Genomic DNA, 57,671 nt, shown 5'->3' on the forward strand with positions numbered 1-57,671 from the left:
TGCTCGCGCTGTAGTCTGTGCCGTCGGTTACTTCAAAACCGAATGTTGCATATGGACTGCCGTTCTCATTTGCATCTGGTACAAAGACCAACTTGCTGATGTCTGCACTGGCAATCTCAAAGCCTGTTGCTCCAATGTCGGTGCTCGTTAACGCTACGCCATCGTATTCTAAACTACCGTCGGTAGCCAAGCTAGTCACTCGGATACCAGCAAATGCAGTACTCTCTATATCGCTGTAGTCATTGTTGAACTCGCTTGCTGCAAACGTATGATCTGTATCTTCATCTGTAGTCACTTCTTCATCAGCTGCAACTGGGGCATCATTCACTGGAGTTACATCAAGAGTCAAAGTATAAAGACTCTCAGAGTTACTTACTCCATCATTAACCTTAAAATCAAATGCTGTATAAGGGTCTCCATTTTCATCCTGTGCCGGCTCAAAACGTAGATTTCCTGCGTCTAATTCCGCAAGCAAAATCTGATCTCCAGCTGACACTTCCTCTCCTCCATCATACGTATCATTGCCATTTCCATCCAAATACAAAACGCCATTGGCTGGTAAGGAAGAAATAAGTACATAGTTAAGTGGCTGAGCGTCCAGGTCAGAATATCCAAAGTCACCTGTTGCGATACCTAAATCTGTATCTTCATTAGTTGTGAGTGTATTATTAGAGGCTGTAGGAGGGTTGTTTGAACAAGCTACGAAAACAGCATCACTGGTATAACTCGTCCCTGGGTCAGCATAGCCATCATTTCCACTAGTTACAATCCCTTTGGAATTGACAGTGAGTCCTGCTCCAAATGTACCTGAACCCAAAAGACCATTATCATCGCCATCTGTGAAACCAGCTTCTTTAACATCATTACATCCATCACCATCTGCATCTAGTTCTATCGCATCAATGATCGCATCTGGACTAGCCTCAGAGTCAGCAATTGCATAATTAAGTTTTCCTGAATTTTCATCCCCACCATTCTGCACTTCATTAGGGATACCATCTGTTCCAACCGTGCTACTAAGTTCTCCAGTTGCATGCGCCTGTGCATGTCCTGCCTCAACAGCATCATAAATACCATCGTTATCACTGTCAAGATCATAAATATTTGCTATACCATCTCCGTCAGTATCAAAGGACTCAATTGCAAAAACTCCACCTTCATCGAAGTTCATGTTTTCATCCATTTCCATGACGAAAGTGTAATTGCCAGCAGGTAGAATTACCTGACGAGCCACATAAGTCCATTGCGCACTTGATGTGGAAGTAATTGTTGGAATGGAATCCACAATTGCACCCGCAAGTCCACTGCCAGATCTTATTTTTAAGTTCCCACTTCCTGAAAGACCATCTCTTGCTGAGAAATAGCCACCATACACCACCTTTGTCTGCACTGCCAAAGAGAATGTTTGATAAACCTCATTGGCTCCACCTACGATATCCAAGTAATTACCCGGTTGATTTCGTGCATCATTAGCAGGGCCACCATTTCCATAAGCGGATGTACCGTCTACTTTCACGACATTCGGTTCTAACCCTCCGTCTATTTGCCAAGGCGAAATGTTCTGTGCACCGGCACCACCTCCAGAGTAATTGTTCCCATTTGCTAATCCTGTAATATTGTCAAATCCGCCTCCAACGAGAATGTTATTAGCGCACTCGTCCGTATCTCTTAAACCATCATTGTCATCATCTAAATCCTGAATGTTACCGATACCATCACCATCATAATCCACGTCAGCATAAGCAAGTTCCTGCAAGTACAAAATGCTTCCAGTTCCATCAAAATAGTCCGTATGTTTGATCACAATGGCATCATCTGCGGATGCGTTTAATGTTCCATCATTGTCTGCAGAAGGGGAACTAGTAGTCGTAATGCTTCCAGTGAAAACCCCTGTATTCACTCCTGTTTCAGTGATTATCACTGTTTCAGTTTCACCTGTAACTGAGTTAACCACCTCAACCTCAACTTCCTGTATCGTGTTAACACCAGTGTTTCTATCTGCATCCGTCACGGTGAAAGACAGAGAATTGCCTATAATAACATATTCATCAGCTACTAAAGTTGCTGAAATACCTGTTCCTCCTCCGGGACATCCATCACTGATTCCACTGTCTTTATAATCTTCTCCCGGGTTGGTATAACCATTAGGTGCTGAGGTCACTAAACCATTTGCATCCACAGTAATCGGCGTATCTCCTAACTCGCCATCGTTATTTGGATCATAGAATGCCGCTTCTTTCACATCATTACACCCATCACCATCTGCATCCAAATCTTGAAAATCGGGAATACCATCCAAATCTGTATCAAAATTATCGTTAACTCCATCCGTGTTAACATCTACAAACCCTGCATAGGTAGGGTCTTTAAAAAGTGGAAGTCCGTTAAATACATTAAAAACAGAAGCATCTACACCACCGCTTTCATCTATATCTGAAATTCCATCATTATCGGAATCAGCATCCAAATTATCTACGATTCCATCGCCATCTGTATCCGGTGAAACCACCACAATAAGATTTCCTGAGCCCGTGACTCCTACATCATTGGATAAGTCCAATGCTATCGTATCATACTGAAATAATCCGGCGGCAGCTGTATAATTCACCTGATCATCGCCAGTAAAACTCACAGTACTACCTGTAGAAGAACTTACACCAGAAATGAAATTATTAGTTCCACATGCTGACTCCATTTGAATAACATAGACACCACTTTCTGTTTCAGCTAAGGTATCAACTACTAAATCGATAATTGGTAGATTGTAATCGGGGTGAACCAGTCTCACCGACGCATCGAAGGAAGATACAAACCCGAAAGTTCCTGAACCTCCCTGACCTACCAGCAGTCCAATTTGCATAAAGCCATCAGATTCAATGTTGTTAACTGTAGAAACCTGACCATTTGGTACACTAAATGCACTCCAAGAAGTGAAACCAGGAACCAGTTTAGGGGTTATTCCTAAATCGGTAAGTGATTGTCCGTTTAACCTAAAACTTGCTTCCGCTGACTGCTCCAACATAACAGTTATAGTGTTCGTGGCACCTGCGAAATTTGTTAATTCAATATTTTTGCTCCCTCTACAAAAGTTAGCAGGGATTAAAGCCAAACCTTCTTCCTCACCTGACAATCCAGAAACTTGGTATAAATAAACAGGTTTAGAGGTCTCTACGTAATGAGGATCTCCAAGTGAGCCTGTAACATCAAAATCATAATAATCACCTGCATTTGTAATAGTCGTAGCAGGCGTAGCGCTTCCATCCAGATAAACTTCTGTGTTTGGTTCTGTGGCAATAATAATCCCATATTCAATGCTGTTATTACCCCGTGTTATAATGTATGAATTTCCTAACAGGCCTACCGGAACCAATTGATCTATTCCTCCATCTGCCGCACCTGCCGCGGACTGACGCAAATGCTGACCTCCGCCAATTACTACAATATCTTTATTAGCAGTTACATGTGTACCTATAAAATTATTGGTACTATTCGTACTTGCTGGATTCTTTATCAAATAGGTCTCATATTTATTTAGACCAACAGAGAAACTATTCGACTGTCCCTCTGCTACTGCCGTACCGGGCAAATCAAAATTGACCGTTGTACCATTCTCCATTGCCATTACTGAAACGAAATGAACATCGGATGCTCCATAGGATGATTCCTGAATTCTTGTTTGAGAACCAACATAAAACGCTTGACCTTGGGCTGACCGTCCTTTTAATGAAGCAAACGTCTTATTGTTTCCTCCATTAATTCTGTGCGAAATTTGAATAGGAAATGTACCTCTGAAAATCAAGCCTCTGGTAGACTCTACTGTATTAAAATTGTTGGTAATACCTGGGCCAGGGGCACTGGAATTAGTCAACACATATTCGTAGGGAGTACCTTTATACACAACAATTGTATCGTTCAATGTTGAGTTGTCCGGAGTAGTGATAATAACTACAGCAGAATCATATGGAGTTGACAACACTACACTAGAAGGGTTGTTATTTGCTCCATCTTGCGGAAACCAAACCGGAGGCAGATAATGCTCCGTATCGAATTGTGCGAACAATGAGTTAGCAGATCCTGTAAATAGAATCAACAATCCCATCAAGCAACAAATTTTGTAAAACTGTTTCATTTAAGATTATCTGTTTGTAATGTCTATAAAAGATTGTTCTAGGCTATTGGATCAGATGTAATGACCCAATCATTGGGATCAAAATGGCCTAAAAATGGCATGGTAATGCCGTGATTCAGAGACTCTAGATTGAGAGACTCGATAAGCAATTGTGTTGGTGACTTCATAATACTTATAGATTCAAGTGACTAATGAAATACGGATCAAAAAAACACTCTGGATTTTCAAAATTGAATTTTGGGTATTTCACCTAATCCGAGTGTTTCTTTCAAACTATTTCAGTGAACTAAATAATCTAAAAGCCTATTCATTCTTTGTAAATTCTCGTTGAGTGGTAGATAATTCCCGATAAACGGAGAGCTAAAAAAATGCGTTTTAAGTAACTAAAAGCGGTTTTATTTCTAATCACACCGATGATATTGGTATATTCATCTTAGTTATCTAGTCGTTTGTCTAAGAAATCGATAAGCCATAATCATAGCGACAAATGACAATAATGAAGCGAGATAAAATGGAGCACTTGGAATGTAGTATTCTATGGAAGCATCTGTAAAGTAGCCAAAGATATTGGTCATCAAAGGTGGCCCCACCACGGTGGTCAAACTCATCAGGCTAGTCAAACCTCCCTGAAGTTCTCCTTGTTCATTTGCAGGAACGCTATTGGACATCAGTCCTTGTAATGAAGGACCTGCTATTCCACCAAAAGCATACGGGATCAATACCAAATACAACATCCATCCGGTTGAACTCATAGCAATGAGAATAAACCCAAGACAGTTAAAAGCCAGGCCAACATAAACTCCTTTCGCCTGACCGATCTTATTTATAATTGGACGAATGCCCACTCCCTGAACGAGAGCAATCATTAAACCAACAAAAGCTAGCGAATAGCCTACTTCAGCTTCCCCCCAACCAAATTTCTCAATAGTGAAATAAGTCCAGGTACTTTGAGTAGCATGTGCAGCAATGTAAACCAGCACCAATGAAACTAACAGACCTGTTACGATAGGATATTTTTTCAATTGCATCAGTGTACCCCAAGGGTTAGCACGCTTCCAGGTAAATGGACGCCTGTTTTCCTTGCTTAACGATTCAGGCAACACAAAATAGCCATATAGCCAGTTGACCATCACCAATCCTGCTGCTGCAAAAAATGGCACTCTTGGCCCGTATTCACCTAACACCCCACCAATCAGTGGACCTATGATAAAGCCTAAACCAAAGGCCGCTCCCACCATTCCAAAATTTTGAGATCGCTTTTCTGGCTCTGATACATCTGCGATATAGGCATTGGCGGTGGTAAAGGATGCTCCAGTAACGCCTGCTACTACTCGCGCTACAAATAACCATCCGATTGTTGGTGCGAATCCTGCAAGTATATAGTCTAGCCCAAATCCGAATAATGACAGCAACAGCACTGGTCTTCGTCCATACTGATCACTCAGGGCTCCAACAATTGGCGCACAAATGAACTGCATGAAAGCATAGGCAAACATCAGCCACCCTCCATAGATCGAGGCATCACTTGTACTTCCACCTGTCAATTCTTTAATCAAAGCAGGGACTACAGGTAGGATGATTCCAACACCGATCACATCAATCAAGACAGTGATCAAAACGAATCCAATGGCTGCTTTTCTATTCTTCATAACTGGAATTTGAACTTACGAAAGTAGCCTATTTACACCTGAATTTGTTCACTTAATATTTATCGGAAATAACTACCGCTTAAATAAATCTTATTTGCTTTCGCTGTTCTCCGAAATAAATTATGTCAAAATAACAGTTTAACCATAAAACTCACTAGGCTTTGAAGAGACGAGATTTTGCAAAATTGGCGGGTTTAGGAGCTGGAGCAATGATGCTTCCTGCGACTTCATTCGGCAAAATAATTTCTCCGGAACATTTACTGAGTCCGGGACTAGATGTAGGTCAGAAAAAGATTCTTGCTGATGTAGCACTTAATGCTGCAAAAGGTCTTGGCGCTAGCTATGCCGATGCTAGAATAGGAAGATATTTAAATCAGTATGTCTTCACCAGAGAAGATAAAGTACAGAACGTGGTGAATACTGAATCTTTCGGTATTGGAATTCGAGTAATTGCCAATGGTACCTGGGGATTCGCATCCACCAACGATGTAACCGCTGAAGGTATCAAAAAAGCAACGGAGCAGGCTGTAGCAATTGCGAAAGCCAACTCTAAAATCCAGAAAGAACCCGTTGTACTGGCACCTGTAGAATCTCATGGAGAGGTAAGTTGGAAAACCCCAATTGTAAAGAATGCAATGGAAGTGCCTATTACTGAAAAAGTAGAATTGCTATTGGATGCAAATGCCGCAGCAATGAAAAACGGTGCTAACTATGTTAACAGTGCTCTCTTCCAGGTCAACGAGCAGAAATACTTCGCATCTACTGAAGGTTCATATATTGATCAGGATGTTCATAGAATCTGGCCATACATGAACGTGACGGTAATCGATCCTGAAAAAGGTAAATTCAAAAGTCGTCAGGGACTTTCAGCTCCGATGGGTATGGGTTATGAATACATGACTCCAGATGCAAATGAATCAATCGAAGGAATTGGTGGAGTAACGCTATTTAGAAATAGATATGATATCGTGAGAGATGCTGCAGAAGGAGCACTTCAAGCGAAAGAAATGCTTTCTGCCAAATCTGTCGAGCCTGGCAAATATGACATGATGCTAGAGCCAAACCACCTCGGATTGACCATTCATGAGTCTGTAGGTCACCCATTAGAACTTGACCGTGTATTAGGCTATGAAGCCAACTATGCTGGTACAAGTTTCGCGACGCTAGACAAATGGAAAGCAGGCGACTTTAATTATGGAAGCAAAATCGTCAACCTGGTAGCAGATAAAACCCAGGTTGGATCACTAGGTGCTGTAGGGTTTGATGATGAAGGTGTTAAAACCAAAAAATGGGATTTGGTAAGAGACGGTGTGCTGGTTAACTACCAGGCAATCAGAGATCAGGTTCATATGATCGACCAAAATGAATCTCACGGATGTTGCTACTCTCAGTCTTGGAATGATGTTCAGTTCCAAAGAATGCCAAACGTATCCTTAGAAGCTGGAAAAGAAAAGTACTCTCCTAAAGACATGGTGAAAGATATCGAAAAGGGTATCTACATCGCTGGTAGAGGTTCATATTCTATTGACCAGCAACGCTACAACTTCCAGTTTGGAGGTACAGTCTTCTACGAAATCAAAGATGGTGAAGTAGTAGGCATGCTCAATGATGTGGCTTATCAGTCCAACACGCAAGAGTTCTGGAACTCATGTGCCAAAATCTGTGACGAGTCAGACTACCGATTATTCGGTTCATTCTTTGATGGAAAAGGCCAGCCTTCACAGGTAAGCGCGGTATCTCATGGATCTGCAACGTCTAGATTCAATGGAGTGAATGTCATCAACACTGGAAGAAATATTTAATCAAAAGCATCTAATTAAAATGGCAATATATACTAAAGAAGAAGCGAAGCAGATTCTCGAAAAGGCCCTTTCATTTTCGAAAGCGGATACTTGCGAGATCAATTTGAGCGCTTCCAACGAAGGCAATATTAGATATGCCCGTAACACGGTTTCTACTGCTGGATACCAATCCAATCAAACGCTAGTAGTACAGTCAAGTTATGGCAACAAAGTAGGAGTAGCAACAATCGATGAGTTTGATGCCGCTTCATTAGAAAAAGTAGTGCGTAGATCTGAAGAACTAGCTCAGCTTTCTCCAGAAAACCCAGAATTCATGCCCCCACTAGGTCAGCAAGAATATCTGGAAACGAAAACTTACCATGAGTCCACAGCTAAAATCACCCCCGAATACAGAGCACAAGTAGCTGCATCTAGTATCGAGCCAGCTCGAGCAAAAGATGTAACTGCTGCTGGTTTCTTGAATGATTCTGCAGGCATGTCCGCCATGATCAATAGTGCTGGTCTGTTTGCTTACAATCGGTCCACCAATGTAGACTTCACAGTAACCATGAGAACCAATGATGGCACTGGATCTGGTTGGGTAACACGGGATTTCAACAATGTAGATCGATTTGATGCTAAGGAAGCTTCTAAAGTGGCAATCGATAAAGCAATCATGTCAAAAGAAGCCAAAGCGATAGAACCAGGAAAATACACGGTGATTCTAGAGCCTGCGGCTTCCGTTCAATTGTTGGGCAATATGTTTGGCTCATTCAATGCCAGAACCGCTGATGAAGGCCGTAGCTTTATGTCTAAAGAAGGTGGTGGAACCAAACTAGGAGAGAAAATAGTCGATGAAAGAATCAACATTTACTCTGATCCGCAAAACACTTTGGTACCTACAAGCCCTTGGGCAGGAGATGGTCAGGCCTACAAAAAAATGAATTGGATAGAGAATGGAGTGGTTAAAAACCTCGCTTACTCCAGATTCTGGGCCAAAGAAAAAGGAGTAGATCCAGTGCCTTTCCCTAGCAATGCCATCATGGATGGTGGAACTGCTTCTCTGGAAGAAATGATTAAGAGTACCAAGAAGGGGATTTTGGTAACACGTCTTTGGTATATCCGAACTGTAGATCCACAAACATTACTCTACACGGGACTGACAAGAGATGGAACGTTCTTTATTGAAAACGGAAGAATCAAACATCCTATTAAAAACTTCCGATTTAACGAAAGTCCAATCATCATGCTGAACAATCTGGAGCAGCTAGGTCAGCAAGTAAGAGTAGATGGAAATCTGATCCCTTACATGAAAGTGAGAGACTTTACGTTTACCAGTCTTTCTGACGCTGTTTAATCAGTCAAATAAAACCTCAAGCCACCTTTTCGCTTTTGAGAAGGTGGCTTTTTTTACCCTCGAATGATCAAAAACAATTGCAACCGTTCAAGCAAACTCACTGAGTGAAGAACAACTTGGAAAAATTCTTTTTTACGAGACTTCAGTATGAATCCGGAGATTGGGATGTGGATCAACGCATGCCTTCTAATTTGTTGAATTCGTTGATTGAGTACACCACATTGCCTGTGGACACGGTGGAGAACATTGTTCCTCTTGGAAGTGATGAAATATTCAGCTGTCCATTTTGCTACATCTCTGGTCACAAACTGGTGCAATTCACCAAACTAGAACGAGAAAATTTCAAGAAGTATGTAGAGAATGGTGGATTCGTCTTTGCAGATGATTGCAATCATGATATTGATGGGCTTTTCGCCAAATCCTTCGAGCGACAAATGGAAGAAATTTGGCCTGGGCAATTGAATAAAATACCGAACAATCACCCTATTTACACGGCTTTCTTTGAGTTTGATGGACCACCAACAACCTCACAAGAACTGAACGGCTGGGGCGATGACATAGTCCATGACTACCTGAAAGCCATTCTCGTAAATGATCGAATTGGTGTCCTATATAGCAACAAAGACTATGGATGCGAATGGGATTACGACTTCAGAAACAAACGATGGTACAAAATTGATAACACGCGATTCGCTGTGAACATTGTCATTCACGCGATGACTAGTTAGATGTTAGATGTTAGATGTTTTAATAAAATATTGAATTAATCGAACATCACTTTATGGCTAATTGGAATAAATAAAATGGGTTTTAACCCTAAACATTCAGAAAGAATGAACGAAGAGTTAAAGAAAATAGAGCAAGAAGTTAACGAGTTAACGTCCAAACTCACGGAGCTTAAAAAAGAGATCCATAAGGTCATAGTAGGTCAAGAAGAGGTTCTTGATCAGATCATCGTTTCGATGCTTGCGAGTGGACACATCCTGGTGGAAGGAATGCCTGGGCTAGCCAAGACATTGATGATTAAATCCATCTCACAAGCTCTGAGCTTAAACTTCAAAAGGATACAGTTCACGCCTGACTTAATGCCTACAGACATTCTTGGGACGGAGGTGATCGAAGAAGATGAGCATGGCCATAAAAAGTTTAAGTACAACAAAGGACCCATCTTCTCGAACATCGTTCTGGCGGATGAAATCAACCGAACCCCTCCAAAAACTCAAGCGGCATTGCTAGAAGTCATGCAAGAATACTCGGTAACTTATGGAGGAACTGAGTATGCCATGGACAAGCCTTTCTTCATCCTGGCAACGCAAAACCCTGTAGAGCAGTCTGGAACATTTCCCCTTCCGGAAGCACAAACAGACCGATTCCTGTTATATGTGCTGATCGGATACCCAACGGAAAGTGAGGAATCTCAAATCCTAAAGCAAACAACTGGCAAGAAACCAGAACCCATTAAAGCAGTGATGACTGGTGAAGATCTCATCAAACTGCAAAAATATACACGTGAAGTTCACATAGAAGATGAACTAATTGACAAGGTGAGCAAGTTGGTGCGACTGTCAAGACCTGAATCATCATCGGTAGAAGAGGTCAAGAATTATGTTGATTTTGGTGCCGGACCAAGAGCCGGACAAGCCATTATTTTGGCATCTAAAGCTCATGCGCTCTTACAAGGAAGGTTAGCGGTAACTCCAAAAGACATTACTAGTGTGACCTATCCTGCCATGCGACATAGAATCATGCTCAACTTCCGAGCAGAATCAGAAGGAATTATTACGGACCAGGTTATCAAAGAATTGATCAATACAGCAAAACTCTAAGTGGTTAAATCGGATCCATATCGCTCATTAGGCCTTAAAAAAGAGCCACTCTCTAGTATCGAGGATTTCGATTGGCTAGTTAGAACCGTGGCTCTTGGTGAGCACATGGGTAAAAAAAGCAGTCGACGACTGGGAGTAGGGCTCGAATTCAGCCAGTATCGACCATATAGTCAGGGGGATGATTTGCGTCAATTGGATTGGAAAATTTATGCACGAACGGATAAGTTCTACATCAAGCAATCAGAAATTGATACCAACATATCAGTAACCTTCATTCCAGACCAAAGTGCGTCCATGAAGTATGAAGAGAATGGATGGTCCAAACAGGCACACGCTAAATTACTAATGGCCTTGTTGGCTTATTTATCTTCTGAAGCTGGTGACAAATACGGCATAGCTGGAATCAATGAAAAAGATCTTGGTCTCGTTCCTCACATTGGAAAGAAACATTGGCAGCGATTTTTGAATCATTTAATCACATTAGAGGAGTCAACTTCTTTTACCAAACCTATGATTCCCAAAGTTCAGGAGAAGGAACTATTCGTCGTTTTCTCAGACCTCTATGAAAAAGATGAGGAATGGCTCAACTTCATTAAAAATCTGAAGACAAGAAGAAATGAGGTTATCGTATTTCACTTGATGGGAGACGATGAGCTCAATTTCAACTTCAGCAAAACAACACTCTTCAAAGACCTGGAGGATGGATCTGAACTCAAAATTGATCCAGCAAGCCTAAAAGAAAACTATCAATTACGTCTGCAAGAATGGGTAACAGAACTTAACGAGAATTTTCGAAACGAAGGTGTAGACTACATGCTAGTGAACATGAACGAGCCTGTGGAACAGCTTATCCATAAATTCATGTGGCATAGACGAAAACTGAGCTAATGAATTTTGGAACTCCTACATATCTCTATGCTCTTGCCGCTATCGCTATCCCAATAGTGATACACCTGTGGAGTAAAAATACCAAGACAAAAGTTCCTTTTGGCAGTCTGAAATTCCTAAAAGAAACCGAAACCAAAACCACTAAACACCTTTTTCCAAGTGAACTCCTGCTGCTTGCTGTTCGGATTTTACTCATTGGCAGTCTGGCCGTACTATTTGCCGCACCTTTTATAAAAAAGCAAGCAGAATCAAAAACCGCCCATCTGGTAGATCCGAACCTAGAGTTGGAAACTCTGTCCAAACTCCAGAAAGAACTAAACCCTGAGGAATCATTTTGGCTAAGCCCAATCAAAACACCCATTGAATCTCCAGTAAGCTTTGGAAATATTGATACCTGGAGTGCTTTGAAAAATTTCAGTGATTATGATAGTGTTGTGATTTACTCCACTCAGTCCATGACAAGTTTTCAAGGAGAAATGACCACTCTAACGTCTAAAGTCAATTGGATACAACTACCGACTGAGACTAAGAACAAAATCATTCAGCAGATCTCTAAGGAAGGAAGAAATACGGCCATTCGCATGATTTCCAACTCTGAAGCATTACGTTTTGAAACGGAGGAAATAGCATCAGGTGCTCCTCAGGTTGTGAAAATTCACCTTCATTCTGATGAAAAACATGAGAACTTATCCAATTACCTCCTGAAATCAATTACTGCCATAAACCAATTGAATCCAGTAAATTTTGAGGTAATTGAATGGAATAACGACTCTCAAATTTCTGCTGAAGATTGGTTGATTTGGCTATCGAACGAACCTGTTACTTTTAGAAAACGATTAATCCATTCCGATTCTTCCGCAGCATTATTGGACCAACAATCAGAGTTGATTTACGGCATAAATCCAGATATCACAATTGAAAATATCCTTCAAAGGAATTTGCCTCTACTTTTGGAGACCGCATTGCTAAAACCCTTGAATGATCAATTGGATATTTATGATCAAAGAGTCACACCAGAGGTTTATTTAAAATCAGGTAGCCACAACTCCACAGCAACTTTTGCCAATCAATCCATCATCAACTGTGCGTTGCTTTTATTTCTGATACTGTTATTAACAGAACGATTACTCAGTCAAATCCTTGTTAAAAAATGACGGCAACTAAAGTCATATCGTCAATAGGAAGTAAGTGGCGCTTCTTGATTTGGATGAAAATCCTCATAGGATGGCTGATCATGGCTGGATTGGGCTATTTGACCTTTGCAGATCAATTATCACTCGGTTTTCAAGCGCTATTCGTAGTTTCTACATTTGTCATATCTTTCTTACTTTATCGTGATCAGCTACCAGAAGAAGAACAAGTTGAAGCACTCATCAATTCGCAATTACCAGAATTAGAATATAGTGTCTCTCTGATCAATCATACACCACAAACGAGTCTGGCCTTATTGCAGCAGCAGCGAGTTATTGAAAAACTAAGCATACAATCAAAAAACATCTCCTACCCCATTCACTGGAGACAGTTACTGTACATCTTACTATTAAGTGGGGTAACCTCATTTGCCGCAGACTGGCTGTCAACATTCCAAAAAGAGTCACTAAACAGCCAATCAACCCCTAAAAAAACATTTATAGTAAATGGCAATTCTAAAACTCTAAAGACCTCATATGATTTGAAGGTCATCATCAAATCACCTGCTTATTCAGGTATCCAAACAGTTTATCAATCAAATGCTGATCTAAAAAATGTTCTGGAGAGATCTGTAATCAGCTGGAATCTTCATTTTAATCATAAACCAACCACTGCGTGGCTCAAGTTTTCAGATGGAGATAGTTTAGCATTAATAGGAATTGATAAAGATTTAAAAGCAAGCTATAAGCCTAATAAAAAAGGATTCTACACCATCAACTTCATTGATGATCAGGAGCAATTCCATTCTTCAGCCTATTACCAATTGGATATCATTCCTGACAATCCTCCAGAAGTGGAGATTTCGGGTATTCCACAATATCAATCCATTATGCCTGGAGAGGCTAACGGCACCACTTTTACAGCAATCGCTTCGGACGAGTATGGCCTAACTGATGCTTACCTGATTGCCACCGTTACCAAAGGGTCAGGAGAAAGTGTGAAGTTTCGAGAAGAGAAAATACCATTCAAAGATGCTATTGTTGGTAGAGAGTTTACTGAAAAAACCACCTTCACACTGGAGCAATTTGACATGGAGCCAGGCAATGAATTGTATTTCTACCTGGAAGCCTGGGACAATCAAAACCCTCCAAAAGCCAACAGGACGGAAACCTATTTTTTCATCTTCGAAGACACTGCGGAAATTGCTTTTAGTCTGGAAGGAGATCTGGGAGTAGACCTAATGCCCGAGTATTTCAGAAGTCAACGTCAAATTATTATTGACTCAGAAAAACTATTGAAAGAAAAATCATCCATTTCAAAAGAAGAGTTTAACCAACGAAGTAATGAACTTGGGTTTGACCAAAAAGCGTTGAGGCTGAAATATGGTCAGTTTATAGGTGAGGAAGCAGATAGCGGATTGGATATTGAAAATGAAGTAGAAGCCGATCCTGATTTGACGCAACCTGGACAGGTAGATGTATTGGCTGATTTTGGACATGATACGGATCATGAAAATGAAGAGGGACAGCTCATGGATAAAGGAACGGAACATCATCATGATCCTGTAGAAGAGCTCAGCCATTCGCATGATGATACCGATCAGGCTACCTTTTTAGAGGAATCGATGAAGAGCAAGTTGCGTGCAGCATTAAATGAAATGTGGGATGCTGAGCTTTATCTTAGATTATTCAAGCCTGAAGAATCGCTTCCTTATCAATTCAAAGCACTAAAACTGATCAAGGAGATTAAAAATCATGCTCGAATTTACGTGCATCGCATGGGATTTGACGCACCTCCAATTAATGAATCTAAAAGCCGATTGACTGGTGAACTAGAAGAAGTAAATGGTGATACCTATCAAAACACTTATAACTATTCAGAGCAATTGATAGCTACTAAGAAACTTATTGAAGCCATCAGCCAATTACAAAAACAAAGTTTCCCAGTTGAAAACAAACTCCAAAACTTACTTCAACAAGCAGGTAATGAACTAGCTCAATTTGCAATTGATGACCCATCCAAATTCTTAGGTTTGCTATCAGAAATCAGGGGTATTTCAGATCAGAGCCTATTGCATCTTGTTGAATTAATGGACTTAAAAAAACATTTAGTGGATGTACTTCCGGCTCCTGAGCAGAAACCGAATTTAGATGTTCAACCATCCCATGAATTACTTGAGCAATTTGTGAAGGAGTTAACCAAATCCAACCCATGATCGCATTTGAGGAAACATATCATTGGATGTTAATCCTCCTTGTAATCGTTTGGGCAACAGGTATTGGGCTAGATATAAAATACCGCGTTAGCCGGATGCGATGGCCTAGAATGATCGTATGGTCAATAGCCATTTTAGCAATCGCCTTATTCTTTTTACAACCTTATCAGTATCGAAAAAAGCAATCGATTAAGGCTGCTTTGATCAGCAAATCTTCCTCCGTTGACTCCTTGAGACGAGCTGGTTACCAAATCCTTAAAAATCCATCAGACTTATTTAGCAATACCTATTCTGAGTTGATTTTACAAGATACAGCTCTGGCTCAGTGGCAGTTAAAGACTATCCCAGCAGAAAAAATTACAAGTAAACATCAACCCGTAACTGGGTTATTATACTTTCAATTCGAGCAAAACATCCTTCAAGGAAAGAATACTTCCCTGAAGATAACTTCACACTTTGAAGACAACTGCATCCTGTACCTTTTGGACGGAAAATCCATCATGGATTCTACGAGCCTTAAAAAAGGAAACCAGCAGACGACCTTCGGTTTCACTCCGAAGGCTGCGGGCAATTTCACTTACCAGGTCATTGCAACCATAGGTACGGATACAATTAGCAAGGAAATATTACCATTTACCGTATTACGAGCAGAACAGCCTGCAGTGCTTATGCTCCAGAGCAACCCAAACTTTGAAGCACGATTTATCAAAAACTATCTGGGCGATTTCGGGTATTCAGTCAGTTCCAGAACTAGAATTTCAAGAGACCTATTTAATGAAGAATTTGTCAACACCTCTCGAAAAAACCTTAAAAGAATTACCTCTACACTATTAGAACAGTTTCAATTGATCATTCTGGACAAGACTGCCTACAATCTTTTAAGCAGTGGTGAAAAACAGCTAATCAAAGACAGAAATAAAGTTGGTAATCTGGGCATTCTGTTGATCAACACGGCACCGGCTGAGATGAACAATCTTTGGACCTATGCTCCTGCCAGCACTGAATCCACTTTAGAGATCAACGGGATTAATTTTGAAAATGAAATCATTCGTAGTTTTCCCACAGTTAAATCCATAAACAAGACAATTGGCTACTACGAAAGCAATGGTATTGGAAAAGTTGAATTGCTGACGATTGAGAGTCTATATCAACTAGTATTACAAGGACAACAAGCTACTTACAACACGATCATCCAACAACTCACGGAAAGCCTTCTTCCTTATCGGAAAAAAAAGGGTTTCATTCAATTGACCAACACGCCAATATTACATGAAAAGACGAATGTAAAATTCATCTCTTCCTCCTCAAATCCAACAATAGTTATTGACAATACCGAGCACCCAATTCGTGAGTCAGCCTATCGACCAGACTTATATGAAACGGACTTCTGGCCTCAAAAGGAAGGCTGGACTAGTCTTTATATACAGCCGGATTCGATTCAATATGATTACTATGTCTTTGGCTCGAATGATTGGTCGGCAAAAAAAGCAAATGACTTATTCTTACTAAACGATCAGTATTCACAGACATTGATGAGTAACTCTAATCCCATTCAAATTCCGGAAAAGTTTTTCTTGCCAAAGTGGATTTATCTGGTGGCGATCATTTTGAGCCTTGGATTGCTCTGGGCAGAGCAGCGGTTTGTGAATCCTTAAAGCATCCAAAAAGTAACAAAAAAGAGAAAAGCACGATATAAAAACATGCTTATAATAAAGGAAACCAAAACCACTATTGTGTTAAACCAACGCCTCTTTTTTTCGAATCCATAAAAATTCCTTTCGGCATTGTAGACAAAGAAGCCTATAAGAAATATTACAGATAAACTACTGAAGGTTTCGGAGTTGGTAAAACCAAGACCGATAATTTTGAAACCAATTAACAGCAAACCAAATATCTGCATACATGCCACCAAAATGTAGATCATAAGTTCCAATGCGATGGTTAAATGATCCGCTAAAAGCTTTTTTGCTGAACCAATGTGAATGATCGAAAACATAGCCGCCACTAAGAAGACCATCACAATCAATAGCATTTTACTAAGCTCAGTTGTTTTGGCATTGTATCGCGTTTCAAATTCCTCATAGCTTATATCCATAGCTTCAACTTGATTTGCGACCATTCTTGATGCTTCTTCACTATGCAGAAATGAAAATGACTTTGTTTGGTGATAGAGGGTCGTATTGAATGTGTTGAATATTGGAAAAAGAAAGTACAACAAGTTCGCCAGGAAAAATAGTGACAGAGGCCTCATGTAAGGTTTTCTGACTCCTTTAACGTACTCATAAGACACAAAACCAGGTTTCCGAACTATCAATACTAAAGACTTCCATAATTTACTATCTGCGAAAGTGATGGCATTTACCAACTCTCCCAGAAAATAAACCAATCTTCTGTCCTTCTGATCAATTACTTTTTCACCGCATTGATTGCAGTATTTACCTTCAAACTCATTGGAACAAGACAAACAGCGGTTTTCCTGACTCATAGAGCCAAAATAATCAAATCATAGAATATGATGATCAATCCGAATGAATAATCAATCCTCCAGCACTTCACCAACGATAGCTCGTAACTTCTCAATGGCAGGATTAATACCATCGATTTCAGCCAAATATTCAAAGGTCACACGTTTTTGCTCTCCATCTACCGTGATTTCAAGCCATTCTGCACCCCCATCAGCACAGTCGGGACAGCCAATCACTTCATCAAGTGCTAGAAATTTTTCCTGATTGATACCAGCTAGTATGGATTGTTGCTCCTCTGAAGTTAAGGTGCGTTTGTGCACTATTTCCTGATCATCAACCCAGGTCTTTTGTACAATAGTTAGCAGAGTTCCGTTCAGATATGTTTCCGTCAAACAGTAACCGATACATTCCCCAAAGGAAGTTCCATACTCTAGTTCACCTTCAAAAGTTGTTGCTTCCTCTTCATCACAACTCAACAGAACTGAAGCAATAATCATCAACAAGAACAAATGTTTCATAGCAAAGCAGTTTGCCTATAAAGACACTGGAATCGACCAATCAGTTGAAATGGATTTTGTCTGTAAGCTTTTTAAATCGAGTGATATGCAAAACAGCTGCCACTGTCAACCCGCCAGACAATGCATACCAAATTCCGTCAATTCCAAACCCAAAAGTAAAGCCTAGCAAATACCCCCCTGGAATGGCAATTAACCAGTATGCAACAAACGTAATTAACGTGGGTACTTTAACGTCAGTTAGTCCTCTCAAGACACCTAATCCCACAGCCTGAATTCCATCTGAAACCTGGAAAGCTGCAGCAATTACCAATAGTCCTGAAGCGATTGATTGTACATATTCATCTTTGACATACAATCCAGTAAGGAAGTCTCTAAATAAGATGAATGTAAGAGCTGAAAACGACATAAAAATGGCAGCAGTTGCGAATGAAGTATAACCAGCCATTTTCAAATTTGGCAGATCCTTCAATCCCATTTGATTGCCAATTCGAACCGTAGAAGCAGCTGCAAGTCCTGTGGCGCACATGAAAGAAATAGCCGCAAGATTAATAGCGATCTGATGTGCTGCCAATGCTTCTGCACTAATCCAGCCTGTCATCAAAGCTGCCGTTGCAAACGCACCTACTTCGAAAATATATTGCATACCTGATGGCACGCCTATTTTGATCATTCGCTTCACTACCGCCCATTCAAAATCAAAACGGAATCCAGACATGCTTTTTCTGATAATCCAGATCATCATAATAGCCATCACTATTCGACTAATCAAGGTAGCCCAAGCAGCACCATTCAGCCCTAATTCAGGAAAACCTAAAGCACCATAAATCAGCACGTAATTCAACCCTACATTCACCAAATTAGCGACAATTGATACAACCATCGGGTTAAAAGTATCTGACTTACCCTCTGCATATTGCCTGAAAGTCTGAAACAACATCAACGGCACCAAAGACACAGCAACAATGATAAGGTAGGGCTTTGCTGAAATAGCCACCTCTTCTTCCTGACCAAAATGCATCAAGAAAAAACTAGCGATTAAAGCAACCGCCATTAGCATCAATGACAACACAAAATTTAATATGGTCCCATTCTGCAACAGCTTCATGAGCTTGGACTGATCGGTTGCATCTGTTGCAGCAACCAAAGGGGTCATCGCATAGCTAACTCCAATTCCAAACATCATAAGCACATGAATCACAACCCCAGCAAAAGTGGCTGCGGCAAGCGGAATAACACCCACGCGGCCAACCATCATGGTATCAGCTACAGACACCATGATGTGTCCAAGCTGTCCAATTACCACAGGGTACGCAAGCGTGATATTTTTACTGAAATGTTCTTTAAGAGTCACCTATTCTTGAGTTTGGGGCTGCAAAGATAGGTTTTAGTATTAAAGGCCAAGCATCCTTCCTAGTTTCAATATAGCCACCATGCTCAAACTGTCAGTGATCTGACCATCCAACACCATTTGGTAAGCTTCTTTGAAAGGGAGTTTTTTAATCTTAAGATCTTCAGATTCCTCAAACTCTGTTTCCCCTTGAGTTAAGTCCTCTGCCAGATAGGCAAAACCAACCTCATCAGTCACCGAATTGGAAGTATGCATCTTCACGAACTCAGTCCATTTATTGGCAATTAGCCCTGTTTCCTCCTTCAACTCACGTTTAGCTGAGTCCAACTTTTCATCCGCTTTGGGACCACCACCCATAGGAATTTCCCAACTATACTCACCCAAGGTATATCGCCACTGCCCGACCAACCAGGTATTTTGATCCTCATCCAGGGGAATGATGCCAATTGCATAACTTTTGAAAAGCACTTTTCCATAAATCCCCTCACCTCCACCTGGATTGATGACTTGATCCTCCTCTACTGTAATCCATGGATTATCATAAATTTGTCTAGAGCTGAGCTTTTGCCAGTTATTTTCTTCCATGTCTCAAAAATATAATGTGTGCTGCTGCTAAGCGACACATTATTCAAATGAATGACTCGGAATATATTAGAATCCTATGCTTGAACCATATTTACATAAAGATCTCATTGAAGCTGGTTGTGATGAAGCGGGTCGAGGATGCTTATCTGGGCCAGTAGTTGCTGCTGCAGTTATACTGCCAAAAGACTATCATCATGAAATCCTAAACGACTCCAAGCAACTCAGCGAAAAGCAACGTTATGCTCTGCGTGAAGAAGTGATGAGAGATGCTATTAGCTATGGAATTGGTATCGTCTCTCCAAAAGAGATAGATGAAATCAATATTCTCAATGCTTCCTTCAAAGCCATGAACCTGGCCGTTTCTCAACTAAAACAAACGCCAGAAATGTTGCTAATTGATGGCAATCGATTCAAGCCAGAGCACAACATCCCTTATGAATGCATCATCAAAGGGGATGGCAAATACTATGCGATAGCTGCTGCTTCCATTCTTGCCAAAACCTATCGTGATGACTTGATGAAAAACTTAGCAGAAGAATTTCCCGGATACGGATGGGAAACAAATTATGGGTACCCAACTCCACCACATCGTAGGGCAATCAAGGAAATGGGGCCGACTCCTCATCACCGCATGTCTTTCCAGCTCCTACCTCGTCAGTTAGAATTGTTCGGCAAGAAATAATGAAACAAATAATAAATCAGCTATCGAGTCATCTGGGAGATCGAACTCAAAATCCGAATAAAGCCTTGGCTCAAGAGATCATTACCTCTCAAAATAAAGAAGCTCTGAAAGTGATCAGAAAGTCTCTCAAAGAGGAAACGGATATTGACACCATCGCTGATTTACTGAAGGTACTAGAAGTAATGGGAGAATTGGACAGTGGATTTTCCCAGTCATGTTTCCCAGAGATATTCCAATACTTAAATCACTCCAGCAATAAAATCCAATGGAGAGCTATGTCTGCACTCAGTACCATTGCTGAGTTTCACATTGATAAAATTTATACAGAGTTACCACTGATCTTGAAGTTGATGGAGTTAGGAACTGTAGTTACTAGAGATCATGGAGTAAAGATTTTACTTTGCCTTTATTCATCTGAAAAGTATCAACAAGAAATCGCTCCCTTATTAGCAGAACAAGTTTTGGGGGCTCCAGACAATCAAGTAGGACAATATGCTGAAAAGTGGTCAAAAATCATTAATCAAGAGCACATTCCTTTAATAGTTGACACTTTAGAAGCAAGAGCCAAAGAATTAGATAAACCTGCTCATCAAAAGCGAGCAAGTAAGATTCTTCTTAGCTTACGAAAAAAAATATAAACGTTAGTTACTGTTAACATGGACATATGATCAACTGGGAAGATTTTGAAAAAGTAGATATGAGAGTAGGCACCATTATAGAGGCTTTGGACTTTCCTGAAGCACGAAGACCTGCCTATAAACTCACGATTGATTTTGGAGAACTGGGCATTAAAAAAAGTTCGGCTCAAATCACTCAGCGACACAGACTATCCGAATTAAAAGGAATGCAAGTGATCGCAGTGGTCAATTTTCCACCCAAGCAAATTGGCCCTTTCATGAGTGAATGTTTGGTAATGGGTGTTTATGCGGAGAATAAAGAAGTTGTGCTTATTCAACCATCTCAAAATTGTCCCAATGGTTCCAAAATTGGTTAAATTTCTAGTTCACCTCTTCAGCAAATGAAATCAAAAATTGATATAGATTCCTGGAATAGAAAGGAGCATTTTAACTTTTTCATCAATTTCGATGATCCATTTTTTGGGCTTACTACGAAACTTGATTGTACCAGAGCCTATCAAAAATGTAAAAAACAAGGCACCTCACTTTATTTTTATTATGTCTATCAAAGCCTAAAAGCTGCCAATCAAATAGAAAACTTCAGATATCGAATTATAGACAATGAGGTATGGTGCTTTGACAATATACACGTATCAGCCACCTCTCTTCGACCTGATGAGACTTTCGGTTTCACCTTTGTAGAATTCTCGGAAAGCCTGGAAGAATTCATCAAACAAGCCACTTTGGAAAAAGAAGCTGTCAATCTATCTAGCGGACTGAGATTTAATGAAAATACCAGCAGAATGGATACTATACACTACTCAGCTATTCCGTGGATAGATTTTACGAGTCTATCACATGCTCATAGCTTCAAACATCCCGATAGCTGCCCAAAAATAAGTTTTGGTAAAATCCATGAGGAGAATGGTAAAAAGGTTTTACCTTTTTCCATACATGTGCATCATGCTCTCATGGATGGAAAGCATGTTGCTGATTATTTGGAATTACTTCAACAGCTTTTAAACAAATAACCATGGCAGAATTAAAGACACAACCACACGATGGAGATGTTAATGAGTTTTTAAACAAGGTAGAGCCTCTCTCTAAAAGAGATGATAGTTATAAGGTCAAAGAAATCATGGAAGAAATCACTGGGGCAAAAGCTGTGATGTGGGGACCAAGTATTATTGGATTTGGTGATTATCATTACAAGTATGCCAGCGGAAGGGAGGCTGATTGGTTCTACACAGGGTTTTCACCCAGAAAGCAAGCTTTAACACTTTACATCATGAGCGGCTTTTCCAGATATGAATCATTGATGGAAAAACTTGGCAAGTTTAAGACTGGCAAAGGATGCCTTTATATTAAAAAGATTGATGACATTGATATCACAGTACTCAAAGAACTGATCACAGAATCCGTCAATTATTTGCGTTCAAAAAATTAAATTAAACCGCAATCAATCTACCATAAAACTCCTCTGTTTCCACCGCATTAAACACAAATGGCAGATGATGAATTACTTGAAAAACTTCACCTGTCTCCATCATATCAATATCTTCAGACTCATAATTCCAGACAACAGTAACCAATGCTCCGTTCGCCTGAAACACCTCCAGCTGCTCTAGTATCTCACTAATCCATTTTACGCTGGCCGTGTTGACATGTACTAATGATAAGTTGAGATTAATTTCTGGCAGTCCTGCAAACTGTACAGCAATTTGAGAAAGAACTGGAGCATATAAACTTCGGGTATAGAAAGTGTTAGATCTTCCTTTAATGGATATAGATCTATTCTCAGGGTCAAGAATTATTCTGGGTGAGCTGTTGGATCTGGTGATAATGATATTTTTCATCTTAGTACGTTTGATTCAGATACGAAGTATGTACCCAATCTGGATTTAATAGTCTAACTCTATGTAGTTGAATGTCAACCCCAACAAGTCCTCAAAATCTTCACCAGTCTCGATCATATCTTCATCATCCTCCTCGTAGTACCAATTGACGGTAATCTGTCTACCACCATCATTATCCAATGTCTTCAACACTTTTAGCATATCAAACAAACACTTGCTACTACTTGTATTGAAATACTCTAGAGCAACCTCCACCACTACTTTACCGGAAACCTCAGAAAACAACTTCTTGATATTGTTGATAATCGGATAATAAAACTGCACAGCATTTTCAGGAGTACTTTTACCTTTTAGTTCGATCTTCTTGCTTTCAGAATCAAGCAAAATATAGGGTGAAGTCTTCGTCGCTTCAATCTGCAAGTCTATCATGGTGGTTAGTTTTATTAATGTCGTTTAGCTCACTTAAAATAATGTAAAAGACTATCTAATAGCCATTTACTATTACTGACAAACTAATTAACATGAAAAAATGATTTAATCGCGATCTACAAAACTGATTTATCTCAGGATTGAAAAGTATTTCGAGTAGCTACCTTGAATATTCTATGAAACCCTACTTTTTAAGAATAGACAATCAACAGAGTATTCACCACAAATTACTCGAAGATCGCCAGATGAATGTTAACTTCGAGCAAGGTTTAACTTCGACGATTATATGACTATGGCAGCATTGAAATTGATATCCTGGAATGTGAATGGCATCAGAGCCATTATGAAGAAAGACTTCTTAAAAGATGTACAAGAAATGGACCCTGATGTGCTGTGTCTTCAGGAGACAAAAGCACAAATACCCGATGCCGAAAAAGCATTGGAACCATTAGAAGGTTATCACATTTATCTCAATTCGTCCAAAGCTCGCAAAGGATATTCCGGCACTGCTCTTATTTCTAAAGCAGAGCCAATAGCAGTTACATACGATCTGGGAATAGAAGAACATGATCAGGAAGGTAGAGTCATTACAGCTGAATTCGAAAAATTCTTTCTGGTTACGGTCTATACACCAAACTCAGGAGCGGGAATGGTAAGATTGGATTATCGATCTACCTGGGATGAAGCATTTAGGGATCATTTAGTCGCTCTGAATGAAATTAAACCAGTCGTGGTTTGTGGCGATTTGAATGTAGCACATACAGAAATAGACATTGCAAGACCTAAAGCCAACTACAACAAAACTTCGGGCTACACTCAAACAGAGATTGATGGTTTGGATAATATATTGGAAGCAGGGTTCTTAGACACATTCCGTTTATTCTATCCAGAAGAAGTAAAATACAGCTGGTGGAACTATAAGTTTCAGGCACGAGAGCGAAATGTAGGGTGGAGAATTGATTATTTCCTAACCAGCGAAGAGTTAAAAGATCAACTTAAAAGTTCAGAAATACACAATGATCGCTTTGGATCAGACCACTGTCCTGTGAGTATCGAGTTGGACCTGAACTAATAAATCATTCATTTAATTACTTTTGCGGTTTAAACAAAATACCCCATGGATATAAAGCAAATACCTCTTCATGAACTGCATGTTTCCCTAGGCGGAAAAATGGTTCCTTTTGCTGGCTACGAAATGCCAGTAAGATATACTTCTGATAAAGAAGAACACATGAAAGTTCGTGAAGCCGTTGGTGTTTTTGATGTATCCCATATGGGTGAGTTCATGATTGTTGGTCCAGGAGCTTTGGATCTAATCCAAAAGGTAACGTCCAATGATGCGTCGAAGCTTGTAGATGGTCAGGCTCAGTATTCTTGTTTCCCGAATGACAAAGGTGGAATTGTTGACGACTTAATCGTTTACCGTTTCAATGCAGAAAAATACATGTTGGTAGTGAATGCTTCTAACATTGACAAGGATTGGGACTGGGTTAGCTCGCACAACACCTTTGAGGCGGATATGATGAATGTTTCTGATGACATAGTGCTATTCGCTGTTCAAGGACCTAAAGCAACTGAAACACTTCAGAAGCTTACCAATGTAAACCTTGGCGATATCAAGTTCTACCATTTTGCAGAAGGTGAGTTAGCCGGAAAAGAAATGATCATCTCTGGCACTGGTTACACTGGAGCTGGAGGATTTGAGCTATACGTACGCCAGGAAGATGCTCAGGAAGTTTGGAATAAAATTTTTGAAGCTGGAGAAGAGTTTGGGATTGCACCCATAGGTCTAGGAGCCAGAGATACGCTTAGACTTGAAATGGGTTACTGTCTGTATGGAAATGACATTACAGATGAAACATCTCCACTTGAAGCAGGGCTTGGCTGGATCACCAAATTCACAAAAGACTTCATCAATTCCGACGCACTTAAAAAGCAAAAAGAAGAAGGTGTATCCAAACGATTAGTTGGTTTTGAAATGGTGGACAAAGGTATTCCTCGTCATGACTATGAGATCACTAATGAAACTGGTGAGGTGATTGGCAAAGTAACTTCTGGCACCATCTCTCCACTATTGAATAAGGGAGTTGGACTAGGTTATGTACAGAATGGATATCACACTGCTGACAGCAAGATCTTCATCAGCGTCAGAAACAAACAATTGGAAGCAAAAGTAACTAAGCCTCCATTCGTCAAATGAATCACGTAGAAGTATGCTTAACTCCTGAGTTGATTCATCAATTCGAGTTAAAAGATAAAATCGTGGTAGCTGTGGATATTTTCAGAGCTACTTCATGTATGGTTACAGGTATGGCTCACGGAGTTGAAGCTATATACCCTGTAGCTACAGTAGAAGATTGCTTTGCTCTTGGCAAGGATAAAGGAATGATCACGGCAGGAGAAAGAGGTGGAGCCAAAATAGAAGGTTTCACTATTGGTAATTCTCCTTACGAATACATGAAGGATGAATTCAAAAACAAGTCCATTGTAGTAACCACTACCAACGGAACTAGAACCATCCTGGCATCTTTAGAAGCAGATCAAATATTAATTGGCGCCTTTCTTAACTTAAAGGCTGTTGCAGATCATATCAGCTCATCTCAGAAAGATGTCATTATCCACTGTGCTGGATGGAAAGGAACTGTCAATGTGGAAGACACACTTTTTGCAGGCGCACTGATTGAGGAAATCAAAGCTTCGCACCATTTCAGTGGAGACCCGGCTCTTATGGCTTTGGAGCTCTTTAAAAGAAATGCGCATGATCTCTTAGAAATATCAAAGCAGTCATCTCATGCAAAAAGGCTGGCAACATTTGGAATCGGAAAGGACATTGAGTTTTGCATGAATCAAAGCTTGTACAGTGTCCTTCCAGAATTCAAAGACGGAAAACTCCAGGTTATTTAACAAACATTGGAGGAATAGCACATTCGGTAATCTCTACTGAGTCCCAAACGTTACCAACTATATAGGGCTCAGTAGACTTCCACTCTTCCAGATCAGCTTCGGTAGCGAAGTTCATCACCATTACCGAGCCTACCATTTTCCCATTTTCAATCATCGCCACAGCATAAAGGATTTTACCATCTTCTTTTAGCTTGGTCACTCCTTCCAAATGTGCTGGACGCTGTTCTTGTCTTCTTTCAGCAGCATCTGCTCCATCTCTTCCTATTACTAAATAGTGCATTTTTAAAATTTAAGTTTAGAGCCAAACTCCATGTCGCTCAGTTCTATTTCAAGCGCCTTGGTTGACAATTGTATTTCTCTGAGCGAAATAAACAAGCTTATCAATAATAACACCAGAGAAATTCCGAAAATATAACTACCCCATAGCCCAATTTGGAGATAGATAAAAAACATAGCCAAAACACACAGGAAAAGACTACCTACTCCCATGAACTGCATCGCTCTAATTAAGAACAATCTCAACCTTAGGTTTTTCAATTGACCTTCTAATACACTCTTTGGGTTTTCCAGGTACATTTTATGCAATTGCCTGATAATACTAGCAATTGCCAAAAACCTGTTGGTGTAAGCTAGCAAGAGTAGTGATATGGCAGGAAAAAGTAGAGCTGGTGTCGTAAGCGTAATCTCCATTAATGTAGCTTGTCATTGTTGTGATGGCGATCAGCATCTCGAATATTCTTCTTTTCGAAATTCTTCTGAAGTGCCTCCGTCAAATTTACGCCGGTCTGGTTGGCAAGACAAATCAATACCCAAAGAACATCGGCCATTTCATCCCCCAAGTCTCTGTTTTTATCAGATTCCTTAAATGATTGCTCACCATATGTTCTCGCCATGAGTCGAGCCAACTCACCTACTTCCTCGGTGAGGATCGTCATATTCGTAAGCTCATTAAAGTATCTTACCCCTACTGTATTAATCCACTCATCAACTTTCTTTTGAGCCTCTTCTATGGTCATAAATTATCGTTTCACGTTAGCATCCAAATTCTCATTAAGATGACGAATTTCAAACGCCTCCATATCCAATTTTGTTAAGAAAAACATCAGTCTTTCTTCTTCAGATGCTCGCAATGAATCTTTGTCAGGTTCGAACTCGCTAAAGTGCTCATGTGGAAAACGCTTACCTGGAGTATAGTGATATTCCCAAAACAATGCTTCATCTACATAGCCATCTGCACCGTAGTAATATTTGTACTCTGATGCGATATTATCATCCTTAGAAACCTGCACATGACCACTAAAAATCGGAACATGATTATCAAAATAGAAATAGTCATCTCTATCTACATGAGATGTATGAAGAACTCCTACCAACTTTAGCAATTTATCATCCATAAAATAGCCCCTGATTTTATAAATGGAATCTCCTATATGAAAATCATCTTCCATAATACTTACTCGATGATTGGCATCAATGTCCGAGACTCTGGCATTGATATGATCCACCAATGGACGCTTTTCTTTGCTGACCTCATTGGAGCAGGCATAAATCACCAAACAAAATAGAAATAGGTAAGTCAGTTTAGTCATTTTGGTTAGTTTTTGTTTACAATATAATGATTTCCTACTTGTAACTAAAGACAGTTTTTCACCACTTAATTTGGCCAAACAGCATTTACGAAACCATTCATATAATTCGAGCAACTTTAATGTGCATACATACGTGAACCTAGTAAAAAACATTGCTATGAATATAATTCACTCAACATTCAAAAATCTGTTGGCACTTTGTTTTATCGCAGTGCTCACTTTGAACATCAGCGCTCAGGACAAAAGCAACAGACCAAGTCCTCCAGCCCAAGCTACTGCAGCTATTAAAGGCATTGATGTCACCATCGATTACAGCCAACCAGCTGTCAAAGACCGAAAAATATGGGATGGTTTGGTCCCTTATGGAAAGGTATGGAGAACAGGCGCCAATGAAGCTACCTGGATAGAAGTATCAGAAGATGTAAAACTGAACAACAAGACGTTACCAAAAGGCAAGTATTCTATATTCACTATTCCTGGAGAAGAGGAATGGACACTTATTTTTAACGAAACCTGGAGTCAGTGGGGAGCTTATGAATATGACAGTGAAAAAGACGTATTGCGAATCACTGCAAAACCTACGAAAGCAGACAAGTTTTATGAAAGGTTCACGGTATTAATTGACAAGTCAGGAACAGCAAGTTTTAACTGGGAAAACATTTCTGTTCCATTCAAGATTTCTAAATAACAAAAAAGGGAGGCTGATGCCTCCCTTTTTTATATGATATTCATCGATTGTTCTTTGATCTTTTCGAGCTCGTCCTTCATACTTACAACAGCCCGCTGAATAACTGCATCATTGGCCTTAGCACCAATCGTATTAATTTCTCTACCTATTTCTTGAGAGATAAAGCCTAGTTTCTTTCCTTGTGATTCATCTGCATTCATCACCTCTTTGAAGTACTCCAGATGCCTTCCAAGCCTCACCTTTTCTTCTGTAATATCCAGCTTTTCGATATAGTAGATTAACTCCTGCTCAAATCTGTTTTGATCTACCTGAGTCTTCTCTTTTATATCTTCAATATTATTTGAAATACGCTCGCGGATCATTTTGATACGTTCTGGATCTCTTTGGGACACTTCCTCAAGACCATTGGCAATAGCTTCAATATATGAAAGCAAATTGCTTTGCAAGGTTTCCCCTTCAGATGCTCTAAAGGTATTACACTTGTCTAATGCTTCTGATAACGCTTGCTGAACAAGCTCCCAATCTTCAAATGCAGAGGAATCATCCGCTACAATCACATCAGGAGAATGAAGTGCTAATCGAAATAGATCCTTAGCATTTGCATTAACTTCTGTTGCCAGAGCCTCATATTGCCTATAGTACGACTTAAAAAGCTCCTTATTAATATGAATATTAGGCTCCTCCAATCCCAGAGGCGTAATTTCTACTACAAGATTTACTTTACCCCTTTTCAGCACATTGGTGACCATGCTTTTGATCTCCAACTCTCTCTCTAATATTTCTCTGGGAAGTTTCGCACTTAAGTCTAAAAATTTACTGTTTAGTGTTTTTACCTCTACCTTAATTTTATACTTCTTTGATTCAGTCTCAGCTGAACCAAAGCCTGTCATTGATTGTAGCATGCGCAAATTTAGAAATCTAATCCGAGAGTCAAGTACACGCGGGTATCTCCTACTTGATAATCACGAACTGGTTTAGCAATATCCAATTTCAAATAATAGCCTAAAAGTACTGTTCTAACTCCCATACCGTAACTGGAAAGCCACGGGTTTTGGAAATTCGAAAGCTCAGCTGTAAAGTTGGATGTCTGATACTTTTTAGTGAATGAACTATTTTCCCTCGTAAATGGAGGTTTTCCAGTCCATGCGGTTCCTATGTCATAAAAACCGATTACCTGGAAATTTCTTAAAAAGGCTGAAGAAATGGGACCATTAGAAAAATATCTAAATATTGGCAGTCGCAGCTCTGCGTTGAATACGAGTGCATCTGTACCGTAAATTTGATTGTAATCAAATCCTCTTAAGTTCGTAACGAACTCGGTGAAAAGCAGATTTGAATTATCTATACCATTAGAAACTTTCAAAGGATCTTCTTGCCCCTGGTCTTCAAAACTCTGGAATACCCAGTTTTGCATTCCTCCTACGAGGTAGTTTTGTGAATTTGGCCCCATGGAACGCCCATAAAACAAACGCCCTGCCAATGTCAGCTCTCTGTGAAGTCGTTGATAATGCCTTAAATCAATCTTTAGCTTACTAAAGTTTTTAGAAGGGTCAGTAACACCAAGATATTGTTCAATTTCTATTATCCCTCTTGTTCCCTGGTAACTATTAAAGCCTTTTTCTATGGTATTATCCAATACCATTGCTCCCCTTACACCTCCATATTGGACCTCACTATCTGGAGCAAAGTCAATAGTTGGGTTGATGTTTCTTACTGCCTCCCAATGTAAATTTCTAAAAGTGGTGTTCACATAAAAAGGTGACACCTCAAATCGGAAAACATTTGTAAGTGGTAAAGCCGCAGCAAACTCGATACGATTTAAGGTATATTTTTGAATAACCTCATCCTCCAATCTTGATCTCAAAAAAGGTGTACTCGGATCTATCAGATAGGAATTCCTCTCAAACCTCACATGAAAATCCATCCAGTACTTTAGGTACTGATACTCTCCATAAATATTAGCCGTCTTCAAATCCGTATTTGCTAAAACTCCACCATTCAATCGGTGATTTTCCAGCATATCATTAATCTCAGTTTCAAGTAAGAAGCTGAACCCGCGAATAGGATCAATTGCAAAAGACGTGATCAAATTGTTAAAGCTAAACCTGGGTTCATATGCCCTTGGGCCAATAATGGTAGACTCCTTCTCTAACTTTCTATAATTCGCAAAGAAAGACTCAGGTTTGAATTGTGGCCGTTCTTGTTGTCTTGCTGATGGTGCTCTTTCATCTTCAAATACATAATTATCAGTATCAATGAAATCCTCATCTATTTCTTCAGTCACAGGTATCTCAGTGACTATATTCTCTACGTCCGATGAATCAGGCTCATCTTCATCGAAGATAAACGAATCAGGAAGTAATAGAGAATCAGAATTTTCGAGTACATCCGCTACTGGCTGGACCTTATCCGGTATTGCCTTCTTAGATTCTCCGTTCTTAGTGATATTACGATTGGCTAAAAACTTTGCCTGAAACAGCCGCTGACGTGCCGTCTGTGGCGTAAACATCCGGGACTCCAAATTATACTCTGAAGTATAAACTCTTGGTCTTCCATCTCTAAGCATCATATAACTCAGCCGATCAGGACTAAAAGAAATGTCATAATCCTGAATACCGTATTGGAAATTTGAAAGCTGCACGAAGGTGCTATCAAGCAAATTATACTTATACAAATTGGTAATTCCCTTTTGGTCACTTAAATAAAAGATCTCGTTTTTATTCTTAACAAAAGGTTTGGTATCCACACTGTAGGTATTGGTCAACCTGCTAAACTTAGTGGTTGTAGTATCTAAATTATACAAGAACAGATTGTACCTATCTGGAACATCTTCCAGTTGAATTTTAGCTACATCAATAGAATCGTTTACTCGGTTGGAGCTAAAAATGATCGTCGAAGTGCCAGGAATGAATACAGGGTCAATATCATCGTACAAATCATCTGTAATTCGCTTGATGGCATTGCGTCGCATCGAAATAAGATATAAGTCATTTTGACCTCCTACATCGCCACTAATAACAGCTAGCTTTCCATTGTCATTAAAAGAGAAGCTCTCCACCTGTCTAAATCTACTCAAAGGTTTTTGAAGCTTCTTTTTGGTCTCAATATTGTAGCTATTCAGATACAGATATCCTCTCTTGTAAAGAAGCACACCTACTGTTTCATTATCCTGCCAATCAATTAGAGGCAAATGATAGTCCACTTCTTGAGAGTTCATCAGATACCCTCCATTAGCTATTGTGATTTCTTTGCCTGATTCCACATCAAGTACATTGACCTTGTATTTCCCGTTTTTATGATAGGTGTAGGCCAGCTTAGTACCATCCGCATTTGCCCTTACATGATTTAGAACGATCTCATCACTGTTGTATCCAGCAACTTCATTGTCAATGTTTGGGAGTTTATAGTTCTCTTGAATTTCTTGTTTTTGAAACAAGTAGAAATTTTGCCAATCGGCTAAAAACTGCTTGAAGGTGATTCCCAATGTGTTAGAAATACTTGTTTCTTCGTTTCGAATGATTCGGGTAAGATTGAGAACATTTGAAATATTGCTATTCCCATATTGCAGCGCGATATAATTCCAAATAGACTGACCAATGATTGCCGCTTCTTCATTTTGAATCTTTACGAGCTTATTGACTTTTTTATCGCCTAGATAATCACGAACGTAATCATCCATTTCACTAGACCACCCATATGCTAAATATCTGGCGGCACCTTCGATGAACCACTCAGGAAGAGAGAGCAAATATGAATTTTGGAAAATCTCAGCCAGACTTCCACCAAACATCATGTCATCAATCAGCATCTCTGACATATGATACATGATATCCTTCTTGAACTGATCGGACTTCCCTGGATAAGCTAATTCTATTTGAAGTTTAACAAAATCAGTCTTACCTCCTATGGTAAATACATCTCCTCCGATCCCAATATTACTTTGCTGTAACTCCTGGGTTGAATTGTAAATAAAGATTTTTGTCTTTGTGTAAGGCGCGTATCCAAGTATATCGGTTAGGTCTACAAATTCATCTTCCAGGTATTGAAGTGCCTCCTTAGCGTACTCTTGTCCTCCAGGATAGTAATAAACTTCAAAGTTGTTGGTGGAATAGTAATACCAATCAAAGCGTTTATATTGAATGCGATTATGACCAAACTGGGTATGGTAGTACTGTGCAAATGCACTTGTACTGCCTAAAATCACAATTATAGCAATTAAAAGTTTCCTCATAGTTTCACTCTCGTAACATCCACCTCTGGCATAAGCTCGCCTCCCTGTAAAAGGTAATTTACGTATTGGCCAGCAAAATATGGAACCAAAGACACTCCTTTTGTTCCAAATCCATTAAAAATGCTTACTTCTGGATGCTCTGGGTGTTTCCCAATAAATGGTCTTCTATCATAAGTAGCTGGCCGTATACCTGCAGTCACATTAATGATATCATATTTCCCCTGATACAACTTACTTAACCGATCTTCAAGGTTTTTGATTCCTTTTTCTGAAGGAACGTAACTTAAATGGTTATGTTCATAGGTAGAACCCACACTATGCCGTCCATTTTTCGGAAGAATAAAAACACCTCTATTGATCACCTTATCAACTGGCAATGAGGCATCAATGTTCAAAACCTCACCTTTTACCAGTTTGAACGGCAAATGATTCCAATACGGGTTATCAACCACCATTGGCCCATCGCAGAAAACGATATTTTCCGCTTCATACTCCTTGTACTTAACGCCGTTATCAACTTCCATTTGTTGATGATCAAACACTTCATTGCTGTAACACCCCTTATTGATCAGCTCCTGTCGAATGGCCAAAATCATATCTGGCAAATTCACATAGCCGCAATAATTCAATTCTAAACCTCCAAAATCATCCACAACCCCATCTACGCCAATGCTCCCACCATGGATTTCTTTTATATATGGTTGGTAAGCAAGTTCATCACATTTAGCAGCCCAATCATTTTGCTCTTCATGACCATAAAATGGCCGATAAATAGTCATCGGATACAAAAACCGTGCGTCTAGCTCATTTTCTAATTGCCCATAATAAGCTTCTAATCCTGGAAATAAGGAATCGGCCAACCATGTTTTCACCATCTTGCGTCCAGTAATTGGGTTGTAAAGACCTCCTGCTTTGTTTGAAGAGGTATTCTCTGTTTCATGGTTGATCACCATCACCTTTTGGCCTCCACGAATCAACTCTACTGCCAACAAACTACCAGCAATACCCTGGCCAACAATCAAATAATTTACTTTTTCCAATGCCTTGACTTATTTTCCACAAATTTGCAACGAAATATAGGATTAGAATATTCAACTATGAAGTTAAAATCTCTAGTGTTTAACCCATTTTATGAAAACACATACATCTTATGGGATGACACCAAAGAAGCTATAATCGTTGACCCAGGGTGTTATGAGTCATATGAAATAGATGAATTAAAGCGTTTCATACACTCTCAAGACTTGAAAGTAAAAGCAATTGTGAATACACATTGCCACATTGACCATGTACTAGGCAATTATGTCACTAAAACATATTACAAGTGTCCACTTTGGATTCCCAAAGGTGAGGCAGACAGTTATCGTGCTGTAACAGCTTATGCTCCTCAGTGGGGAATAACAGGATTCACGTATGAAGAGCCAGACTTGTTGTTGGAAGATGATGCGGTGATAGAATTTGGAAATACAAAACTTCAGAGCATCTATTGCCCTGGTCACTCTCCAGGTCATTTGGTATTTCACAATGAAGCTGAAAAAATCATCATTGGTGGTGACGTATTGTTTAGAGAAAGCATTGGACGTACGGACTTGCCAGGTGGTGATCACAGCCAACTTTTGGACAACATCAAAAACAAGCTGTATACATTAGAAGAGGAGATTGAAGTATTCCCAGGTCATGGTCCAAGCACCACTATTGGTCATGAGAAACACAATAATCCGTTCGTGAGAGCATGAAAAAGCACATCCCCAACACTCTAACATGCCTGAACTTAATTACAGGAGGTATCGGCGCTATTTTCATCATTCGCGCCGATTATGATTTGGCTATCTATTTCGTGCTGGTATCAGCATTATTTGACTTCTTTGATGGGTTTGCCGCTCGCATGTTAAAAGTACAATCTATAATTGGGAAAGAGTTGGACTCGTTGGCAGATATGGTTTCCTTTGGTCTGGTACCTGCATTGTACATGTTCAGAGTATTAGAAGGTCAAACCAACATCGAAAACCTACCTTATTATGGGTTATTGATTGCCGCATTTTCTGCTGTAAGGTTGGCAAAATTCAATGTAGACGATCGACAGTCTGATCAATTTATCGGGTTGCCTACACCTGCAAATACGATCATGATTGCCTCATTGAGCTTTTTACCTGCCAACTGGGAAATCACATTGATTGCAACCATCGTTATCATCACAGTTTCCAGTTTTTTACTTGTAGCAAATGTCCCCATGATTGCTTTAAAGTTTAAATCGTTCGGTTGGAAAGGAAATGAACTTCGTTTCATACTAATTGTATCTATCGTTATTTTAGGGATTATATTTGGGATTAATGCACTCCCATTCATTATTCCGGTTTACATACTGCTTTCGTTGATTGGGAATTTTATCTCCAAAAAGGTCGTTTAGGTTACAAAATAATTAATCACGGTTTCCGTTTTCATGAGTATGCGATGGCTATTATCACCAACTTTACTACTGATAGCATGTCTGTCTTATGGGCAAAGTGTGCTCTCTAATGGCAGTTGGATCAAAATCGGAACCACTACTGAAGGCATTTACAAACTGGACCAATCCTTTATACGAGAACTTGGAGTCCCAGCCTCGGTTGATCCAGCAACTATTAAAGTTTATAATCATGGCTTTCGTGGAATGCTTCCTCAGGCCAATTCAGTTGATCGGCCATTTGATCCGATTGAAATCCCAATTGCTGGATACGGAACCTCAGACGGAAGTTTAGATCAAAACGACTACTTCTTATTCTACAGTCAAGGACCTGATAAATTACTACTGGACAGTCTAGGTCAAGTCAACTATGAACACAACCTGTATTCTGATACCCTTTATTTTCTTTTGACCTATGATGGGGAACCGGGTAAAAGAATTACCAACGCTACTGCCAGAACCAGCGCAGCGGAAAGTAGAGATACCTACCAAAAATTGATCAGACATGAAATAGATGAGTACAATCAATTACAATCTGGTCGAATCTGGGTAAGTATGGGAGTTACTAATAGCAATCCCCTCATGAACTTCAACTACGATGTTGCGAACAATACTGGTCGATTGAATATTTGGACATCATTTTCTGCAGAATCGCTAAGCCCATGTTTTTTTGATATTGAGGTAAATGGGAACCTAATAGGGCAAGTTGAAATTGACTCAGTAACTGGAGCCACTTATAGCCAAAAGCAGAAGTACAGCAAAGACTTCTTCAGTTCGACTATAAATGGAAGTTCATTAGATCTTAAACTCAGGTATAATTCACCTGCGTCTAACTCGATCGGTTTCCTCGACTATTTCATTTTGGGGTTGGAATCAACATTTGCTGATAAGCAAAACATTATTCATTCATCTCCAGGAAAACAATACAACTGGACAATAGGTGACAACAATGAAGTGTGGGATGTCACTAATTTAAATGATATCACAAGGCTTCCTGTGAGCAATGGAGTTGTCACAAACTCTAGTGATGAATATGTGTTAGCCGTTTTCAAGGGTTCTGATTTTCCTACTCCTGTAAACTTCGGAAGTATCTCAAACCAGAACATTAAAGGTCTGGCATCATCAGAAGCAATAATTGTAACTCATCCAAAGTTTCTAAGCCAAGCAAGAAAATTAGCAGCTTTTCACGAGTCTTATGACGGGATGTCTGTTGGTCTCGTTACTACGTATCAGGTTTACAATGAGTTCAATTCTGGAGGTCAAGACATATCGGCCATTCGTGATTTCTTCAAATACTGTTACGATCAAGGAGGAAACTTAAAATATGTACTTCTATTTGGCGATGCGTCATATGACTACAAATACATTCTCCCAAACAATACCAACTACGTTCCAATATATGAATCAAGAGAGTCTGCACACAACATCTTTAGTCACTCATCAGATGATTACTATGGTTTTATGGAAGACGATGAAGGTGAATGGAGTGAGGGAAAGCTAAGAAACAACACAGTTTTCTTTGAAGAGCCTTATCAAGACCACACTTTAGAAATAGGAGTCGGCCGTCTTCCTGCCAAAACCCAGGAGGAAGCAGATAACATGGTAGCCAAAATCATTAGATACAAAACTGCTCAGCAGGCGCTTGGCAAATGGCGCCAACAAATAGCCTATCTCGTGGATGATGGTGATCGCAACGAGCATATTCGTCAAGCAGAGAGCTTTTCAAGCATCATTGACAAAGATTACTCTCAATACAGCATTAAGAAACTGTATTTGGACAGGTACAATCAAGATGTAGAACCAGGTCCAGATTCTCCTGTTTCCAGTGACGTTATCAATACTATTAAGGACGGTGTCTTAATGTTTAATTACATCGGTCATGGGAATTATCTCCAACTCACACACAGAACGGAATTAGCAATAGATCTCAATATCATTAGAGGACTAAGTAATCGACACAAGCTCCCTTTATTTGTGACAGCTACTTGTGAGTTTGGCCAATATGACAACCCGATAAGAGACTCAGGAGCTGAATTATTACTAAGCAGTGCCAACGGAGGAGCTATTGCATTAATAACCACAACAAGACCTGTTTATGCTCATACCAATGAGCCAGTAAACATTGCTATTCATGAAAATCTGTTTAGAAAAGTTGATGGAGCATACCCTAGACTGGGAGACGTGATCAGACATGCAAAAAACGAAAGTCTTAGCGGACCAATCAATAGAAATTTCGCATTACTGGGTGATCCAATGCTCCGCTTGAATTATCCTGAACATGACATTATTCTTGATCAATTCCAATCTGAACAAGATACCTTAAGTGCTTTAGAAGTATTCACTCTTTCTGGAAAGGTACAAGATGGAGATATACTGGTAGAAGATTTTACCGGAACTGCCACAGTAACTATCTGGGATATTCCACAAAGCAAAACAACTCTTGGAGATGAAAGCGATCCATATACTTTTGAGGAGCAAACAAATGCACTTTATAGAGGTGAATTTTCAGTGGTTAACGGCACATTCAATGCCGAAATAATCTTACCAAAAAACATCTCCTATAAATATCAACAGGGTAAAATAACGATCTACGCTTCAAATCAAGTAGGATTTACAGATGCTTCTTACTCCTCCAGAAATTTTGTATTGGGGGGAACAACAAGTCAGTTAGTTAATGATCAAACACCTCCAGAAATATCGCTATACCTGAACGAACCATCTTTCAAATCTGGTCATACAGTGGGTGCAAATAGCCTATTTATTGCTGAACTGAGCGATCAAAATGGAATCAATATTTCGAATAATGGCTTTGGTGATGGTATTACTTTACAATTGAATAATGACGAGCCGATACCTCTAAACGAATTCTACACTGCAGAATTAGATACTTATAAAAAAGGTCATGTGGTTTTCCCACTTCAAAACTTAAGTCCAGGAAAATACACAGCTAAATTAAAAGTTTCTGACACATACAATAATTTCAGTGAGAAGACAGTTGAGTTTTATGTATCAGATCAACCTACTCTGAAACTCTTCAATGCGATGAACTACCCTAACCCGGTGAGCTCAGATGGTCTCACTACTTTCAGCTTTGAGCATGACAGAGAAGACGAACAACTGGAAATTAATCTTATGCTATACAACCTACATGGTCAAATGGTGAATCAATTGGATTATACTGTTGACAGTAGTTCTCGCAAAATTGATTATTTAACCATGCGCATGTCTAATTTTCAGGGCAGCGGTCTGGATAAAGGAATATACTTATACAGGCTAAAAGTAACTAGTACACTGGATGATGCTACCAATGAAATAGTTAAACGTCTAGTAATCATTAATTAACTATCTTTGCCACCTTAAATTTTTGCTCGATGAATTTACATCTTAAGAAGTCATTTTGGTTTCTAGCATTTGTTGCTCCGTTTTTTGCTAATGCGCAATCAAACGCACCTATACTTTCAGGTCAGGATACATCTCGTAACCCGATCACAGTAGCTGTGCCTTTCGTTGGATTTGCTCCAGATAGTAGAGGCGCTGCAATGGGTGATGCCGGCGTAGCTAGTTCACCAGATGCATACAGTGTTCACTGGAACAATGCCAAATTAGCTTTCATTGAAGATGACCTTGGTTTCTCTTTCTCCTATTCACCATGGCTAGGAAACATAGTTGATGACATGTCTCTGAACTACCTAACGTTCTACAAGAAGATAGACCGAGTACAGACCATTGGTGCAACTATTCGTTATTTTGATTTAGGAGAAATTCAGCTTACAGATGCGAACGCAGAACCTCTAGGTTTAGAGAATCCAAGAGAAGCAGCATTTGATGCAACATACTCACGAAAACTTTCAGAAAACATCGGTATAGGTGGTACTATCAGATATATCTGGTCAAATCTTTCCGGAAACATCACAGGTGCTCCAGACGCAAAAGCAGGTACTTCTGTAGCTATCGACTTAGGATTCTACTACAACAAAGAGTTGGTATTCAATGGCAAAAATGCAGAGTTATCATTCGGCGCACACCTGTCTAACTTCGGACAAAAAATAACCTATAGTAATGATTCTAATGAGGACTTCATCCCGACTAATTTGAGGTTAGGATCAGGATTTAAGACAAACATAGATCCATACAACAGCATCACACTTTTGGTTGACTTCAATAAACTTTTGGTTCCAACTCCTCCTTTTTATCAATTGGATGACGATGGCCAAATACAGTACGATGCTAATGGTGAGCCGATTATCCTCAAAGGTAAAGACCCTAACAGACCATTGTTAAGTGGTGCATTTGGTTCTTTCACTGATGCTCCAAACGGATTCTCAGAGGAAATGCAAGAAATCATGATCTCTACAGGCCTTGAATATAAGTACAGAGACGTGTTTGCGGTAAGAGCAGGTTATTTCCATGAGAGCAAAAACAAAGGTGATAGAAAATACTTTACTGCTGGTCTTGGCTTTAAATATCAGGTATTTGAGATTGATTTTTCTTATTTAGTACCAAGAGATCAGAATCATCCACTTGGAGACACCTTAAGACTATCTTTTGTGTTTAGCTTTGACACTAAAGATGAAGACCCAACTGATGGATAGAACTCAGGCGCCTGCTGCTGTTGAAATAGACAGACCCAATTTACCTACTGTAGAAAAAGTAAAACTTAACAATGAACTGGAGGCCTATGTACTCAATCAAGGCAAACAGGACGTTGTATTACTTGAATTAATTATTCCTGTAGGTAGATATCAGGAACCTTCTTCTGGGTTGGCCTATTATCTTTTCAAAATGCTAACAGAAGGTACTACCAAGTATACTTCTGAAGAAATAGCATCAAAGTTTGACTTCTTCGGAAGCCATTTGGAGATCACTCCTACGCTAGATCATGTAAGCATCAAGCTTTACACACTCAGTAGGTTTTTTGAAGAAGTTCTGGATCTTTTTTGTCACTTGCTTGCCGACAGCAATTTTCCTGAACATGAATTTAATATTCTCAAGCAGATTCGTGTTCAGCAAATCAAGCAGCAAGAAGCTAAGAACAACGTTTTCGCTAGTCTAAAGTTTAGAGAAGCACTTTACGGAGCAGATCACCCATATGGGAGAAAAGTAAGTATTGAACAAGCTAAGGAGGTTTCTATTCAGGATGTCATTGCATTTCAAAATGCAGCACTATCCAAACCTACCATATTCTTAACAGGAAGAATTACAGATAAAGAGCTTTCTATACTTACTAATAAGCTAAGCACCATCAATTTCTCTGACTCTGTGCAAAGCGAATCCTATGTCATTAATCCTGTTGGTTCTGAGAGAATAAAAAAGGATGGTAGTACGCAGGCGAGCATTAGGTTAGGCAAACTCATTATCAACAGAAAGAACCCTGATATTCACAACTTCAAAATCACCAATGAAATTCTAGGTGGATATTTCGGATCTCGATTGATGAAGAATATTCGTGAAGAAAAAGGACTGACATATGGCATTCATTCCAGCATCCTTCATCTACAGCAATCTTCATACTGGTCTATTGGCTCGGAAGTATTGTTAGACAAAGTAGATCTGGCACTAGAAGAAATTCATAAGGAGATAAAAACGCTTCAAACTGAACCTGTATCAGATCAAGAGCTTAATATGGTGACCAACTATATGAAAGGAAAGTTCTTAACCTCCTTTGACTCACCATTTAGTTCACATAACATGATCAAATCCCTGGTTTTGGACGGATTGGAGACAAGCTACTACTTCAGCTATTTTGATGCAATTCAAAGCATCAATGCAGACACCATACTACAGGTGGCTAACAAATACTTTGATAAGGACTCCTTGACAACTGTTATCGTTGGTTAATTAGCTTTTTGAAGTATCAGGTATTCTCCTTTTATTTTCACTTCACTATACTCAAATGGAAGTTTAGTGTATCCTTGATAGTCCATGACCCCTTTGAGACCATTCTTAGATGCTATGATCAATTCTTGGTTCGTATCAATGATAGTATCATAATTAGGCCTAATGATAAAACGCCCATTGATATCACATAGTCCAGACTTTTGATCCCAGTCTTCTATCTTGTAGTTCCCTGTAGATAATCGTTCAATATTCTTCCAGATGACCTCAACTATCTCTTTACCAGCAGGAGTGATTATTCCGTAGTTATCTTCACTTTGAATAATCGCCAAATCATTTACAAAAGTACTAGAATAGCGATAGAAGGGCTGAATTTTCAATACCTCAGCCTTATCAATAAATCCCCACTTACCTAATAACTGAACAGGAGCCAGTCCTTCACTGTATGGCTGAGCGGCATCATACCGATTGGCAATTCGGAGCTTTCCATTTACATCAATAAAACCATGTTTTCCGTCTTTCAATACATGGAAATAGCCTTCTGAAAAGCCAAACACATCTTGTATTTCATCATCTGGTGTTACAATCACCCGACCTGAAGAATGAATTAACGTGGCATACGCACTATCAAGAAGCACATAGTATTCTCCCAACACATTGATGTCCTTGTATATTGGATGCACGTAGTGACCGCTTGATGTGATTGCACCATAACGATCACCGTCGACCAGTTCCAGGAATTCTTTTGGCCTTGTCTCGAATGGCACCCCCTGTATTACCTCTCCTTGTTCGTTAATAACGTAGGTAGCCATTCCTTTTTGTCCAACATAGAATCGATCATAACAATATATACTGTCATATTCTGCCAAGACCAGCCAATCACCATTAAAATTACTTACTCCCCAGGCACCGTAATTTTTGGCTAAAAAATGATTGGAGCTAAACGTTTTTTCAACTTTGTCGAAAGTATAATTCAGCATTACATTACCTCTAAAATCAAGCCATCCCCAGTAATCATTTTTCTTTACTGGTACATTTCTGTTAGATGCATAGGATACAGACTGAAACGGTCTTTCATTGATCTTCCTCCCAAACATATTGTATACATCCCAGTCACCTTTAGACTCGGTATAGAAATAGAGACTATCCACAGCTACTGAGTCAAACCCAAAAGCGACTTCTCGTCCATCGGTTTTATAGATTCCCCACTGCTGGGTCTTATTATTCTTGGTTACCAGGAATCCATTTCGGATAGACTTAAGAGAATTATTTTGATCATTGAACAATAAGTCACTAGCTGCAAGGATGTGCTCAGCGTTATTCACATGAGCAATTAGGATATCATGATGAGGTTCTAAACTGATGGAATCGCATCTGATTTCCATCACAGCTTCTTTCAAAGCAATATTGGTCAGGTTGGTTACTTGCCATGTTGGAAATGCAATAGTTTCATTTCCATTAATAGACTTATACTCTAGGGGCAATACCCAGTCTCCCTCGCTATTAAGTTTGCCATAATAACCTTCTTTACGAACTAAATACCCATCATCAACCTTAGAAAACTCATCTACCCAATCTTCAATCAGTAAAGAGCCATCCTTTTTGAATACCTGACGAGTAAGCCCCTTGCTACCGGCAACAATAAAATTGCCAACTACCTTAACATTTTCATGAATTGGAGCGATCAACTCCTTTTCGTTATTGACTAATCCGAAAAATATATCTCCATTAGAATAAACAGACACTTTATAAATTCCGGCAAAGACTTCATCAATTGTGAAATAGTTAAATCCAATGATTACATCTCCTTTCTCGTCAATTAACCCTCGCTTGACCACATTAGAATATGGTGTTACTTTTCCAGCCTCAATAAGGTACTCATTGAATGGTTCCAGAATTCTAAAGCCAGCGTCACCCACCTTATTTGATCGTATATTGATTAATCCCCAATTTCCATTTTCGTAAAAACCAATGGTTTTGTTGATAATCTCTGAAGTGCCATTGGACCAACCCAGCCTTTCGTAAATAGCAGGAACGACTACTTTTCCTTCAGCGTCCTCTACACCTTGTAAACCATCTAGAGTATAGATTTTGAGATCACCAGCAAAGGAGGATGTGGAAAGAATAAAAAATAGGTAGCATGAAACGATTATGCGCATGCTCAAATATAAATCGGGAAATTTCAAGAAGTCTAGTTAGACGATTGAGATTTTTCTTCTTCTAGATTAAACAGGTCATTTAGCACACCAACAAGCGTTTCAGCCTCACCACGCTTACAAGCAGCTTTCAGCTGTAGCACAGGCAATTTGATCACTTTTTGGATCATACCTTTTGTTGCCTTTTCTAGAAACTTCGCTTCTTTATCGCTCAATTTACCTACGTAACGAGCCATTTCTTGCTGACGAATATCCTCTAATGCCTGCTTTAATTTTTTAATCGTTGGAGACACTTCCATCTCCTGAGACCAGTTATTGAATTCATTTAGGCTCTCTGTTACGATTTGTTCTACCTGAGGTATTACTTGCCTTCTTTTTTCCAGAGCCTCAGAAGCTTTCTGCTGTAACTGATCTACATTATAAAGAATTACACCTGATACAGACTCTACAGCATCTTCAATACTTCTAGGAACAGATAAGTCCACCAGCATTTTTGGGTGATGATTTCCTTCCAGCATTGAAGCGGTAATGATTGGACTTGGAGCCTGAACTGCACTAATGATGACATGTGCATCACTTACAACATGATCCAGATTATCCAATGAGTCTACTTCAAACCCAAACTCTTCAGCAAGCTTTTCAGCTTTTTCATGAGTTCGGTTAATCAATGTAACTTGAGCATTAACGCTCTTCAAGTTCTCTACGACATTCTCACCGATTTCTCCAAGACCTACCACAGCGACTTTCGGATTAGTGTAGGTAGCAATAAATTTCTCTACCACATTTACCGCTGAAGATGCTACTGATGCATTTCCATCTCTGAAAGTAGTTTCCTGCACCATTCGCTTATTGGTGTAGAAAATAGTGTGAAGTAATCTGTGCAAGAATGGACCAGCCATCTGCTCATCTGCAGACCACTGATAAGCTTTTTTCACTTGATTAGTGATTTGAATATCTCCGAGAACCATTGACTCCAAACCAAGTGAAACATTGAAGAGGTGGCGAGTAGCCTGCTCCTGATTCATTTGAATGAAATAAGAAGCTGATGGATTTGATGTACTTACACCATGGAAAACATCCACAAATGAGGCAAGTCTCTCCGAGACTTCATCAGAAGCCACAAAGTAGATCTCAGTGCGATTGCAAGTAGATAAGAGTAGTGCTTCTTCCAACCCAAGCACTTCTTTAGCTTGCACAAGAAATTGCTTCGTTTGATTTTCATCAAAGGCAATTGCCTCTCGCACATCCAAAGGAGTGTTCTTGTAAGAAATACCTATCGCTCTAAAGTTGCTATACATCTACTTAAGACCTTACTCTTCAAAATTTATAGTTTGCAAAAATAATAACGTAAGATTTAAGAACCGAATGACATTTATCATAAAATCTATTTATTTTGGTTCTAAATAGCGGTTTCATGCTAAGACTCATTCGCCAGTGGATTATTGATACACTTGGATTTACCAGATCAGAGGCAAATGGCACTCTCATCTTAATCCTAATTCTACTCTTGACTGTGATTATTCCCAGACTATTCCTATTGTTTACCAATAATTTAGACAAAAGGTTCACTGCTGATCAAGATAAATTAGATCAATGGGCTAAACAGATCGAAGAATCACTAGTAAAAAAAGAAAAAGCGCCTTCCATTTCAGAAAAGAAGGAATTTGAGCGATTTAAGTTTAATCCAAACCAGGCCAGCAAAGAAGATTTACAGCGACTAGGGTTCACCTCAAAATCAGCCCACAACATCACATCTTATCGAACTAAGGGTGGAAATTTTGAAATCAAAAAAGACCTGAGAAAAATCTACGACATTAATCAGGAATTAATCACTTCCCTTTGGAGCTACATTGATTTGCCTGAAGAAAGGGCAGTCACTGAAACCGACAAACCATCGTTTGAACGCCCTGTAGAAGCCATCAAGAAGTTTGATTTAAATCAGGCAGACGCACAAAAATTACAATCAATTCGTGGAATAGGTCCAGTTTTATCTGAAAGAATAGTAAAATTCAGAGATCGGCTAGGCGGATTTCATACTACCGAACAACTACGTGACGTTTACGGTTTAGATAGTTTGGTCATAGAAAAACTAGTAGATCAATCCTATATAGAAGCCAACAATCTTGTCAAAATAAACTTGAATACTGATTCATTGAAACACCTCTACCAGCATCCATATATAGATTACAACTTAGCGAAGGCCATTTATAACTACCGTGTTCAAAGAGGTCAACTAGATTCTGTTGCTCAGATTAAATCCATAAAGATTCTGAATGACAGCATTTATAAAAAAATATATCCCTATCTTTCGTTGAATCCGTGAAGGACTTCTTATGGAGAAAATACTGAAGACTTATTTACGTAGGTTAACCAATCTCTCCGGAAATAATCGATCTCTCTTATTACTACGACTTATATCTGATCAATTTCTGGATTTGCATGACCTTGACTTTTCAGCTGGGCATCCTAGTTTTCATCTCATAGAGCAATTGATTGCTAAAAAGGATAAAATCAAACTTTGTGATGAATTTGATGCTCGTGATACGACTGTCAATGCGAACAGCCAGAAACTTCGTAAAATATCAAGAATCGAGAACTTCATATTTCAAGAAAGAGGAGCTAAAGACTTATACGTTGGATGGCCGTTCGTTAGAGGCAAGTTCAGTGACGGCACGCTAGTAAGGTGCCCATTAATATTCTTCCCGGTTTCATTAACCAGGGAAAAACAAGCATGGTATCTCGAGCAGCGCAAAGATGTCAACATCACTTTAAATAAAACATTCCTTTTAGGGTATGCTCATTACAATGACACACAGCTGGATGAAGAATTGATAGAAGCTGTACTGAATGACCTGGACTCTGACAGCACGGTTTTCCGAACACAGCTTTATGAAATATTGAAAGAGAGCAATCTGGAGCTCAATTTCAACCAGCAAAACTTCATGGATAAGCTGCAGGTCTTTAGCAACTATAAAAAAGCGCAATACGATTCATTAGAAAAAAGTGGAGTCATCAAACTTCACCCAGAAGCCGTATTGGGTATTTTCCCTCAGGCTGGATCTTACTTAATGCCAGATTACATGAAATTGCTTGGAGACAACTCCATTAAGGACATTTCTGAATTCTTCAGTGCAAGAGTAAAAGATGATCCAGAGGAGAATCAAAATATTCGCTTTTCTGATCAGGTAAAAGAAGAAACCACATTCACACCATTCGACATGGATGCTTCACAAGAGCATGCATTGAAACTGGTAAAAAAAGGCAATTCACTAACCGTACAAGGGCCTCCTGGTACCGGAAAATCTCAATTGATATGCAATCTGATAAGTGATTACATCGCTAGAGGGAAAAACGTATTACTCGTATGCCAAAAGAGAGCTGCTCTGGATGTGGTTTACCAACGCCTGCAAAAACAGGAACTCCACGACTTTATAGGGTTGGTGCATGATTTCAAGAATGACCGCAAGAGCATTTTTGAGCAAATTGCACGTCAGGTAGATAGCCTGGATGATTACAGGCAAAAAAACAATGGTTTTGATGCCATTCAGCTCGAACGTAGTTTCATACAGGCAAGTAGAAAAATTGATCAGATAGTTGAAGAATTAGAAGAATTCAAGAAAGCACTTTTTGATGAAGAAGAATGCGGTAAATCAATTAAGGAACTCTACCTAACATCCAATCCGGATCAGCCTTCTATATCATTGAACCAGGAATATCGTCAGTATACTTATGATGTAGTCCCTGAATTCTTAAAAAGCCTCTCCCAATACTTAGACTACCATCGTCGATTCACTCAAAAAGAATCCTTTTGGAATGAGGGACCTTCATTTGCTGATTTTACGACTCAGGATCTCATCAAGATCAAAGATATTGTCAATGAGCTCGAAGGTTTCAATTCTACACTAAAAGAGGAATCAAAATCATTTAGTGCTTCTCCTTTAGATTTTGAGAGTTGCCTACATTTCCTGACACACATTGAAGACCTGGGTCAGCTAAAGTCCAACCTGGATAACGATCTGGTATATCAATATTACCAGCACATGATAGATAATGATCCAAAGGAGGATCAACAGTGGCTTTCCACCATGGAACGCACTTTGCTTCAATGCTTTAAAGGTCCAGGAGCGGAAATTTCATTAAAATCAGAAGAGCTAGGTAGATTTCAGGAATCTCTGGAACACGCCATTAAAGCTAGGAAAGGGCTGTTTAGCTGGATCAGATGGAGACTTTTTTCTGCTGACAAAATCTTTGTCACCAGAGTTCTGGTCTCGAATGAACTTAAAGGCAATAAGGAAGGACTTGAAATCTTGATGAATAAGATTGACAATCGCCTCAACTATGAGCACATTGTCTCTCAAATAGAAGCTACCAATTGGCTCAAAGACTTCCCAAAGACATACAGAAAGATTGATATACAAAATTGGTTCTTTTATCAAAAGTTAGCCCTGAAGTGCATTCTACTAACCAAATCTATTAGGACTTTAAATGATATTCTCCCAGCTAAAAACTTTGACCGCCACGATTATGTAGCACATTTAGGAAAACTGATCACCTTCCTGGAGAAAATACCCACACAAATGCAGTTGTGGAGTAGATATATTTCTGAAAAACAGGTCAGAAGCATTTTGCTGGGTAAGGTGGAACAGGAAAAAGTATCGAAAGAACTCACCGAGCAATTTGACGCATTAGTTGAATATCATAAAATTGATTTAGCCTTTAGCTCAGAACAGCGAAAAATCATTTCCACGCTGCTGGAAGAAGAATCTAGTAATGAAGCAATCATTAAGAAATTCGAAAACAGTCTCGCTTTAGCGTGGATTGATCATATTGAAATAAAATACCCGAGTTTAAGATCCGTCTCTTCGTTTAGGCTGGATCATTTAACTCAGGAGTTGCAAGAAGCTATTAATGAAAAAAAGAATGTAAGTCAGGAAATATTACTACTGAAATCAAGAGAGCGCACCTATGAAAACCTGGAATACAATCGACTCAACAACCTGGTCACTTATAAGGATCTCTACCATCAGGTAACGAAAAGGAGAAAGATATGGCCTATTAGAAGAGTGGTCTCACAATTTCACGAGGAGATTTTCTCATTACTTCCATGCTGGCTAGCATCTCCAGAATCGGCTTCAGCTATATTTCCTATGGAGGAAATCTTCGATCTGGTCATCTTTGATGAGGCATCACAGTGCTTTGCTGAAAGAGGAATTCCAGCTATGTACAGAGGAAAACAAGTAGTCATAGCAGGTGATGACAAACAGCTACAGCCTAATGACCTGTACCGGGTGAGGTGGGAAGATGATGATGACGAAACTCCAGAATTGGAAGTAGACTCTCTACTATCTTTAGCAAAACAGTACTTGATAGAAAGTAGTCTTCGAGGGCACTACCGAAGTAAGTCACTGGAGTTGATCGAGTTTTCTAATGTGAACTTCTACAAAGGACAGCTCAAGCTGCTTCCAGAATACCATCAAGCAACCGCTAGCAAGCCAGCGATAGAATATTTAAAAACTGATGGTGTCTGGCAGAATAACAGCAACCTCAAGGAGGCCTCTCTTGTAATTGACTTAATAGAGACCATTCAAAATAAAACACCGGAAAAAACCATAGGCATTGTTACATTCAATGTCACACAGCAGGCAACTATTCTTGATTTACTGGATGAGAAAATGGACGTCGGTAAATTGACTGTTCCCGACTCACTCTTTGTAAAAAACATCGAAAATGTACAGGGAGATGAACGTGACATCATCATTTTCAGTACAGCTTATGCTCCTGATGCAGATGGAAAAATGCAACTACGATTCGGTAGTCTAAATCAGGCGGGAGGGGAAAACAGATTGAATGTAGCTATCACTAGAGCTAAAGAAAGAATATACATCGTCACGAGTCTGCTTCCTCATCAGCTGGATACAGAAAACACAGCCAATGATGGCCCTAAACTCCTCAAAGCCTATTTGCAATATGCTAAGTCTGTGAGTGATGGCAACTGGCAACCAAATAGCCTGGAAAATCAATCCAGAAGTAGAGACTGGTATTTAAGAAACCTATTAGAAAGAGATTATGGAGATGTTACTGTGAAGAAGACGCTGCCATTCTCAGATCTCACTATTAACAAGAATCAGCAACCTAAGGGGCTTATCTTAACAGACGATGATCTTTTCTTTGATACACTTTCGGCTAAAGAAGCTCATAGCTATAGGCAATCTCATTTCATGGAAATGAATTGGCCATACACACAATTCTACACTAGAGAATATTGGCTAAATAGAGACCAGGCAAATGAAAAGCTCGAAAAGTTTATTCATAGAGTCTCGGATTGATATGCTGATTTTACTAGATTAGAACATAACTGAACTGTTATGTGTGAGACTATTGATGAAGTACTCAGCAAACTGGATGAAATTATCGCTGAGTCAATTGCCAAACAAAACCCACTTGGATATTTCCCAGCGCTTTACAGGAAAGTCACACAATCTGTAAAAGATCATATTGCAGAAGGGTATTTTGATGACAATGAACGAATGGAACGCCTGGACGTCATTTTTGCCAACAGATATCTGGATGCTTATGAGGAATTCGCTCAACATGGCACTTGTACTCAATCATGGAAACTTGCATTTGAAGGGGGAAAGAATGAAAAACTGATCGTACTTCAGCATCTGTTTCTTGGAATGAATGCACACATCAATCTAGACTTAGGCATTGCAGCAGCAGAAGTCTGTCCTGGAGACAAAATTGAGTCACTAAGAGGTGATTTTTTTAAAATCAATATTGTGTTAGGATCATTGGTCAATCAAGTGCAGGACGAGCTCTCCGAAATATGGCCATTCATGAAAGTCATTGACTGGCTATCCGGAAACCTCGATGAAGCACTTTCGGACTTCTCCATGAACATTGCCCGAGATGGTGCCTGGAAAGTAGCTACAGATTTAGCTCCTTTGAGCGAAATGCAAAGACAATCCTACATTGAACAACTGGACACCAGAGTGGTAGGATTCGGATCTGGCATATCGAACACAGGATTTATTCTAAGCGTCATCGTTATGTTTATCCGCTGGGGTCAGAGCAAAGACATTGCTAAAAACATTGAGATACTAAACCGTAAATCGGAATTAGTCAGACAAGAACTTAAGGAATGACCTAGTCTTCTACCCCTGCAAGTTCTACACGAACTCCTACAGAATAAATTTCCTCTAAAGTATCACGACGCATGTATTGTTGCATTCGAACTTTATAAGTCCCCACATCAGGGAAGTAATAACCTTTAAGAATTGGAATCTGATGATCAAACACATCTCCAAGACCACTTCCGTATGGTTCACCTGTTTTTGGTTCGAACAAGATTAAGTTTTCAAGATTCTTTATCACTTCTCGCCCTGTAGAGTCCACAATAGCATACTGCATGTATAGGTTGTAAAATGGATAACTACTCCCATTCCGCACATTAGCATAAACGTTGAAGGGCATGGAGGCGTCTTCCAATCGCACATCGAATTCCACTACAGAATCCTCCAACCATATGCGCTCAGATAAATCCGTGTTCTTTTCATATACACGATTCACATCACAACTCGAAAGCAAAACGATAAACCCAACCAGGGTCAAAAAAAATCTCATACTAGTTGTTATTCTTTTTATTGTTGGGCCTGTTACCCTTGTTTCGATTATTGTTCTTATTGCTGAAGTTGCGCTTCTTATTGCGCTTATTCTTGTTCTTACTTTTGCTTTTGCCTTTGGAGAACTTCTTATCCATAGCAACCAGGTCACTATTAAGACCTCCATCATCTACTACCTCCTCTACGATATCCTCTGCAAGAGTGACAGGCTTCTTGCCCTTCTTATTCATTTCAAGGATCTCGTTGACACGTTTTACATCCAGAGGATACCAGGTGTTTTCGTTATCATAACCAAACCACATGATCTTTCTGAAAATATCCGTCTTCTGAAGCTTAGCCAGTCCCTTTTGAGTTTCTAAAGGCTTATTCAGTTCAGGAATATCTTTAAGGGCATCCATGTAAGTGTCCAGCTCATAATTGAGGCAGCACTTAAGTCGCCCACACTGGCCTGAAAGTTTACTTGGATTCAAAGAAAGGTTTTGGTAACGAGCGGCCTGAGTACTTACACTCTTGAACTCACCCATCCAGGTAGAGCAACACAATTCACGTCCACATGACCCAATACCGCCAAGTCGACCAGCCTCTTGACGAAGACTAATCTGACGCATTTCTACACGTATCTTGAATTCTGCTGCCAAAAGCTTTATTAACTCTCTAAAATCAACACGATCATCTGCTGAATAATAAAAAGTCGCTTTGGTATTATCTGCCTGATATTCAATATCAGTCAGCTTCATATCTAGTTTTAAATCGTCGATGATTTGACGGGTACGATATAGCGTTGGCATTTCACGTTTCTTCACATCTCTGAACTTATCCAGATCCTTTTGTGAAGCTATTCGATAGATAGCCTTGATTTCATCATCGTCTTTCACAGCCTTTTTCTTCATCTGAAGTCTTACTAACTCCCCCTGCAAAGACACATGACCAACATGATGACCATTTGGCACATCTACAACTACTGCATCACCAGTAGTCAAAGCCAAATCATTACTATTCCTAAAAAACTCCTTTCGGCCGTTTTTAAATCGTATTTCTACTATATCAAAAAGGTATTGACCTGGACCTTCCATATCAGAAAGCCAGTCAAATACGTTCATTTTATTACAACCTCCTGTGCTACAGCCTCCATTATTTTTGCAGCCCAGAACCTGTCCGTCATCTCCAACCGCCGTACTACACGATGCACACCCCATGGATTAAATTGTTTTTATGATAACTTATCAAATATAACGAACAAGTAACACAATCAATTGATCGGTGTTAGGATGATCTTTTATTGACCTAGTTTTTGAAGGTCTTTACCGATATCAGTTCGATAATTCATTCCTTCCCAATTTACCAGATCAACAGCAGCATAGCATCTTGTTAATGCTTCGCCCATATTCTTTCCTAACCCTGTCAAAGCCATTACTCGTCCTCCATTGGTAACTAACTTGCCTTCCTGGATTTTAGTGCCTGCGTGAAATGGAATTACACTCTTAATTTCTTTTTTGAATCGGATTTCTTTACCCTTTTCATAAGATTCGGGATATCCTCCAGAGACAAGAATCACAGTACTCGCAGTGTATGGCTCAATATCTAATTCCTTCCCAGCTAATTCGCCTTCCGCCGCAGCTTCTAGCAATTCAACCAAATCACTTTTGATTCTTGGAATGACAACCTCCGTCTCAGGATCACCCATACGAACATTGTATTCAATCACATATGGCTCTCCACTTTGGTTCATCAAACCAATGAAAATAAAACCACAATAATCCATTCCTTCTTCTTGAATTCCGCGAACCGTCGGCTTCACTACTTGCTCTTCCACTTTTTCCATAAAGCTTTTATCAGCAAACACAACCGGGGATACTGCTCCCATTCCACCTGTATTCAATCCTGTATCTCCATCACCGATTCGCTTATAATCTTTTGCCTCAGGAAGAATAACATAGTCCTTACCATCTGTCAAAACAAAAACTGACAGCTCGATACCTTTTAGGAATTGCTCAATTAAGACTTTTGCACTTGCATCACCAAATTGTTTGTTGATAATTAAGTCGTCTAGATTTTGTTTTGCTTCCGCAAGATCTTCCGTGATTAACACTCCTTTCCCAGCAGCTAAACCATCTGCTTTCAAAACGTAAGGTGGCTCTAATGATTCCAGGAATTTATATCCTTCTTCAATATTGGTTTCATCAAACACTTCAGCTGCTGCGGTAGGAACTCCATATTTCTTCATGAAGTCTTTGGCAACCTGCTTACTCCCTTCTAGGATAGCACCGGTTTTACCAGGGCCAACTACCAACAGACTTTTATGTGCTGCCTTCAAGTCGTCAGCTAATCCATTTACCAATGGGTCTTCAGGACCGATAACCACCAGATCAATCTCATACTGAGTGACAGCATTGATTACCGCTACATGATTTTTAGGATCTAAATCTAGGTTTGTCGCAACATCGCCAGTCCCTCCATTACCTGGAGCAATGTATAATTTATCACATTTTGGACTTTGCGCCATTTTCCATGCCAACGCATGCTCTCTTCCTCCAGAGCCGATCACTAAAATATTCATGATGTAGATTTTTCTATTTCACTGAAAACAAGTTTCAAAAATAGAAACTAATTCTACACCCTGAGTACTTATGTAAGGATTAAAAGTGAATTTTAATGAGCATGCTCGGACATGAACTTAATTCGCATCAATCGAACTTCATCTTCAGAGTAATATTCACCCAATTCTTCCATAGCTGCTTCAATACTGTCACTTTCGGCATTCATGAAATAGTCCGTAATATCATCTTGACGATCATCGTCCAATAATTGATCAATGTAATAGTCCAAATTAAGCTTAGTTCCTCCGTAACAGATGTTTTCAATTTCGGTAATCAGAGCCTCATATTTCAGGTCTTTGGACTCAGCGATTTCTTCCAAATCGATTTGTCTGTCGATCTGCTGAATGATGAAAATTTTATTCTTGGATTTAGCTCCAGAAGATTTCACCAATACATCAGAAGCAGTCATGATGTCATTTTCATCTACGTACTTCTCGATCATCGCCAGGAATGGCTTACCAAATTTGCGAGCTTTACTCTCTCCCACTCCAACAATCTTGATTAGATCATCCATGGTCATTGGATAGAGTGTCGCCATTTCTTCCATAGATGGCTCCTGGAAGATTACGTATGGAGGAAGGTCTTTCTCCTTTGCCACTTTCTTACGAAGTGCCTTTATCATATCATAAAGGTTCTTATCATAAGCTGTGGTATTAATAGTCTCCTTTTCTATTTCTTCTTCTTCACCTTCTGATTCGTATTCATGGTCTTTGACCATCTCTACCTTGAATGGGTCTACTAAGAAGTCCAACCCTTTTTGAGTCAATTGAAATACTCCAGGGTGCTCTATATCTTTTTTGATGAACTCATTAAGAAGAGTCTGGCGAATGATCGATTTCCAGAAACGCTGATCATGATCTTTACCCGCTCCAAAAACACTCAGTTGATCATGGCTGTAACTAAGCACATGCTCAGTTTTCTCACCAACTAATAGGCTTGCTATGTGATTTCTATCAAATCGCTCTTCCGTAAGTCTTACTGCCTCAATCACCAATTTCGCATACTCACCACCTTCAAAATGCTGGCGCTCATGCAAGCAATTGTCACAAGCCTCACAGTTATCAACTTTCCACTCTTCACCGAAATAGTGCAGCAACTGTTTCCTACGACATACTCCAGAGTCAGCATATAAGGCTACTTCATCCAATAGGAATCGTGCATTCTCACGTTCCGTTACGGATTTATCCTTGTTGAATTTCTCTAACTTCAGAATGTCATTGTAGCTGTAGAACATGACTACTTTACTAGTGATGCCATCTCTACCAGCTCTACCAGTTTCCTGATAATACCCTTCTATTGACTTTGGCGCATCATAATGAATAACATAGCGCACATCTGGCTTGTCAATCCCCATTCCGAAAGCAATAGTCGCAACGATTACATCTACATCTTCATTCAAGAAAGCATCCTGATTCTTCATGCGAATATTTGCCTCCATACCTGCATGGTATGGTGCTACATTCACACCATTTACTTTCAGGAATTCTGCAATCTCTTCAACTTTCTTTCTACTCAAGCAGTAAACAATTCCAGATTCGCCTTTGTGTTCTTTTACAAATTTGACCAGTTGCTTTTTAGCCTGCTTTTTAGGCTTTACTTCGTAGATAAGATTTGTTCTGTTAAAAGAGCTCTGAAAAACCTGAGCTTCTTCCATTTCTAGATTCTTAGCAATATCCATTTGCACCTTTGGTGTTGCTGTTGCTGTTAAAGCAACTACTGGGATATCTCCAAAATCTTTGATAATGCTTTTTATCCTTCTATATTCAGGCCTGAAGTCATGTCCCCACTCAGAAATACAGTGCGCTTCATCCACGGCCACAAATGAAATATTGGCCTGCTTAAGGAAATCTATGTTTGCTTCTTTGGTCAGGGATTCAGGGGCTACGTATAGCAGCTTCACCTCTCCTGCCAGAGTTTCTTTCTTTACTTTGGTGATTTCACCTTTACTCAACGTGCTGTTTAAGAACTTCGCGTTGATTCCTACAGCATTCATCTGATCTACTTGATTTTTCATCAAAGCAATCAAAGGTGATATAACAATTGCTGTTCCGTCCTTCACTATCGCAGGCAACTGATAACATAAAGATTTACCAGCTCCTGTTGGCATGATGACAAAAGTATTTTTGCCATCCATTACATTTTGAATGATTTGTTCTTGTGTACCCCTAAAAGTGTCGTAACCGAATACTTTCTTCAAGGTACTTTTGAGGGTGTTGTCTTCGCCTATCTCCATCTCCGCAAAAGTTTCTTTTACCTTCTTATAATTTACATAAAATAAATAATAGACTTAAAGTTCAAGCCGACTATTTTCAATATGACGTTGGCGACTGTGCCAGGTTGATGATTTTGGTATATTTGTCGAAAATAAATCAGAATAAGGATAATTCCTCAAGAAAGATTATGAACAAGAATTTACACGTAGTGATAATGGCTGGAGGGACCGGAACGAGATTTTGGCCTTACAGCAGAAATGCTAAACCCAAGCAATTCATAGATGCCTTAGGCACAGGACGTTCACTACTGCAAATGACCTTTGACAGGTTTTCCAAGAGTGTTCCTACAGAGAACATTTGGGTTGTTTCCAATGAGATTTATGATGACTTATTAGCTGAGCAATTACCAGAGCTAAATAAGGAAAACATCTTATTAGAGCCCACCAAGAGAAACACCGCTCCTTGTATAGCATATGCGGCATATAAGATCCGGAAAAAAGATCCTAATGCAGTAATGGCAATCCTTCCTTCTGACCATGTGATCTTCAAAGAAGAACAGTTTCTGGAAGTAATTAATACGGCTGTAGAAGGTGCTGATGACCAAGAACTAATTACAATTGGAATTCAACCAAACAGACCTGAAACCGGGTATGGCTACATCCAGTTCGAGGAATCTGATTCTCCCTTGCAGAAGGTAAAAACCTTCACTGAGAAGCCTGAATTAGATCTTGCCAAGAAATTCTTAGAAAGTGGAGACTTTGTATGGAATGCTGGAATTTTTGTTTGGAGTATTAAGGCCATTATTTCTGCTTTTGAGAACTACCAACCTGAACTTGCTGAAACGTTCGAAGAAGGAAATGAACTATACTTTACTGACAATGAAAAAGGCTTCATAAAAGACGCCTATGCCGTCAGCAAAAGTGTATCCATTGACTATGCAATCATGGAGAAGTCTGAAAGCGTGAGCATGGTATTGGGCGACTTTGGATGGTCTGACCTGGGATCATGGAATGCACTTCATGAGATTCAAGACAAGGACGAAAACGACAATGTCTTGAAAGGTGATATTATGACTTACAATGCTAAAGACAACTACATCCTTAGCAAATCTAAGCGACTTATCCTTGCAGAAGGTCTGGAAGGCTATTTAGTAGCGGATTTCGAAGACGTACTGTTAATCTGCAAAAAAGAAGATTCTGGAATTTTCAGAGAATTCGTAAGTGACGTAAAAGAGAAAAAAGGAGATAAGCTTATATAAAGCGTTGACGATTCACTTCATACAATGCCATTGCAGTTGCTGCGGCTACGTTGAGTGATTCTATTTCTCCAGTAATTGGGATTTTCACCTGTTTGTTAGCCATTTCAAGGAAGACAGGTGAAATTCCTTCATCTTCAGATCCCATTAAAATGGCTGTTGGTCCCATTAAGTCAATGTCTTGAAAGAACGACTCGGCTTTTTCTGTACTCGCCACTAATTGCAAGCCCGAATCTTTTAAAAACTGCAACGCCTCTTTGAAGTTGGACTCACGACAAACAGGAATAAAGTTCAATGCGCCAGCAGAAGTCTTGATAGCATCGGCATTGATTTGAGCACTGTTCTTAGTAGGGATCAGTATAGCATCTACTCCCATACACTCAGCAGTTCTAGCAATTCCACCAAAATTCCTTACGTCGGTAACCCTATCCAATACAAGAATCAGAGGCACCTTTCTATTCTCAAAAATCTCTGGAAGTACATGCTCGATTTTGTGGTATTGAACTGGAGAAACGAAGGCTACAACTCCTTGATGGTTCTTACGAGTGAAGCGATTGATTTTCTCAACTGGAACTGTAGAAAGAGGTATTTTATTTTGATGCAATAACTGCAGCAATTCTTTCATCAGGTCACCTTTAAGACCTTTCTGAACAAACACTTTC

General features: G+C 39.5%; 49 protein-coding genes (1 of these 49 running past the window's edge). 26 read left to right on the forward strand and 23 right to left on the reverse strand.

All coding sequences use genetic code 11. From position 1 onward, the window contains the following. From NXS00_RS17280 to NXS00_RS17290, 3 genes are all read right to left on the reverse strand, one after another. Positions 1-4,129: Ig-like domain-containing protein (locus NXS00_RS17280; RefSeq protein WP_258100507.1), on the reverse strand; the 4,129-nt coding region annotated here is incomplete at its 3' end. Positions 4,130-4,167: 38 nt separating this feature from the next. After that, positions 4,168-4,296, reverse strand: a complete 129-nt coding sequence (locus NXS00_RS17285; protein WP_258100508.1) for a hypothetical protein — start codon at positions 4,294-4,296, stop codon at positions 4,168-4,170. A gap of 270 nt (positions 4,297-4,566) precedes the next feature. Further along, the gene (locus NXS00_RS17290; protein ID WP_258100509.1) at positions 4,567-5,778 is read right to left on the reverse strand and encodes a TCR/Tet family MFS transporter; all 1,212 of its coding nucleotides are present in this window, start codon (positions 5,776-5,778) and stop codon (positions 4,567-4,569) included. A 161-nt stretch (positions 5,779-5,939) separates the two neighbouring features. Between NXS00_RS17290 and NXS00_RS17295 the strand changes: the two genes are divergently transcribed. The 8 genes from NXS00_RS17295 to NXS00_RS17330 all read left to right on the forward strand — a co-directional run bounded on the left by NXS00_RS17295 (position 5,940) and on the right by NXS00_RS17330 (position 16,631). Then, positions 5,940-7,580 carry a TldD/PmbA family protein gene (locus NXS00_RS17295; protein ID WP_258100510.1) on the forward strand — a complete coding sequence of 547 codons (1,641 nt, stop codon included), beginning with the start codon at positions 5,940-5,942 and terminating at the stop codon, positions 7,578-7,580. A 19-nt stretch (positions 7,581-7,599) separates the two neighbouring features. Then, complete coding sequence (locus tag NXS00_RS17300) at positions 7,600-8,916, forward strand: TldD/PmbA family protein (RefSeq protein ID WP_258100511.1); 1,317 nt, start codon at positions 7,600-7,602, stop codon at positions 8,914-8,916. A gap of 116 nt (positions 8,917-9,032) precedes the next feature. Next, positions 9,033-9,644, forward strand: a complete 612-nt coding sequence (locus NXS00_RS17305; RefSeq protein ID WP_258100688.1) for a DUF4159 domain-containing protein — start codon at positions 9,033-9,035, stop codon at positions 9,642-9,644. Between the two features lie 105 nt (positions 9,645-9,749). Next, the gene (locus NXS00_RS17310; RefSeq protein ID WP_258100512.1) at positions 9,750-10,742 is read left to right on the forward strand and encodes an AAA family ATPase; all 993 of its coding nucleotides are present in this window, start codon (positions 9,750-9,752) and stop codon (positions 10,740-10,742) included. Continuing rightward, entirely contained in the window at positions 10,743-11,630 is an 888-nt protein-coding gene (locus tag NXS00_RS17315) for a DUF58 domain-containing protein (protein ID WP_258100513.1), read from the forward strand. It begins immediately after the preceding gene. Beyond that, positions 11,630-12,784, forward strand: a complete 1,155-nt coding sequence (locus tag NXS00_RS17320) for a BatA domain-containing protein (RefSeq protein ID WP_258100514.1) — start codon at positions 11,630-11,632, stop codon at positions 12,782-12,784. The genes NXS00_RS17315 and NXS00_RS17320 overlap by 1 nt, the downstream gene beginning before the upstream one ends. Then, positions 12,781-14,976, forward strand: a complete 2,196-nt coding sequence (locus tag NXS00_RS17325) for a DUF4175 family protein (protein ID WP_258100515.1) — start codon at positions 12,781-12,783, stop codon at positions 14,974-14,976. The genes NXS00_RS17320 and NXS00_RS17325 overlap by 4 nt, the downstream gene beginning before the upstream one ends. After that, entirely contained in the window at positions 14,973-16,631 is a 1,659-nt protein-coding gene (locus tag NXS00_RS17330; protein ID WP_258100516.1) for a hypothetical protein, read from the forward strand. Before NXS00_RS17325 ends, NXS00_RS17330 begins: the two co-directional genes overlap by 4 nt. Here NXS00_RS17330 and NXS00_RS17335 read toward each other — a convergent pair. From NXS00_RS17335 to NXS00_RS17350, 4 genes are read right to left on the reverse strand one after another with little or no spacing between them, the layout of a single operon-like run. Then, positions 16,628-17,461, reverse strand: a complete 834-nt coding sequence (locus tag NXS00_RS17335; protein ID WP_258100517.1) for a DUF3667 domain-containing protein — start codon at positions 17,459-17,461, stop codon at positions 16,628-16,630. The genes NXS00_RS17330 and NXS00_RS17335 overlap by 4 nt on opposite strands. A 51-nt stretch (positions 17,462-17,512) precedes the next feature. After that, a complete protein-coding gene (locus tag NXS00_RS17340; protein ID WP_258100518.1) occupies positions 17,513-17,959 on the reverse strand; it encodes a hypothetical protein in 447 nt (148 codons plus the stop codon). Between the two features lie 40 nt (positions 17,960-17,999). Further along, positions 18,000-19,310 (reverse strand): MATE family efflux transporter, encoded by a 1,311-nt coding sequence (locus NXS00_RS17345; protein WP_258100519.1) that lies wholly within the window; start codon positions 19,308-19,310, stop codon positions 18,000-18,002. A 39-nt stretch (positions 19,311-19,349) separates the two neighbouring features. Next, positions 19,350-19,892, reverse strand: coding sequence for an NUDIX domain-containing protein (locus NXS00_RS17350; protein ID WP_258100520.1), 543 nt, complete (start codon positions 19,890-19,892; stop codon positions 19,350-19,352). 76 nt (positions 19,893-19,968) lie between these two features. Here NXS00_RS17350 and rnhB point away from each other — a divergent pair, with 76 nt between their 5' ends. Genes rnhB through NXS00_RS17375 form a run of 5 tightly spaced genes read left to right on the forward strand, consistent with a single transcriptional unit; the run spans position 19,969 to position 22,638 of the window. Beyond that, positions 19,969-20,574 carry a ribonuclease HII gene (gene rnhB, locus NXS00_RS17355; protein WP_258100521.1) on the forward strand — a complete coding sequence of 202 codons (606 nt, stop codon included), beginning with the start codon at positions 19,969-19,971 and terminating at the stop codon, positions 20,572-20,574. After that, the gene (locus NXS00_RS17360; protein ID WP_258100522.1) at positions 20,574-21,212 is read left to right on the forward strand and encodes a hypothetical protein; all 639 of its coding nucleotides are present in this window, start codon (positions 20,574-20,576) and stop codon (positions 21,210-21,212) included. The genes rnhB and NXS00_RS17360 overlap by 1 nt, the downstream gene beginning before the upstream one ends. A 26-nt stretch (positions 21,213-21,238) precedes the next feature. Continuing rightward, positions 21,239-21,568 carry a tRNA-binding protein gene (locus NXS00_RS17365; RefSeq protein WP_258100523.1) on the forward strand — a complete coding sequence of 110 codons (330 nt, stop codon included), beginning with the start codon at positions 21,239-21,241 and terminating at the stop codon, positions 21,566-21,568. Positions 21,569-21,592: 24 nt separating this feature from the next. After that, positions 21,593-22,222 carry a chloramphenicol acetyltransferase gene (locus tag NXS00_RS17370; protein ID WP_258100524.1) on the forward strand — a complete coding sequence of 210 codons (630 nt, stop codon included), beginning with the start codon at positions 21,593-21,595 and terminating at the stop codon, positions 22,220-22,222. A 2-nt stretch (positions 22,223-22,224) separates the two neighbouring features. Further along, entirely contained in the window at positions 22,225-22,638 is a 414-nt protein-coding gene (locus tag NXS00_RS17375) for a DUF1801 domain-containing protein (protein WP_258100525.1), read from the forward strand. 1 nt (position 22,639) lies between these two features. Here the strand turns inward: NXS00_RS17375 and NXS00_RS17380 are convergent, their stop codons facing one another. Then, positions 22,640-23,047, reverse strand: a complete 408-nt coding sequence (locus NXS00_RS17380; protein WP_258100526.1) for a DUF1987 domain-containing protein — start codon at positions 23,045-23,047, stop codon at positions 22,640-22,642. Between the two features lie 45 nt (positions 23,048-23,092). Next, entirely contained in the window at positions 23,093-23,476 is a 384-nt protein-coding gene (locus tag NXS00_RS17385) for a DUF1987 domain-containing protein (RefSeq protein WP_258100527.1), read from the reverse strand. 292 nt (positions 23,477-23,768) lie between these two features. Between NXS00_RS17385 and NXS00_RS17390 the strand changes: the two genes are divergently transcribed. The 3 genes from NXS00_RS17390 to NXS00_RS17400 are packed head-to-tail and all read left to right on the forward strand — an operon-like array spanning position 23,769 to position 26,380. After that, entirely contained in the window at positions 23,769-24,548 is a 780-nt protein-coding gene (locus tag NXS00_RS17390) for an exodeoxyribonuclease III (RefSeq protein ID WP_258100528.1), read from the forward strand. Positions 24,549-24,593: 45 nt separating this feature from the next. After that, positions 24,594-25,676, forward strand: a complete 1,083-nt coding sequence (gene gcvT, locus NXS00_RS17395) for a glycine cleavage system aminomethyltransferase GcvT (RefSeq protein WP_258100529.1) — start codon at positions 24,594-24,596, stop codon at positions 25,674-25,676. Continuing rightward, complete coding sequence (locus NXS00_RS17400; RefSeq protein WP_258100530.1) at positions 25,673-26,380, forward strand: 2-phosphosulfolactate phosphatase; 708 nt, start codon at positions 25,673-25,675, stop codon at positions 26,378-26,380. The genes gcvT and NXS00_RS17400 overlap by 4 nt, the downstream gene beginning before the upstream one ends. On the opposite strand, the gene NXS00_RS17405 is transcribed toward NXS00_RS17400, so the two are convergent. From NXS00_RS17405 to NXS00_RS17420, 4 genes are read right to left on the reverse strand one after another with little or no spacing between them, the layout of a single operon-like run. Beyond that, positions 26,373-26,660: a YciI family protein gene (locus NXS00_RS17405; RefSeq protein ID WP_258100531.1), complete on the reverse strand. Its 288-nt coding sequence runs from the start codon at positions 26,658-26,660 to the stop codon at positions 26,373-26,375. The two genes, NXS00_RS17400 and NXS00_RS17405, sit on opposite strands and share 8 nt — an antisense overlap. Before the next feature lie 2 nt (positions 26,661-26,662). Then, positions 26,663-27,070 carry a DUF2721 domain-containing protein gene (locus NXS00_RS17410; RefSeq protein ID WP_258100532.1) on the reverse strand — a complete coding sequence of 136 codons (408 nt, stop codon included), beginning with the start codon at positions 27,068-27,070 and terminating at the stop codon, positions 26,663-26,665. Continuing rightward, the gene (locus NXS00_RS17415) at positions 27,070-27,396 is read right to left on the reverse strand and encodes a nucleotide pyrophosphohydrolase (protein ID WP_258100533.1); all 327 of its coding nucleotides are present in this window, start codon (positions 27,394-27,396) and stop codon (positions 27,070-27,072) included. Before NXS00_RS17415 ends, NXS00_RS17410 begins: the two co-directional genes overlap by 1 nt. A gap of 3 nt (positions 27,397-27,399) precedes the next feature. Further along, positions 27,400-27,969 carry a hypothetical protein gene (locus NXS00_RS17420; protein WP_258100534.1) on the reverse strand — a complete coding sequence of 190 codons (570 nt, stop codon included), beginning with the start codon at positions 27,967-27,969 and terminating at the stop codon, positions 27,400-27,402. A 157-nt stretch (positions 27,970-28,126) separates the two neighbouring features. On the opposite strand from NXS00_RS17420, the gene NXS00_RS17425 reads away from it, so the two are divergent. Continuing rightward, positions 28,127-28,657: a DUF2911 domain-containing protein gene (locus NXS00_RS17425; protein WP_258100535.1), complete on the forward strand. Its 531-nt coding sequence runs from the start codon at positions 28,127-28,129 to the stop codon at positions 28,655-28,657. A gap of 29 nt (positions 28,658-28,686) precedes the next feature. Here the strand turns inward: NXS00_RS17425 and NXS00_RS17430 are convergent, their stop codons facing one another. From NXS00_RS17430 to NXS00_RS17440, 3 genes are read right to left on the reverse strand one after another with little or no spacing between them, the layout of a single operon-like run. Continuing rightward, positions 28,687-29,559 carry a YicC/YloC family endoribonuclease gene (locus NXS00_RS17430; protein WP_258100537.1) on the reverse strand — a complete coding sequence of 291 codons (873 nt, stop codon included), beginning with the start codon at positions 29,557-29,559 and terminating at the stop codon, positions 28,687-28,689. Positions 29,560-29,567: 8 nt separating this feature from the next. Next, on the reverse strand, positions 29,568-32,888 hold the full coding sequence (locus tag NXS00_RS17435) for a TolB-like translocation protein (protein ID WP_258100538.1): 3,321 nt from the start codon (positions 32,886-32,888) through the stop codon (positions 29,568-29,570). Beyond that, positions 32,885-33,928: an NAD(P)/FAD-dependent oxidoreductase gene (locus tag NXS00_RS17440; protein ID WP_258100539.1), complete on the reverse strand. Its 1,044-nt coding sequence runs from the start codon at positions 33,926-33,928 to the stop codon at positions 32,885-32,887. The genes NXS00_RS17435 and NXS00_RS17440 overlap by 4 nt, the downstream gene beginning before the upstream one ends. A gap of 57 nt (positions 33,929-33,985) precedes the next feature. On the opposite strand from NXS00_RS17440, the gene NXS00_RS17445 reads away from it, so the two are divergent. From NXS00_RS17445 to NXS00_RS17465, 5 genes are read left to right on the forward strand one after another with little or no spacing between them, the layout of a single operon-like run. After that, complete coding sequence (locus NXS00_RS17445) at positions 33,986-34,624, forward strand: MBL fold metallo-hydrolase (protein WP_258100540.1); 639 nt, start codon at positions 33,986-33,988, stop codon at positions 34,622-34,624. Next, the gene (gene pssA, locus NXS00_RS17450; RefSeq protein ID WP_258100541.1) at positions 34,621-35,295 is read left to right on the forward strand and encodes a CDP-diacylglycerol--serine O-phosphatidyltransferase; all 675 of its coding nucleotides are present in this window, start codon (positions 34,621-34,623) and stop codon (positions 35,293-35,295) included. Before NXS00_RS17445 ends, pssA begins: the two co-directional genes overlap by 4 nt. 39 nt (positions 35,296-35,334) lie before the next feature. Beyond that, a complete protein-coding gene (gene porU, locus NXS00_RS17455; RefSeq protein ID WP_258100542.1) occupies positions 35,335-38,673 on the forward strand; it encodes a type IX secretion system sortase PorU in 3,339 nt (1,112 codons plus the stop codon). A 29-nt stretch (positions 38,674-38,702) separates the two neighbouring features. Then, a complete protein-coding gene (gene porV, locus NXS00_RS17460) occupies positions 38,703-39,923 on the forward strand; it encodes a type IX secretion system outer membrane channel protein PorV (protein ID WP_258100543.1) in 1,221 nt (406 codons plus the stop codon). Beyond that, positions 39,901-41,169 carry a M16 family metallopeptidase gene (locus NXS00_RS17465; RefSeq protein WP_258100544.1) on the forward strand — a complete coding sequence of 423 codons (1,269 nt, stop codon included), beginning with the start codon at positions 39,901-39,903 and terminating at the stop codon, positions 41,167-41,169. Before porV ends, NXS00_RS17465 begins: the two co-directional genes overlap by 23 nt. On the opposite strand, the gene NXS00_RS17470 is transcribed toward NXS00_RS17465, so the two are convergent. Both NXS00_RS17470 and hemA read right to left on the reverse strand, forming a co-directional pair. Next, positions 41,166-43,325: a WG repeat-containing protein gene (locus NXS00_RS17470; protein ID WP_258100545.1), complete on the reverse strand. Its 2,160-nt coding sequence runs from the start codon at positions 43,323-43,325 to the stop codon at positions 41,166-41,168. The two genes, NXS00_RS17465 and NXS00_RS17470, sit on opposite strands and share 4 nt — an antisense overlap. A gap of 32 nt (positions 43,326-43,357) precedes the next feature. Continuing rightward, the gene (hemA, locus tag NXS00_RS17475; protein ID WP_258100546.1) at positions 43,358-44,620 is read right to left on the reverse strand and encodes a glutamyl-tRNA reductase; all 1,263 of its coding nucleotides are present in this window, start codon (positions 44,618-44,620) and stop codon (positions 43,358-43,360) included. 116 nt (positions 44,621-44,736) lie between these two features. On the opposite strand from hemA, the gene NXS00_RS17480 reads away from it, so the two are divergent. The 3 genes from NXS00_RS17480 to NXS00_RS17490 are packed head-to-tail and all read left to right on the forward strand — an operon-like array spanning position 44,737 to position 50,467. Then, complete coding sequence (locus NXS00_RS17480; protein WP_258100547.1) at positions 44,737-45,645, forward strand: ComEA family DNA-binding protein; 909 nt, start codon at positions 44,737-44,739, stop codon at positions 45,643-45,645. A gap of 10 nt (positions 45,646-45,655) precedes the next feature. After that, the gene (locus NXS00_RS17485) at positions 45,656-49,648 is read left to right on the forward strand and encodes an AAA domain-containing protein (protein ID WP_258100548.1); all 3,993 of its coding nucleotides are present in this window, start codon (positions 45,656-45,658) and stop codon (positions 49,646-49,648) included. Between the two features lie 39 nt (positions 49,649-49,687). Next, positions 49,688-50,467, forward strand: a complete 780-nt coding sequence (locus tag NXS00_RS17490; RefSeq protein ID WP_258100549.1) for a DUF5995 family protein — start codon at positions 49,688-49,690, stop codon at positions 50,465-50,467. Between the two features lies 1 nt (position 50,468). Here the strand turns inward: NXS00_RS17490 and NXS00_RS17495 are convergent, their stop codons facing one another. The 4 genes from NXS00_RS17495 to recQ all read right to left on the reverse strand — a co-directional run bounded on the left by NXS00_RS17495 (position 50,469) and on the right by recQ (position 55,774). Next, positions 50,469-50,945: a gliding motility lipoprotein GldH gene (locus NXS00_RS17495; protein ID WP_258100550.1), complete on the reverse strand. Its 477-nt coding sequence runs from the start codon at positions 50,943-50,945 to the stop codon at positions 50,469-50,471. A gap of 1 nt (position 50,946) precedes the next feature. Then, complete coding sequence (locus NXS00_RS17500; protein ID WP_258100551.1) at positions 50,947-52,140, reverse strand: PSP1 domain-containing protein; 1,194 nt, start codon at positions 52,138-52,140, stop codon at positions 50,947-50,949. 80 nt (positions 52,141-52,220) lie between these two features. Next, positions 52,221-53,501 carry a phosphoribosylamine--glycine ligase gene (gene purD, locus NXS00_RS17505; protein ID WP_258100552.1) on the reverse strand — a complete coding sequence of 427 codons (1,281 nt, stop codon included), beginning with the start codon at positions 53,499-53,501 and terminating at the stop codon, positions 52,221-52,223. Between the two features lie 92 nt (positions 53,502-53,593). Next, positions 53,594-55,774, reverse strand: coding sequence for a DNA helicase RecQ (recQ, locus tag NXS00_RS17510; protein ID WP_258100553.1), 2,181 nt, complete (start codon positions 55,772-55,774; stop codon positions 53,594-53,596). A gap of 167 nt (positions 55,775-55,941) precedes the next feature. Between recQ and NXS00_RS17515 the strand changes: the two genes are divergently transcribed. Further along, complete coding sequence (locus tag NXS00_RS17515; protein WP_258100554.1) at positions 55,942-57,012, forward strand: mannose-1-phosphate guanylyltransferase; 1,071 nt, start codon at positions 55,942-55,944, stop codon at positions 57,010-57,012. Here NXS00_RS17515 and rlmB read toward each other — a convergent pair. After that, positions 57,005-57,671: the 3' portion of a 23S rRNA (guanosine(2251)-2'-O)-methyltransferase RlmB gene (gene rlmB / locus NXS00_RS17520; RefSeq protein WP_258100555.1), read on the reverse strand. It continues 77 nt past the right edge of the window; only the last 667 of its 744 coding nucleotides appear in the window; the start codon falls outside the window, past its right edge — the gene reads right to left on this strand; its stop codon occupies positions 57,005-57,007. The two genes, NXS00_RS17515 and rlmB, sit on opposite strands and share 8 nt — an antisense overlap.

Source organism: Marinoscillum pacificum (genome assembly GCF_024714495.1).
GTDB lineage: Bacteria > Bacteroidota > Bacteroidia > Cytophagales > Cyclobacteriaceae > Marinoscillum > Marinoscillum pacificum.

What these genes read in the sequence shown, in the direction of transcription:
- NXS00_RS17285 (WP_258100508.1), bottom strand. Translation starts at nt 4,296, where the DNA reads ATGAAGTCACCAACACAATTGCTTATCGAGTCTCTCAATCTAGAGTCT.
- NXS00_RS17290 (WP_258100509.1), bottom strand. Translation starts at nt 5,778, where the DNA reads ATGAAGAATAGAAAAGCAGCCATTGGATTCGTTTTGATCACTGTCTTG.
- NXS00_RS17300 (WP_258100511.1), top strand. Translation starts at nt 7,600, where the DNA reads ATGGCAATATATACTAAAGAAGAAGCGAAGCAGATTCTCGAAAAGGCC.
- NXS00_RS17310 (WP_258100512.1), top strand. Translation starts at nt 9,750, where the DNA reads ATGAACGAAGAGTTAAAGAAAATAGAGCAAGAAGTTAACGAGTTAACG.
- NXS00_RS17320 (WP_258100514.1), top strand. Translation starts at nt 11,630, where the DNA reads ATGAATTTTGGAACTCCTACATATCTCTATGCTCTTGCCGCTATCGCT.
- NXS00_RS17325 (WP_258100515.1), top strand. Translation starts at nt 12,781, where the DNA reads ATGACGGCAACTAAAGTCATATCGTCAATAGGAAGTAAGTGGCGCTTC.
- NXS00_RS17330 (WP_258100516.1), top strand. Translation starts at nt 14,973, where the DNA reads ATGATCGCATTTGAGGAAACATATCATTGGATGTTAATCCTCCTTGTA.
- NXS00_RS17335 (WP_258100517.1), bottom strand. Translation starts at nt 17,461, where the DNA reads ATGAGTCAGGAAAACCGCTGTTTGTCTTGTTCCAATGAGTTTGAAGGT.
- NXS00_RS17340 (WP_258100518.1), bottom strand. Translation starts at nt 17,959, where the DNA reads ATGAAACATTTGTTCTTGTTGATGATTATTGCTTCAGTTCTGTTGAGT.
- NXS00_RS17350 (WP_258100520.1), bottom strand. Translation starts at nt 19,892, where the DNA reads ATGGAAGAAAATAACTGGCAAAAGCTCAGCTCTAGACAAATTTATGAT.
- rnhB (WP_258100521.1), top strand. Translation starts at nt 19,969, where the DNA reads ATGCTTGAACCATATTTACATAAAGATCTCATTGAAGCTGGTTGTGAT.
- NXS00_RS17360 (WP_258100522.1), top strand. Translation starts at nt 20,574, where the DNA reads ATGAAACAAATAATAAATCAGCTATCGAGTCATCTGGGAGATCGAACT.
- NXS00_RS17365 (WP_258100523.1), top strand. Translation starts at nt 21,239, where the DNA reads ATGATCAACTGGGAAGATTTTGAAAAAGTAGATATGAGAGTAGGCACC.
- NXS00_RS17370 (WP_258100524.1), top strand. Translation starts at nt 21,593, where the DNA reads ATGAAATCAAAAATTGATATAGATTCCTGGAATAGAAAGGAGCATTTT.
- NXS00_RS17375 (WP_258100525.1), top strand. Translation starts at nt 22,225, where the DNA reads ATGGCAGAATTAAAGACACAACCACACGATGGAGATGTTAATGAGTTT.
- NXS00_RS17380 (WP_258100526.1), bottom strand. Translation starts at nt 23,047, where the DNA reads ATGAAAAATATCATTATCACCAGATCCAACAGCTCACCCAGAATAATT.
- NXS00_RS17385 (WP_258100527.1), bottom strand. Translation starts at nt 23,476, where the DNA reads ATGATAGACTTGCAGATTGAAGCGACGAAGACTTCACCCTATATTTTG.
- NXS00_RS17390 (WP_258100528.1), top strand. Translation starts at nt 23,769, where the DNA reads ATGGCAGCATTGAAATTGATATCCTGGAATGTGAATGGCATCAGAGCC.
- gcvT (WP_258100529.1), top strand. Translation starts at nt 24,594, where the DNA reads ATGGATATAAAGCAAATACCTCTTCATGAACTGCATGTTTCCCTAGGC.
- NXS00_RS17400 (WP_258100530.1), top strand. Translation starts at nt 25,673, where the DNA reads ATGAATCACGTAGAAGTATGCTTAACTCCTGAGTTGATTCATCAATTC.
- NXS00_RS17405 (WP_258100531.1), bottom strand. Translation starts at nt 26,660, where the DNA reads ATGCACTATTTAGTAATAGGAAGAGATGGAGCAGATGCTGCTGAAAGA.
- NXS00_RS17410 (WP_258100532.1), bottom strand. Translation starts at nt 27,070, where the DNA reads ATGGAGATTACGCTTACGACACCAGCTCTACTTTTTCCTGCCATATCA.
- NXS00_RS17415 (WP_258100533.1), bottom strand. Translation starts at nt 27,396, where the DNA reads ATGACCATAGAAGAGGCTCAAAAGAAAGTTGATGAGTGGATTAATACA.
- NXS00_RS17420 (WP_258100534.1), bottom strand. Translation starts at nt 27,969, where the DNA reads ATGACTAAACTGACTTACCTATTTCTATTTTGTTTGGTGATTTATGCC.
- NXS00_RS17425 (WP_258100535.1), top strand. Translation starts at nt 28,127, where the DNA reads ATGAATATAATTCACTCAACATTCAAAAATCTGTTGGCACTTTGTTTT.
- NXS00_RS17430 (WP_258100537.1), bottom strand. Translation starts at nt 29,559, where the DNA reads ATGCTACAATCAATGACAGGCTTTGGTTCAGCTGAGACTGAATCAAAG.
- NXS00_RS17435 (WP_258100538.1), bottom strand. Translation starts at nt 32,888, where the DNA reads ATGAGGAAACTTTTAATTGCTATAATTGTGATTTTAGGCAGTACAAGT.
- NXS00_RS17445 (WP_258100540.1), top strand. Translation starts at nt 33,986, where the DNA reads ATGAAGTTAAAATCTCTAGTGTTTAACCCATTTTATGAAAACACATAC.
- pssA (WP_258100541.1), top strand. Translation starts at nt 34,621, where the DNA reads ATGAAAAAGCACATCCCCAACACTCTAACATGCCTGAACTTAATTACA.
- porU (WP_258100542.1), top strand. Translation starts at nt 35,335, where the DNA reads ATGCGATGGCTATTATCACCAACTTTACTACTGATAGCATGTCTGTCT.
- porV (WP_258100543.1), top strand. Translation starts at nt 38,703, where the DNA reads ATGAATTTACATCTTAAGAAGTCATTTTGGTTTCTAGCATTTGTTGCT.
- NXS00_RS17465 (WP_258100544.1), top strand. Translation starts at nt 39,901, where the DNA reads ATGAAGACCCAACTGATGGATAGAACTCAGGCGCCTGCTGCTGTTGAA.
- NXS00_RS17470 (WP_258100545.1), bottom strand. Translation starts at nt 43,325, where the DNA reads ATGCGCATAATCGTTTCATGCTACCTATTTTTTATTCTTTCCACATCC.
- hemA (WP_258100546.1), bottom strand. Translation starts at nt 44,620, where the DNA reads ATGTATAGCAACTTTAGAGCGATAGGTATTTCTTACAAGAACACTCCT.
- NXS00_RS17480 (WP_258100547.1), top strand. Translation starts at nt 44,737, where the DNA reads ATGCTAAGACTCATTCGCCAGTGGATTATTGATACACTTGGATTTACC.
- NXS00_RS17485 (WP_258100548.1), top strand. Translation starts at nt 45,656, where the DNA reads ATGGAGAAAATACTGAAGACTTATTTACGTAGGTTAACCAATCTCTCC.
- NXS00_RS17490 (WP_258100549.1), top strand. Translation starts at nt 49,688, where the DNA reads ATGTGTGAGACTATTGATGAAGTACTCAGCAAACTGGATGAAATTATC.
- NXS00_RS17495 (WP_258100550.1), bottom strand. Translation starts at nt 50,945, where the DNA reads ATGAGATTTTTTTTGACCCTGGTTGGGTTTATCGTTTTGCTTTCGAGT.
- NXS00_RS17500 (WP_258100551.1), bottom strand. Translation starts at nt 52,140, where the DNA reads ATGGGGTGTGCATCGTGTAGTACGGCGGTTGGAGATGACGGACAGGTT.
- purD (WP_258100552.1), bottom strand. Translation starts at nt 53,501, where the DNA reads ATGAATATTTTAGTGATCGGCTCTGGAGGAAGAGAGCATGCGTTGGCA.
- recQ (WP_258100553.1), bottom strand. Translation starts at nt 55,774, where the DNA reads ATGGAGATAGGCGAAGACAACACCCTCAAAAGTACCTTGAAGAAAGTA.
- NXS00_RS17515 (WP_258100554.1), top strand. Translation starts at nt 55,942, where the DNA reads ATGAACAAGAATTTACACGTAGTGATAATGGCTGGAGGGACCGGAACG.